Here is a 57671-nt window from a genome sequence, read left to right as displayed (position 1 = left end):
CCGGCCGACCGCCTGACCGCGGACCAGGCGGAGAGGCTGCTGCGGCCGGACGCCGTCCCGGAGTCAGGGTCGTACGGGGCGGTGATACCCAAGACGGACGCGTACGACGCCGGCGCGCCGGTCTCCCCCGTGACGACGGCCTCGTCGGCCGCCGGCGTCGTACCAAAGGACTACCCGGGCCCCCCGCCGGACGTCACCACGGACCTCCAGGCCCCCGCCCCCCGCCCGCGCCGCCGACGGCGGACCCTCCTTCTCGCGGTGACCGCCGCCGCCGTCGCGGCCCTCACCACGGCCGCCCTCTTCCTCACCACGGCCGAGAACCAGGCCCCGGCGGCGGCCGACCCCCTCCCCACCACCGCACCGCTCCCCCCGGACACGCCCCCGCCGTCCCCCACCGCTTCCCCGTCCCCGTCTGCCTCCCCCACCCCCTCGAAGAGCGCGACCCGGGAGCAGAAGGCGCAGGACGAGCAGGAAAAGGAAACGGAAACGGAGGACGAGCAGCCCACCCCCGGCCGAAGCGCCCCCACCCCCGAGCCCCCGCAGGGCCACGCCCTCAAGGTCGCCGCCTCCGGCAAATGCCTGAGCAGCGGCGACGGCGGCACCGGCACCCAGCTCGTCCAGTCCACCTGCGACGGCTCCCCCGCCCAGCGCTGGCAGTTCACCGCCGGCACCGCCCGCTCCGCCGGCCAGTGCATGACCGTCGCCGGCAACTCCACCGAAGACCGCACCGAGATCCAGCTCACCCCCTGCACCAACTCCCCCAGCCAGCTCTTCCAACTCTCCGGCACCCGCCTCCTCGCCACCTCCTCCCAGAAATGCGTCGACATCTTCGGCGGCGCGAGCGGGACGGGGGCGGTGCTGTGGGAGTGCAACGGCCGGGACAACCAGACGTGGACGGCGGCCTGAGGGTCCCTCAGCCCGACACCCCTGCGGCCCTGAGGATCGTCGGGAGCAGCACGCTGTCGGACCGCACCACCACCAGGGCGAGCGCGACGGCCATCCCGGCGGCCAGGACCGGCGCCGCCGCCCTCTCCCACCCGGCCCGGCGCACGAGCGCGGGCAGCAGGGCGAGGGGGAACGCCAGGAGGACGAAGAAGACGGCGAGTTGGGCCAAGGGCGTGCCGAAGTACCGCCCGGCGTCGACCGGTTCCTCAGGGTGCGTCCAGAATCCGGAGCGTGACAGCCACAGGATGCCCGAGGTGAGGGCGGTCGCGAGGGGTGCGGCCCACAGGGCGCGGCCGAGTTGTTCCCCTCCGCCGACCGCGCAGATCGCCACCAGAGCGGCGAGTCCGGCGACGGCGGCCACCCAGCGGTCGTACTGAAGGACGGCATCGAAGTCGGCTCCGGCCGGCAGCGCCCCCCGGATCGCGGTCGCGGCGACCGCCGAGGCCACGGCCGCGGAGAGCGGCACGAGCCAGGCCCGCCCCGTCCCGCGCAGGGTCCACCCCAGCGCCGACAGGGCCAGACAGACCAGTCCGACGGCCGTGCTGGTGGCGCTCATCGAGTACACGCCCGCCAGGGAGAGCGCCGCGTCGAAGGACCGCCATCCGAACACGCCTGTCCACAGGGCGAGTTCCTGAGCGACCCGCAGGACGCCGACGAACAGCGTCGCGTTGACCGCCACGGACGTACCGAGGACGGCGAGCGCGCTCGGCGCCGTCCGCCGCGAACGGACGTACATCCGCGCCAGAGGAGCGCTCAACGCCCCCGCCGAGGCAAGTGCCAGCGGGAGCACGACCAGCGGCGAACCGGAACCGTTCAAGTGGTCGCTGGTGCTCTGGAGGTGTACGACGAGCCCCAGCGCCGTTCCCGCCGCGAGGGCGAGCGACGTCCGGCGCGGAACGGTCACGTCCCCCTCGGTGGCCGAGACACTCCGCCATACGGAGGCTCCCCAGGCCAGGGACATCAGCGTGCCGGCCGCGAGGGCTCCGGTGAGGAGGGCGTACGGCAGCAGGGGGGTGCCGGTGAAGCCGGTCTGGGCGAGGGAGGTCACCGAGTCGAGGGGGATCGCGCCGAGCAGGCCGGTGGTGGCGGCGTCCAGCCAGGTGGGGGCCAGGTGCGGGTGGGGGAGGGTGAGGACGGTCAGGCGGTGGGCGAGGGGTGGGTGGTTGGCCAGGGCCCGCTGCCACCAGGGGTGTTGTCCGGCGGGGGTGTGGGGTGTGGGTGCGGCGGGGGTGCCGTGCGCGTGTTCGGTCCGGCTCCGGTGGGCCGGCTCGGCGCTTCGGTACGCCGCCTCGGCGCCTCGGCGCATCTGTTCGCCGCTTCGCCGTGTCGGCCCGCCGCCTCGGCGTACGTGTCCGACGCGGCTCCGGCACGCTCGTTCCGCCTTGGCCAGCCAGGACGTCAGCCCCTCGGCGGACCGGCCGCGCACGGACAGCAGATCCGCCTCGTGCTCCCGCGCTCGCAGCACCATCTGGGAGAGCAGCAGGACGAGGACGACGAGCAACAGAGCCCGGCCCCCGTACTCCCCCCAGAACAGGTTCCCGACAGCGCTCAGCGGATGCCCGCCGCCCGACCACTCCCGGCCCACGAGAGCGGCCGGCGGCAGGAGCAGGACGAGCGCGGTCGCCGCCAGCGCACCCCTGGTCAGCCATACGAGGCCGACGTCACCGGCGGCGATGTGCGCGACCTCGTGCCGGATGACGGCGTCGGCATGCCGCTCGTCCAGCCGCCGCATGCCGCGCGGGAGGACGACGGTGACGGCGCCGGGCCGCCCCGCGGTGAACGGTTCCTCGTGCTTCTCGCCCGCCCACACGGTCCTCGGCGGACGCCGCACCCCGAGCTCGGCGGCGGCGCCCGCGACCCGCTCCTGCCAGTCCGGCGGGGCGGGCTCCAACGGGCCCGCGCGCCGCAGCTCCCGCCCCGGCAGGACCCACAGCCCGGCCGTCCCCAGCAGGACCACCAGGGCCGACCCCGCCAACGACACGCCGAGCAGCCGCTGTTGGAAGGGCCTGACGCACCTCTGCTCGTACGCGTTCCGCGCGATGCTGTCGCCGGGCACCCGCTCCAGTGCCTCCTGCGTGCAGTGCGCCACTCCGGTCGCCCACTCCGTGCCGAAGAACTGGTTGTGCACCAGCGTCCCCGCGAACGCTCCGGCGAGGAGCAGGGCTGTCACCAGGAGGAGATACCGGGCGCCGGTCGGGGAGACGGCTCCCGAACGGAGGCGGTCGGTACGTGCCGGTGCCCTGTGCCGGGAGGACGGTGGCAGCCCCCCGGAGGCGTTCCCCCCGGTCACGACGCACCCGGTGCACGGGGATTCACCATCGCCGCGACGACGGACTCGGCGAGCGCCTGCGCGTGCTCACCGTCCAGTCCGAGCCGCTGCTCGAAGACGTACGTGAACGCCGTGACGAGCGCCGTCCTCTCCCCCTCGGACACGGCGTCGTCACCCTCCGGCGCCGACTCCGCACCGGCACCGGCGGCCCCTCTCCCCCGCCGGGCCTCGACGAGCCGGGCCACCTTCCGCCGAGTCGCCTCACCGACCACGTCCATCACGCTGTCGGCCACCCGCTGACTCACCATCCCCAACACCCAGGCGACAGCGGGAAACACGTACGCGGCCAGGTCCGGCACGCTCGTCCCGATGCCCACGGCCGGCCGACGCCGCGCCCCGGCCATCGCCTGCGGATCGGCCCTGAACGCCCTCAGCAGCTCATCCCCTCTGGCCGCGTCCTCCGCAGAGAGCGCCCCCAGCACCTCCCGCCCGACCCGCTCCAACACCCCCCAGCCGCCCCCTTCCTCCCGAGGCACCGGAACCCGATACCCCCCTCGCAACCCCCTGAACATCCCCAGCATGCGTCTCCCCCCACGCCGCCCCACAGATCCGAGTACGCCACCGTAGACACCCACCCCCACCCCGAAGCCCAGACCTCGGAAAATGCCCACTTCAGACAATCCCCGACCGCCCCAACACCACCCCAGAACGAAAAAAGGCCCCCCATGACATTCATGGAGGGCCTTCGAGCCTCTGAACGGGGCTCAGTCTGAGCCGCCTTCGGGATTCGAACCCGAGACCTACGCATTACGAGTCTGCACATGATCTTGTCCGACCGTCGCAATCTTACTCACCCTGCGTGATACCAGCAGCTCAGGCACCCTCTGCTTGCTCGGCCCTTCTCGGTCTTTCTCGATCGTTCTTAGTTCTCATGTTCCCACCACGTTCCCATCGGACCCTGGGAACGGCCCTCGGACACCCCACCGAGACAGGACGTCACCCCGATGAGCGGCCAGATCCGCCGACGGGTCGAGAGGTTTCGAAACGGGGGGCTACACACCCGCATTGGGATGAGAAAGGGATCCTTCCCCCTTCACCCGGGGCGGAGCCGATGACCGTTCTCGCAGGTCAGCCGCGTGAAAACAGCGTAGCGCACCAAGCTCTAAGCGATCCGGAGTCACCAGCATCGGTCCCGTTCGGACTACCGCGGCCCCGCATCGCCTGCACGCTGGCAGGCCAGACTATTCGTGCTGCAACGAGGTTGCTCCTGGTTCCTCCGTCCGTCCCTCAGAAGTGAAAAGCAGTAGTGGGCGGGATACCCGGTTGCCATCCTGATCGGGTGGACGAAGCAGAGAACTGGTTGAGCCTGCCCCGGCCCCAGTGGTCGCATCATGAGATCGCCATCTGGGGCGGGGCCAGTGAAGATGATCTAGCCATCGCGAACGGCTACCTGGAGGTGGCCGAGATCGCCGCGCGGCACTGGATCGCCCACGGCCCGAACGACTTTCTGCCCATCCCGATCCTCTACAACTACCGGCACAGCATCGAACTGACGCTGAAGTGGCTGATCCGTACTGCGGCTGGCTGCGCGGTCCAGGAGGGCTATGGGGGTCCCGAGGACCTGAGCCCTGCCAAGCTGGATGAGCGGCTGCGCACCCACAACATCAGGAAACTCGCGGACTGCCTCAACCGCTACCTTGCGCTGCTGGATCTGCCGAAGCCGGAGCGGCGCATCGACCCGGAGTCCTGGAAGCAGCTGAACTGGCTGGACAGCGAGGACGCGACGGGTGAGACCTTCCGCTACGCCGTGGTCGGCCATGGCCCCCACCGTGCTGCCGCCCGCCCTGTTCAGCAGAACGTGAACTTCTACGAGCTGGTGAACGAGCTGCACAAACTGGCCCACCTGCTGTGGGGCGGTTACGCCTCTCACCTCAGCGTCTACGAGTACTGGCAGACGGAGTACATCGAGGAGATGCGCGCCGCCGGGTATTGAGCCACTCGCAACCGTCGCTACGGCGTCGGCTTCTTGTGGCGGTCGAGCAGTTCGGTGAAGAAGTCGGCGAGGACCTGCGGGCTGTCTGACTGGGTGAGTTCCCAGCCGCCGAAGCGGTAGATCTCGTAGCCGGCCAGTCGCAGGCGGCGGTCCTCGGCGACCATCTCCGAATACAGCCTGGGCGAGGCGGTGTAGGTGACTCGGCCGTTTTCGTCGGGCGGGTTCTTGGTGCCGTAGTGGTGGGCGCCGTCGACCTCGATGACGATGCGGGAGCGGTCGGGTGCCAGTAGGAGGAAGTCCATGCGCTGCCGGTACAGGGCACCACTGTGTTCGCTGCTTTTGCGGGTGTAGGGGTCGTAGTGCAGGTAGACCTGAGGGATCAGGGCGGGCAGGTCGAACCCGTCGGGTTCGGCGTAGCGGGCGCAGTAGGTACGCAGGAGGGTCTGTTCGGGAAGGGAGTCCAGGGAGCGGTACAGCCGCCGGTACAGGGCATCAGCAGCGGCTGGTTCATCGGCGGACGGCAGGTGGTTCGTCGCCCACCAGGTGACCATCTGTCGCCAGGTCAAGCCGTGTGCTGGCAACGGGTCGCTGTACACGAGGCAGTTCTCTGCGTTCTGGACGATCTCCACGTCGTTGTTCACGGCGTCCCGGAGCACGATCTTCGGTTTCGGGCCGACCGCTGCGAAGATCAGGTTCTTGAAGGTTCCGCGGGGCCCGTTCTTGAAGCGTTGCTCGTATTCGATCTCCTGCAGTTCCTCCAGGGCCTCGCGTGTCGGCCCGAGAATGTCTTCGATGCACTCGCGGCGCGCCTGCCAGCCACCCCCGCCGGACATGTCGTTCTTGCGCCAGTAGTCGTAGAACCCGCTGTGGTGCCGGAACGGCAACTGCGGAGGTTCCAGTCCCAGGCGGCTGAGGACCGCCCGGTGCGCTTTGACGGCGAGGACGACCTCCTCGTCGTTCATGCGCTCGTCGTGGCTGGTGCCCCTGGCGACGAAGTCTTCGTGCAGCAGCCGAGTCAGGGCCACGGCCACGTCCAGGTCCGGTTCGGCGGGCAGTGGACCGAAACGCAGACACTCCATCAGTTCGACATCGAGCCGCCAGAGCTGACTCATCCACTCGCCGGGCCGATGCTGGGCCCAGTTCACCGTGTCGTCGGGCTTGGTGCCGAAGAAATCGTCTGTGTGCACGCCTGCGCCTCCCCATACCGTCAGCGATGTGATTGTCTCCGCCTCCACTGACAACGCGAGACCGTTCTCGCCGATGGACCCGATGGGACGGTGGATCGCTGCCGCTCCGCTGTTCCTCGTGCGGCCGGGTCCTATGCAAGCAGGCCGACGATCTCGCGGGCGGAACACCCAACCCCGATGAAGGTGGCGGAGGGGGGGCCGGTCCAGTCGCCGTAGCCGAGCTGGTGCAGGCGTGGCTCGTCCTACCTGGGATCCCTCGATGACGACGTAGCCGCGTTGGCCTCAGAGTTCGCGCGGCACGAGGTGGGGCAGAGCGGCCCGGAAGCCTGGTTGCTCGTTGATGCCTCTGGGACCAGGGTGGAGGCCCCAACCGATCAAAAAACGAGCACGCCGCCCGATCATGAACGCTTGATCTCTCAGAAGTCGACGCCCAGCACCGAGAGCGGCTGGCGCTCCAGGGTCGCCCGCCGAACCTTCTCGCGCAGCCACTCAGCAATATCCCGCTCTTGTTCCAGGAGCAGGAGCAGTTCGCGCACTTCTCCCAGGACCATCACACGTTGGCTGAGGGCGCGCTGGCATTCCTCGATGGCTGGCGCGGCGAAGCCTGATGCCGAGATCATCAGTCCCCGTACCTCTGCCCTGCTGAAGAGCCGGACGAGGTGTTCGGACACATCAGGACGCCCCAGCGGTTTGGCCCACCACTTCACTTCGACGGCGTACTGGGAGCCGTCCAGCTCGATGGCTCCGTCGATCTGTTCGGCTGCCTGGCCGTCCTCTCTCCTGAGGACGAACGAGTCCCTGATGGAGAGGCCCTCTGCCGCGAAGATCTTGTTCAACAGTGTTTCCAGAGCCGTTCCGCGCTTCTGCGGGTTCGGTATCTGAGAGAGGGCCGACAGCTCAGCATGAAGGCTCTGGTATCGGCGCCGGCGTTCCAAGGCTGCCGCTTCCTTTTGCTTCTGCGCGGCCTGCCGTTTGTGCCGTTCGGCCTCACGTTCTGCTTCGCGCTCCTGTTGGAGACGCGTGAAGGAGTCTTTTACGTTCACGACCCTACGGATGTCCGCCACCAGGCCTTTGGCCTTGAGCTGGTCGTTGGGCCAGCATGTGGAGAACTCTTCGAACTCGGTCACGCGCCGGATGACTTCGCGCCGAGAGGCCAGGCCGCGGTCGCCCTGCTGGTTCAGCTCCGCCAGAACTGTGCGGGCAATCTGGTACTTGTTGACTGATGCTCTGTCTTCCGACAGTCGGCGCTGAAACTCGCCCAGTGTCGTGGCATTGGCCCCGGCACCACGTAGGAAGCCAAGGACGTCATCCTTGCTTCGGCACAGCAGCGGAATGACGTCGACCAGCAGAGCCATGAGTTCGGGTGGCCACTGATAGCTGTCGTCCTGCATCGTCATCCTCTGGCCCACCCTGTCCACGCGCTTGCCGACCCGTACCCCACGGGACCTGACCTCAGCATGATGACGCACAGGCTGGCACCATGTACCCAGAGCGTTCCCATCGGCTCACGCAGCCTCACGCCCAAGCTCTTCGTGATCGCCGCAGAGTGTTGTGACACGAGAGTCGCTCCCGTTCAGCCCACCGCAGTCCTGGCGTCTCGGTCCGCTCCAAGGGGACAGGTTCTTCCCGGCGCCAAGAGCAGGATTTTGGGCCCCCTCGCCTGACTTCCTGTAGCGTCCTCAGGCGCGGAGCTGGGATGCTGGCGTGTAGAGAATTCACGCGGATCGGAGGGGGTGGACCATGGCGTACTCAACGCGTATGGCGGCGGCTCTCTCCGGAGCTACGACGGGGCAGCTGCGGTCATGGCGGCAGGATCGTGGCAACGGTCCCATCCTTTGTCCCGAGCTTGCGGCCAAGCCAGCCCTGTACTCCTTCCGGGACGTGCTGGCGCTACGCGCGTTCGCGGTCCTCCGCCAGGACGTATCGCTTCAGAAGATCCGCAAGGCTCTGGCCACGCTGAAGCGGTTCGGCGAGGTCGAGCACCTGTCGGCTTACTCTCTGGTGGCTGAAGGTGACTCCATCGTCCTGGTAGGCGACGGGACTGACGATCATGCGACGGACCTCGTCAAGCATCCCGGGCAGCGGGTGATCGCCACCATGGCTGACATCCTTCAGGAGTTCGCGCCCCGCGCCGGCGTCGTGGTCCCGCACCTTCTGCGGCCCAAGCAATACGTCAGCGTCGATCCTGCTACCCAGGGCGGGCAGCCGGTCATCACCGGCACCCGAGTGCCCTTCGATGCTGTGGCCGAGCTCGTGGAGGACGGCATCCCTCCCGAGAAGATCGCTGACTACTATCCCGGCGTGACAGCGGAGGCCGCCCGTGACGCGGTGTCCTTCGCCCTCTATGTGGACAGCTACAGCCCGGGACCACGCGCTGCCTGATGCGAATCCTCATTGACGAGAACGTCCCGGTTCAGATGCTGGAAATGCTCAGGCGGCTGCTGCATGAGCATGAGGTTCGCCATGTCAGCGAGATCAAGTGGGCAGGGAAGAAGGATCTTGCCCTTCTCCCTGACGCTGCGAAGAGGGGTTTCGAGGCTTTCCTGACGAAGGACGGGCGTCAGCTGGAGGATCCGTCGGAGACGGCCGCGATCAAGAAGTCCGGTATGCATCACATCCGGTTCAGCCATGGTCACAAGGGCATGGTGGGCCTGGGCCTGGCCATGGGAGCGGTGATCGCGTCGATGCCGCTGCTCATCCGTGAACTCGATGCAGCGGAGGGCCAGCAGCTCGTTCACATCAAAGGGCTGAACCCCGGTAGCAAGCAGCGGTTCGATCTGGTTGACCCTGCTAAGGAGCCACCCCGCTACTGGCCGCGATAGTCGTCTCTGGCGATGCTGCTCCATGCGTCCCTGAACGGGGGGCAGGTCGGCGTTCGAATTCAACTAAAACCGAGCTCTTCCCACGGAATCAGAACACCAACAGGGCCCTTATGTTTCCCAATGACGATCTTGGCATTTTCATCGAGATCGGCAACCCACTCCAGCCCTTTAGTTCCCGATCTGAAACACTTAAAAGCGACCGTCCCACTCCGCGAATGATCTGCCAAGTCACGAGAATACCAGAGTTGCGCATCCAAACATTCCACAATCGCTTTGAACCTAGAATGGTGCGCCTTCCTTCCCATCTTTTTCACAGGAAGTGGAATCTGGGCAATATAGGCGTAGCCATCCTCTTCCGCCTCGGCAACGGCCTCCCCAAATATCATCAACCCCGGGGAAACGCCTGCCGCCTCATGAAGCCGTGCTCTTAGCGCGGCCAGCACACCATGCGAGCCAGCAGAATCCAAAAGCATCACCCTGCGGGTAGATACTCTTGAGAACGCCTTCATAATTCCGGATGACTCGTTTAGCAGAGTGGACTGAACAAGCAGATGGGAGGGCACTCTTGAACGCATCAAGTTCATAGCCGAGTCGTGAAATTCAGGTGGCTCGAAGGTGGTTAGTTCATACCCGCATACCGCCGCAGCAGCGTCCAACCTATTACCGACTTCTGCAGCAACATTTGATTCAACCAGCGCCACTACACCACTTCGCCGTCCTGCGCGTTGCGTCGCCGAGGAGGCACGAAGAAATTCTTCCTCAAGAAGTCCGATTAATTCTGCACTAGAAGCTACCCATTGAGCGGAGAGCCACGCATTTACGGAGATCGAGGAATTATGTTCCGATGTTTCAATAAGGAGTCGACCTACACCAGCAAGCGGGATCGAGTTGAGCCCGCCATCCGCAAGTACCATTCCACTCGGTCTTACAACTACAGCGATGACGAATTCGCGGAGCCGCTCCGCTGGCAGTGAGGTGGGCACCAGGAGCCCTGCCGCCTGCATGCGCTCCGGTGCTGGTCTTTCTAGTTCCGCGATAAGCCCCGGATGGCCCAGAAGTTGACCCCAGGCGGATTTCGCCAAACCGGGCCCCAGCAGTGGAACGGGGAGCGCAGTAATCTCTTTAAGGAATCTCAGCCCGTCTGGCGCCTTAGGGAGACGAGCTACGCCAGCGCGTACCTTGTACTCCTGTTTGAATTGAATACCCAGGCCAAGTGGATGTTGCCTTGCTGGCGAATGGGTTGTTTCCGTGATCACACGTGCGTCCCTACAAAGGCGACGCAGACTGAACTCGTCAGGGGCCAGGCCACTCATGGACGCAAAGCGTAGACGATCGGTACGCGGATCTGAAGAAGTTCTTCCGTGCTCAGCTCAGAAAGGACTGCGAGCAACTGGGTTCGGACGTCCGCCGTTTCACTATGCCGTTCCGCTTGTTCACGGGGCCTCCGATCCGCGTTCGGCGAGGTTGGCAGCCCTGAGACTCGCACCTCATCGGCCTTAGCAGACCGTCCGCCGGAGAGGGGGGTCTCCATCAAATCCATATGCAAATCATTCAAATCCGACCAAGCTCGGATCGTCTCAAGGACTAGTCCGGACAGTCGAGAGCGCCAGGCTTCACTGACTGCCGGATCACTGCGCAGGGTGCGAGAGAACGAGGCGGCCGGCCGGGGTCCATCCAAGCATGCCCGCAGGTCAGGAGCCTGAGCTGACACTGATTCCGCGAACTGCCGCATCCAGCCGATCTGCTGCTCTGAACTGATCGGTTCGATCACGACGAATTCTTCGGGTTGCCTGGCGTACCTATCTCTAAGGACTGTGAGCGCGGGAGGCTCGCTGGCGGTAGCCACCGCCGGAAAGATCACCGCCCTTTCCGCTCGCCGATCCCACAGACGAACGAAGGCCTGGTTCCAGTCCACGAACGCAGTCCACAAATCGGGCCGGATGCGGCGCTTCAATGGGCGGGCAAGCCGACTGTGGCCCCGAGTGGCCATCTGGCCACTCAATGTGACTAGCACATCCTGCCCGGGCCCTGGCAACGGAAGGTCTAGCGCCACTACGCCAGCCCCTTCGGCTGCTTCTAGGAACGCCCTGAAGGATGTGAAACCAAGGTTGCCTTCGTGGAACTCTCCAGCCGTTAGTCGCTGCAGCTCAGACTTGACACCCGCGGCCGTCGTCCGTGCGCCTCGTCCACTCAAACGGGTGACCGCTTGGCTTAGTAGTGCGAACCTACCGCCAGTGTCATCAGCAGGAGCTTCTGAAGGTCCAACGAGGGTGGAGGTTGAATCGCCAGCGAAGGCGCCAGACGCAGGTGCCGCAGCCTCTACCTCAGACGCCTCCGCCGGCGAGGCAGGAGAAGGGTCGCGAATATCCGCAGCTCGATCGCCGCTCTCAGCAACCACACGCTCGTACTCTTCAGCCACCCAGTGCTCCTCGTAGGTATGGGTCAGCCCCATTAAGGGTTGACCTGTGCAGAGGAGTACACCAGTAACATCACGCTCGCCGATTTTGGCCTTGTGACCGCGGGCCATACCCCTCGCCCCTGTTACAGAGGCGAGCGGACTCTCCCGCTCTCGGCAAAGCGCTTTCCTCCATGTCTACCTTGCGTCAATTTGAGCAAGCAGTAGTACATGGCCATCAGTGCCTCACCAAGTAGGTTACATGATCACTCCACCTCGGTCAATCAACGATGCCGTGGCTCACGCAAACCGTCCCCCGTTGCAGGTCAGATGCGGCCCGCCTACCTGATGTCGCCATCTGGCCGCGCGGACGGCTTGGGAGCGACTGCCATCAGTCAACACCCGGCTGTAGTTGTCTTGCTTGCCGAGGGAGTCGACGTAGGCCTCCCAGAGGCCCTGGCCAGGCCCATTGTCCCAGACCTTGGCCTAGGGGGCACAGCAACGGATGTGTCATGTTCCACGTTTATGATCACGCATGGGACCAGAGCCTGCCGCCCGTGCCGGTTAGGTCGTCTGCGCGGGAGGCTTGTGGGGCTTGGCACGCCACGGGTCGTTGGCTCCGGGAAGACGGCAGTCGAGAACTTTCGCCGCGACGATGGCACCGTACTGGTCGCGTTGCTCCCGGGCGCGTGCATCCTGTTCGTGCTGCAGGTCGCAGATAGTGTGATCGTCTGATGCGTGGTGTCGCTTCCTGCGCATTTCGCGGTTCCAGCGGTCGCAGTCGAAGTAGCCGATGAGATAGATGCCTGCGGTACCGGGGATGCGCAGGTAGTCGCGGACAAGCTGGTCGGCCAGGGCAGTGGACAGGTCTCGGTGCCAGCATCCTTTGCATTCGATGACGACGGTCAGTGTGCCGTCGCTGCTGCTGGTGGATGGGGCCGTGGCTTGGATCTGAATGTCGGTACGTCTGCCGGGAAACCCGGGGCGGTCGACTTGGACTTCGCGGTTGATCACGACGCGGTTTCCGCCGATGTCCTGGCGCAGGAGAGCTGCGACCATGTCGCTGAAGTCTTCTTCCCAGCACGGCCACCAGTCGGTGTGATCCACTGTCCAGTTGTTCCGGTTCCACAAGTTGACCACAAGGCCGTTGGACCCCTGAAGCACCGTCTGAAGACGGTCGAGGCTGGCCAGCACGATGTCCTGGAGATGGCGTTCATCGGTAACGGCGCGCAGATTGGTGTCTGCGGCCAGGCGCCGAAGTTGCTCCGGTACCAGGGGTTGAGCCTGAAGTTCGGCGACTTCGCGGGCCGTGACCTTAACGTGCCGACGCAGGTCTGCAAGTTCGGGATAGCGAGTTGCGAGACCGGTCAGCTCCCGGACCGCTTCCGGGCTGGTCTTGGAGATCAGCAGACCCAACAGCCGTCGGTGCAGATTGCTGCGAGCATCGGTATAAAAGCCACCCTCGAACTGGTACTCCAGGAGCCGGGTGATGCCGATGTGGTCGGTAACCATGGTGTACAGGTCAGCGAGGGCAGCCTCGGGCAACTGGCCGGTCCCGGACGGCCAGGTTCCCTTGGGGTCAGAGGCGATAAGGCGCTCCAGGAGGGCAGCCAGAACTCCGGGGGTCGCCAGGGTTGTCCTGATGGCGGGCCAGATTTCGGGCAGTTGTGGCTGTCCCATCAGCGCCGCGACGGCGCGGGTCCATCGTGAGCTGCTCGGCGCGGCGTCTCGTTGAACGTCGGGGTCGGTCACTGCGGCGGACACGATTTCTTGGGCCGGTCGGTCTCCTGCCAGCGCGAGTGAGGTCAGAACGCCGGCCCACTGCTCGTCGGTGCGGCCCGGATCATTGGCCCAGTCTCGCAAGGTCTGAACCGCATCAGGAACGGCGGTACGGGCGAACGCGGTTGCCAGACTGTTCAGTTCCGGCTCGCTGCAACCGTCTAGCGCCTGGCGGAGCAGGGTCGGCAGTTCGTGGCCGGCCAGTCGGACGCACTGTGTGATCAGGCTGTGCCGTAGTGCGGTGTCGTCGGAGTCGTGGCAATCGTGGGCCGCCAGCGCCACGGCGGCGACAGCCGCTCGACGGGGCTGGCGGCCGAATGCCTCGGCCAGGTGCGAGGCATCAAGCAGGGCCAGCGCGGTCAGAGCAGTGGCTGCCCGGTTCCAGTCTGCTGTGGCTGGAGTGGCCGCTGCACCATCCAGGGCTGCTGAGCGGATGGTGACAGTGACAGCCGCGTCCAGCAGCAGACAGTGCAGGTCACTGCGTTCATGCGGGAAAGACGGTGCAGCAGCCACGACGCCCAGCCTGTCCTGCGGCGCTTGACTGCCGTCCGCGGTGCGGTACAGCTCGGTGGTGATGTGTTGCCACAGCCGCTCGGGGGGTCCCTCTCCGGTACTGAGCGCGGTGAGGGCAAACCGTAGGCGGGCTTCGTTGAATGCCCGGCGGTGGCGCTGTTCTTCCTGCTCGCGCTGTTGCTGGGCTTCTTCCTCCGCGCGGGTGTCCCACCGTGCGGTGGCGGCCTTCAGGTCCGGGTGACGCTCGCGCAGTTCAAGGGCGGACGGCAGGTCCGGATCCGCTGGATCGGGCCACGCCGTCACCAGCAACTCAGCGTGCCGACGTGCGTGAGGGCTCAGTGTGGGCCACTGCAAAGTCCAGTACACCGAGTCATTAGGGGAGAACAGGGCAGGACTGCCTGGCCAGGATTGGAGCCGAGTGACCTGGTGGTCATCACCGCGGTCCAGGACACGTCGGCCCAGCTCTCGGCGGATGCCCAGCCGACTCAGCAGCACCTCGCCCACCGGTTTCGCAAGCTGGTGCCGGTCGTCGAAATCAGCACGACCCGCCAGAGTGAGCAGGGCATCGGCGATTTCGTCGAGTCGTCTGTTCCGTTGTGCAGGGTCGTTGTCGGTGTCGTCTTCGTCGAAGAGCGCGATCGCCTGGGCGAGGATGCGAACCGGCAGTCGCACGGACAACTGCGACTCGCCGGACTCGGTCAGGCCGGCCCTCGGGTGCCGCGAACCCAGAGTCCATGTCGTCCACGCTACGGCTTCGTCGACGTCTTCGGGTCTCAGGAGGTTCGGAACGTTATGGATCAGGAGCCATGCGGAGCGGACCTGCGTGGGGTCATCGGCAGGCGGGATCTGGTCCAGAAATTCGGGCAGCCGCAGATACTGCGGCCACAACCGCTCCAGCGCAGCCGCCGCCAGGTCCGCATCACCGCGCCAGGCCAGCGCCCTCAGCAAGGCCAGCCGCTCCGGGTCTTGTTCCAGGACCGCCAGCCGGCCCAGGTCCGCATCGTTGTGCTCGGCCAATGCCCTGAGACGGGCCGCATGGTCGGCGTCCAGTTCGTCGCCGAGTGCTTGGACGGCTAGGCGGCGCAGTTTCGGATCTAGCCCCTGCGTCTCGGCCACTGTCAGCAACTGGTCGTTGAGCTCAGGCAGTTGGCAGGCTCGCGCGATGCGGAGCACCGTGGAGAGCAGCGTAGGTGCAGCCGGGAAAGACAGATGGGGACGCAGCTGAGAGGACAGCCCTGGGTGCTTCAGGCGGTGCAGCACCCCTCGGTCCAGTTGGACCGTGTCATCGCTGGCCACTAGGTCGAGGAGCCGGTCCACCACGGCCTCGCGCTGCTGATCGCGGAGTGCCGTGAGGTCAGCCAGCAACAGCACTTCGGGGTCGTGCCGCAGGACTTCGGCGAACAGCTCCGTATCGTCCACTACTCGCCACGCGGCCACCTCGCGGTGTCGTGCCACAACATGACGGGACGTTCCGTCACCGATCCACAGCAACTGCCCCTGCGCAGCGTCGTGCATGTGGTGCCGTGCCAGGAACTGGGTAGCCAGGTACTGCTGGTAGCTGTCATGGGCGAAGGCCCAGCGACGCAGCCCGACCTCGACCATCAGCCCGGAATCCACCAACGCCAGCAGTTCCTTCATCCCGCAGTGGTAGGAATCCCCCGCCGCGCCTGGCTCGTCACCGCCGTCAAGATCAGCCAGTGCCACGTCAGCCTCAATGGCACTCGGGGTGTCATGGACCGCCGCATAGTGGCCGAACTGCATGGCGGCGGCCACTCGGCTCGCGAGTGCCGTCAGGTGATCGGGGGCCAGCGGACTTCCGTCGCGGTGGCCGTGGGAGCTCAACTGCCGACAGGCAAGCCGGTAGGCGTCAGCCACCGTCGAAGGCAGGCCCCATCCCTCCCGCTCGGCTTCCAGCAAGGGTTTCAAGGTGATCGGAGACCAGGCCAGAGCCACCGCACCCTTCTGCTCCAGCCGCCGAGTGACTCTACGGCCGTCGAGACCATCCCAGGCGGCAGCCGTCTCCACGTCGGACCGGGTCAGCGGCGTCACACCAACTACCGAGACCTCCTCAGGCGCCCACAGCAACTGGAGATGCCCTTCCAGACCGCGGGGCCACCGGCCCGAACGGCAGGCGATACGCAGCCGTAGCCGACTTCTCCGCTCACGGCCGAGCTCTTCCAAACAGCCGACCAGAATGTCATCGAGAACCCCGAGTCGGTCCAGACCCTCGTCAAGGCTGTCCAACAGGACGTACCCCGGATCACCCTCAGAAGCGGCCCACTCCAGGACTGCGCCCAAATCCCTCCGCGCGCTGACCGCTTCGTAGAACCGTCCCCGCGTACTCAGGTCGACCAGCTCCGCGACGTGTCCCTCGGACTGCAGCGCCGCGGCTTCCTCAATGATCAAGTCACTCTTGCCACACCCACGCTCGCCCAGTACCACGAGCAACCTGTCCTCGCGTCGCCCCGCAAGCGGGACCCCTGCTCGTGCCCACGGCAGGTCTACCAGCCAGCCGAAGCGATCAACTTGGGGCGCCGAGCCAATCGCATGCACACGGCGGATCCAGGGGTAGCGGCCCCCGTCTTCCCCGACCCCGGCCGTACCTCTTGCCCCGTCCATATCCGCAGACATTACGCGCGGTATGACCCCATGGGGACCAGAAGCACCGGATCGTTCTCCACGCCCGGAGACAGCGCACCCTGCCCGTCGCCTTGCTCGGCTTCGCAGCCGATACGAGCGCAAGGCGACTCACCCCGCGCGCACGGCCCTGCTCTCGCGCCATGTCGCATGCCCAACAGGAAAACCGACGGGACATAGGGGACTTTTAGGCAATCCTCCGTTCCCAGAATGTTCCCATCCGGGCACAGAAAAGGCCCTCCATGATCTCCACGGAGGGCCCACAGGCTTCTGACCTGCACTTTCTTGAGCCGCCTTCGGGATTCGAACCCGAGACCTACGCATTACGAGGACACTTGATCATCCGCCGACCAGTCCCAACCGGCGGCCTCCCGTCCCAGTTTTACCTGGTCAGGGCACATCTAACCGTGACGACCAGTCCCATGCGAGTCGGTCAGTCCCAAACGGTTATGGATACTCCCGGGCAAGTTCCGGGCAAGTTGCGCCGGAGGAATCCCATAACCTCTCCCTGCTTCCTCCTGCTCGGCCAGCGCAAGGTCTGTTACTCAACGTGTTCGATGTGACCGGCCGAAGGCTTCCCCCATCAGTCACGCTGCGTGATGCTGGGCGGCACGCGCGAGCGCGCCGTAGCGACACTGGAACGCTCTCAGCTCGGTCACGTACCGCGCTATCCGCGCTTCCAGCCCTGCCTCGTCCAGCGCCTCCTCCTGCATGCCCTCCGCATCGACGGACGACAGGATCACCCCGGGCATCTCCGGGCCACCTTCACCAATGAGCGCGACCTTCAGCCGCAACGGCCCGGGGCGCCCCTCCCTGCCCGAAGCGACCGAACCAGTCACAGCGGAGTTCGCATACGGGTTAAGGGGACTTTCTCGACTCGCTCCTGCTGCGCGCCGCATTGGCCAGGGGATCAGCTTTCCAGGGCCGGATAGGACATCCTGGTGAGGTGAGCAGGTACGCCGAGGCCAAGCCCTACGCCGTCCCGGACATCCTGTCTGAGCTGACAGGCCCGGTCCACGGCCTCGTCCGCCTGCCCCGACACCTCGACTGGGGCCCGGCGTACACCTACGACCTCAACGACGACGCAGACCTCGCCGTCATGTACGAACGCGTGGTCCGCGAAGCACAGTCAGCAGCGGACCTACGGGATCACCTCGACGGCGCCATTCTTCAGCGGCTGTGGCCACAGCTGATCATCCCCGTGCCCGCTCGGGCCCGCTGGGAGCAGCGCTTCCCCCAGCTCCGCCGACAGGCGACGGCCACGTAGCGGACGAGCTGCACGCACGCCTGATCCGGATCTGCCTCACCGCCCTCGCCGACGGCTTCGGGTTCGCCCTCGTGGGCGGCTACGCCGTCCAGGCCCACCAGATCGTCAACCGGCTCAGCAACAACGTCGACCTGTTCACGCCATTCGACCGCAAGAACCAGCTGCCGGCCGCCGCAGCGCGCGTCGTGGCCACGCTTCAAGACGCGGGCCTGGACGCGGAGGCCGTCAGCATCCAACTGCACTCATGTGATGTGTGCAACATTCACTAGACAGTGGAGTGTCTGTGCACTCATAATGACCCGCTTGCGGATCATGGGCCGCTGCGTGAGGGGGATTGTTGCTGCAGGTTTTCCGGGTGACGGATGGAGCAGTTTGTAGGATCGCGGGCGGGGCGGTGGAGCTGGAGCGCCACCTGCAGGTACTGGTCGAGGCCAACATGCCGGAGATGCTCGGTATGCGGTTCCTGGCGCACGAGTACTCGACCGGGCCCATTCATCGTGGGCGGATCGACACCCTGGCTCTGGACGAGGACGGCTCGCCCGTGATCGTGGAGTACAAGCGGACGGGCAGCGCCAGCGTGTTGTCGCAGGGCCTCTTCTACCTCGCCTGGCTGGTGGAGCACCAAGACGAGTTCGAGGCGCTCGTCGCACAGCGGCTGGGCAAGGATACCGGCCGCACTGTCGACTGGAGCAACCCGCGGATCGTCTGCGTGGCGACCGAGTTCACCCGCTACGACACCGTGGCGGCCGGCATGTCGCACCACCGGGTCGACCTTCTGGTGTACCGGCAGTACGCCCAGGACCTGGTCACGTTGGAGCTGGTGGCCTCCGTCGCAGGAGGCTGCGGGACCCGGACGGCCCGGGTGGGTTCATGGAGTCGGCCGGAGGGCACCGGGCGAAAGGGTGTCCGCCAGTTGCTGGACTCGGCGTCGACCGAGCTTCGGGACCTGTTCTCCGAGCTGGAGGAGCGGCTGCTGGACCTGGGCGACGGCACGTGCATTGAGCTGCAGCACTACCTGGCGTTCCGGCGCCGACGGAACTTCGCGTGCGTGCGCGTCACCCGCGAGGCTCTGATCGCGGTCCTGAACGTCGACCCCTCGACCATCAGCCTTGACCCGGGCTTCACTCGGGATCTGCGTGGCGTGGGCCATCTCGGAACCGGCGATCTGGAGGTGCGGATCGCCTCGGCGGCCGAGCTGGATAGAGCCGAACCGCTCTTTGCCGCGGCCTTCGCTGCGGCTGCCTGAGCAACGAAGGCGGGCCGGACAACGTGGTTGTCCGGCCCGCCTTCGTTGAGCACCTGGGCCGCTCGGAAGCAACCCTCGGGCCCGATCCGCATAGTCGGCAGGTCACGGCGTAGCGGCTGCGTCGTATGCCGCCCGGAACTCCTGAGCTCTCAGGTTGGCGCCGTCCCGGACAGCACGGCCGAACCCACTGGTCATCGCTTGGGAAACCGCTTCGGCGGCGTCTCGCATTCGGGCCAGCTTGTGGCTCTCGACGACATCGCTGAACTCCTGGGGAATCTCCCGCTTGTCGATGACACCAACCAGAGCCACACTCCCGGTACCCGTGCCGTAGGTCTCCAGTTTCGACCAGCCGAGTTCCTTCGCCGCCTTGCGCATGGCCGACCGGATCAGCAGGAGGCCACCCAGGTCTTCGGCTTCACTGGATGCCAGACGCAGCTCGTAGCTTCCTCCGTAGCCCCCCGCGCCCGGCGGGCATGTACGGCGCAAGAGCGGGACCAGTACGCTGACCAGCTTCTGGTGGCGCGGATCGTCCGCAAAGGATGCCATGTACTGAGCGTAGTTCGCGGTGCGTGTCGGGGCACGTTCACCGTCAAGGCCGTTGGGCGGCAGGACTACTGGCTGGCGAGGCAGTGAAGGTGCGGTTCATCGACTTCCTCCCAATCAGCGGGGAGGTGAGGGGAGCCGGCGCGTCACCCTCCGCCTAAGTGCGTTGCGGCAAAGGGATTCCCTGTTCGATGAGCAGGGGCTTCTTCGTGTGCGGGGCATGATCAGCGTGGGGTAGGGGCAGGCAGCGGGCGGCTTGTTGTGGATCGAGGAGGGTGCGATGCCGTCGGTGCTGGGGTTGATGGAACAGCGTGAGGCGCGGGCGAGGCAGGATCTGGAGTCCTGGATGGAGGTCCTGGAGCAGGCTCAGGCGGAGGTGGATGCCGCGCGGGAGCGAGTCGAGCGGGCCCGGGTGGGGCGTGAGGAGCTCGTGTCGGTGCTGGCCGGGGAGGGCCCGGTGAATACGCCGGTTCCCGTGCCGTCTGATGGTGAGACGGCTGCCGCCGGGGGATCGAGCAGCTTGGGCGCGGGGTATGGCGGGTCTTCAAAGTTGAGCGGTGCGGAGGTGTCCGCGGGCCCGGCGGGTTGTGACGCAGCGTGTGCGTAGCCGCTGGTTCGTGGCGTTGCGGAACCCGAAGGCGGCGCGGGCGACGAGCTTGATCACGCGGTTGAAGCCCTCGCTTTTGGCGTTGCTGTGTCCGGTGTCGATGAACGCGGCGATCTCGTTCCACCAGCGGTCCACGGTGGTGGCGAGGGTACGCACTTCCGGGATGTCGGCGTCCGCGCGCCAGGTGAGGAACTTGTAGCGGGCCTGGCCGATATGGTGACGGTCGGCGCCGGTGCGGGCCAGTGCAAGGAGGGTGCACAGGCTTTCCTTGGCGATCCAGGCGGTCAGCAGAGTCTGTCCGATCTTCCCCTCGTCCAGGAGCGGGTTCCACATCTGCGCGAACTGCTCGTCGGTGAGGTCCTCGCGGTTGCGCAGGAGTCGTCGGCGGGCCTTCCACTCGGGGTCGGTGGCGCGTCCGCGTCGTCCGCGGACCTCGGCGGTGGTGCGGCGCCGGACCAGGGACAGCATCTTGTTGGCGAGCTGCACGATGTGGAAGTGATCGACCACGACGACTGCGTTCGGCAGGCCGGTGCGGATCGCGGCCCGGTAGGTGGCCGACATGTCGATGGCCACGTGCCGGATGCTGTTGCGCCAGGTCAGGGGTGTGGTGGACAGCCAGGCCAGCACGTCGGCGACGGTGCGGCCCTCGACCTGGCCGAGCAGGCCACCGACACCGAGCGCGTCGACGAACCCGGTGTGCCACCGGTCCCGCGTCAGCTGCCACTTGCCCGTTTCAAGGTCCTGCTCCCAGCGGGTCCTGCCGCGCCGGGTCTCATCGATGCCCAGCACCCCGACCTCGGGCAGCGGCGCCTCGACGACCTCGTGGGCAGCGGTCCTGAAAGCGTCCATCACGGTCGACCAGGACAGATGCAGATCGCGGGCGGCCTGGATGACCGTGGAGCCGGCATCACGTATCCGACGTCCGGCCGTACTCCGTAGCCTCCCGGTCAGCCGCTTGCCGGCCGGGATCTGCGGGATCTGCTCGGTGAACGATTTCCGGGGACAGGCCGGTTCGCGGCACCACCAGCGCCGTTTGTGCCACAAGAACTCCAACCCGCGCTCGCCATAGGGGAGATCGCGGGGCCGGGTGGTCGCGGAGCCTTTCACCCGGGACGCGAAGACCCCACAGACCGGGCAGGCCCGGGCCGAGGCATCCGCTGTGGCCAGGTGGACCCGGCGGCCACCGTCCTCGCACCGCTCGACCCGTATGACGGACACCCCGTCGAGGTCCAGCAGCAACGTCGTATCGTTGACCAAGCCCGTGGCTCCCCAGTGATCCTTCTGCGTAGAGAACAGAAATGATCACCCAGGACCACGGGCGCCTTGTATCAGAGACCGGCAACTGCCACAACCGTCACAGACTGTGACAGTCAGTCAGCGCACACGCAGAGGCACACCGCCCAAGTTCGAAGACCCCTGGTTCACCTCGGATCCATGGGCGGCGGGTCGGGGTCGCCGTCGGAAGGAAAGGGCGCGAACACCGTCGCAGTCTTGGCCGTGGCGGGAGCTAGGGTGTCCGTGTCGGCCACCACATCGGCCAGGGTGCCGACGCGGTCGAGGATGCGGCGTACGGAGGCCAGACTGTCGACCGGGGCCCTGGCGCGGCGGTCGATCACTTCGCGCAGCCCCGAGGCGAGCCGCATCCGTTCGCCCGACGGAGACTGCCGTTGCTGGGCCAGGTCTCCGGCACTGCTCAGATACTCGTAGACGACCTGATCACCCTCGATGCCCACGAAGCCAGGCGTTACCGGAACCGCCAACTGCTCAGCTTCAGGTTCAAGGTGCGCATCACCGCAGACGCAGCAGTTCTGTGGCGATGTGCTGCGCGGGGCCTGCGCCGCCGGGCGCTTGCGTCGGTGGGACAGACCTGTCCAGCCGTCTTGTTGGTCGGCGTGCAGGCGTGTGAGCGAGACCAGGGCTGCTCCGCGGCGGGCGCCGTTTCATGTGACATTCCGAAAAACCACTGCGAGTGAGTAATGTGCTAGAAGTTTCAAGTAGCGTCGGAGTGAGTCACCCCCACGGCTCCGCACCCTCTCTCACGTGGAGAAATCGTGCACGATCAAAACGACTACCGAACTGTCCCGGTCGATGCGACAGCGTCACCCATAGCTCTCTTCAGCAGGAACAGCGTCATACCGGCCCCCCTCGCCCAACTCGACGTCAGGCTCGTGCGAGAGCCGAGTGACATATGTCCGAGCGACGGCGTCCTGCTGCTCCATGGCATCGGTATGGCGCAGGAACTGAAGCGCTTCGCAGCCGAGACGGAGGGGCCCCTGCCGCCCGCCGTGGTACTCGCGCCCGGGCTCGACTGGGACGACGTGTCCCTGGCACTGGACCTCGGGGCGGTGAGCTATCTACTGGAGAACAGGTACCTGTATCTGCTCGTGGAGGCACTTGCGGGCACATACCGTGGCGCCAGCTTCCTCGACCCGGCAATCGCCGCGGAGCAGATCAGGCTGGCAGCCGGGGCCAGGTCCAGAGCAGGGAAGGAGCATGAAGAACCCGCCGCTGCGGGCGTCGTGATGTCTGGCTTGCGGCCACTGCTGTCGCCGCGGGAGTGTCAGGTCATGGACCTACTCACCTCCGGCCGCAGGGTCGGGGATGTGGCCCGCGAACTGTTCCTGACCGACAAGAGCGTCAGGAACTATCTGAGCCGCATCTACCGGAAGCTCGATGTGCGGAGCCAGTCGGAGGCGATCCTGCGCTGGCTGGGGCACCTCGAACCCGCTGCGCCCGGTCGTCCGTGACGTCAGGGCGAGCCCGGCAAAGAGCCGACCGGTTCGCATGAACCGGCCGGCTCCGTCTCTCAGGGGCGCCACGGGCAGAGCCCGCGGGCGGGGATCAGGTGATGTTCCAGGTGGTCACGTTCGGCGCGACGTAGGAGTTCGTCCGCAGTATGGACTGCGGGCCGCAGTTGTTCTTGTGCCACTCGAAGCGGACGGTCTCACCGGCATTCACCGGGAAGCTGCCGGTCTGGAAACTCCCGCCCACGTTGAAGGACAGCGCGCTGCTGATCCGGCCGGAGCCGGACGGGGGCTCCGCCGTGATGTAGACGCAGTTGGCCCCACTCGGAATGGCCGACGTGCTGACGTTGATCTGGCTGACGGCGGCGGAGGCGGGCGAGGCCGCCAGTGCCACGGCGGATACTCCCGCCAGCAACGCGACGGGAACGATACGGCGCGCGCGAGTGAGCATGCTCATTGCGGTTCCTTACTTCGAGTACGAAATGGAGAGAAGACGGCAAGAACGCAGAACCAGTGGTTCTCGGAACGTACGGATGTTCAGGCAGCCCGGCATGTGGCGACGTTGCCGTCGGTCCAGCCGCTGTTGGAGCAGACGAAGACGGCGGCGTTCTGTCCCCTGACCAACACCTGCGAGAAGCTGCTGCTCGGGTTCGGCCCGTTGTAGCTCAGCCTGTAGGCGATGCCGGGCCCGGTCTGTGTCCCCTGGCATGCCCTGTCGGTGTACGTGTCGATCGTGATCTGATTGCCCTCTCTGACCTGGAAGCCAGAGTTGATGTTGTTGGTGCCGTTGACGGCCGTACAGATCGAACCGGCCCCTGTGAGGGTGACCTTGACGCTGTTGGTCCCGCTGGGCAGGCTGGCCGGCCCGCCCTGGACCGTCAGCGGGACCAGGCCCCCGTCGGGCTGCTGTAGTGCGGCATCGGCGGAACCGGCGGAGACGGCGAACATCCCGAGCCCTGCCCCAAGGGCGAGGAGCATCGCCAGGGGACTGTTCAGAGCACGCTTTGGTGGTTGCTTTGTCATTGGCAAAGTGATTCTTCCTGCGTGGGGGGGGGCTGCGCCGGTACCGCCTTCGGGGCAAGCCGCTGCGTGGATCAAGTGTTTCTCTCAAGGAATGGCCTCGGATAGAGCCAAATCACCTCAGCCCCGAGGACTGAGGCCGGGCCGCCCTCAACCTAAGGTAAGTGGATCGACTTGCCATGAGGGTGGTGCGGGAGCTATCTTCACGAAGGTAAGTTCATCGACTTATCTTGCGGCTCGGCGAAGAACAATCACCGCCCATCACTTTGCGTGCTGGCGGCCGTTCGAGGATCACGCGGAGGACAGGTTCGGCCGGCTCTTCGGCATCAACGTCAAGAGCGTCTTCTTCCTCACCCAGGCCCTGGCACTTAAGGCCGCACCGCCGTCCGGTGGATCCCCTCGCGTGTCCAGGTGATGCAGCAACTCGCCGTCCCGTGCAGCAATTTGACTCAGCAGGAGACGCTCACATGAAACGACGTACGTTCCTCGCGACGACCGCCGCGTCGCTGGCCGCCACGCAACTCGCAGGGCCTGCCGCCGCCGTTGCTCCAAACGGTCGTCCAACCGGCGCACAGCCCACGGTCGTTGCCCGCTTCTGGGGACCGATGCCGACGGGTGTCACTGTCTCGCGCCACGGCCGTATCTTCGTCAACTTTCCCCGCTGGGGGGACGACGTCCCCTTCACCGTCGCCGAGATTCGGGGCGGGAGACCGGTGGCCTACCCCGACGCCAAGGTGAACCGCCAGGATGCCTCCGACCTGGCCGGACACCTCCAGTCGGTACAGAGCGTCGTCGTCGACGGGGCCGACCGGCTGTGGATCCTCGACACCGGAAGCCCACTGTTCGCCGGTTCCTCGTACGGCGGCCCCAAGCTCGTGGCCGTCGACCTGCACACCGACCGGATCGTACGGAAGATCCTCTTCCCGCGCGAGGTGGTGCCGTCAAACAGCTACCCCAATGACGTGCGCTTCGACCTGCGGCGCGGAGCCGAGGGCATGGCGTTCATCACCGACTCGGGCGGCTCCAACGGCATCATCGTGGTCGACCTCGCGACGGGCCGCTCCTGGCGGCGGCTGGCCGGCCATCCCTCGGCGCTCGCGGACAAGCAGTTCCTCCCGGTCATCGAGGGCGAGCCGTTCATGTTCCGCCCTGCGGACGGCGAGCCCACGTACTACGAGATCGGCTCCGACGGCATCGCTCTGAGCGCCGACGGCATGCGCCTCTACTACTGCCCGATGTCCAGCCGCCGGCTGTACAGCGTGGCCACTGACGCCCTCGCTGACCCGGACGCCACGGACGCCGAGGTGGCGGCGACGGTAGAGGACCTCGGGTTCAAGCCCATGGCTGATGGCCTGGAGAGCGACGACAAGGGGCGGCTCTACGGCGGAGACCTGGAACACAACGCCATCTGGCGCAGGGACCCGAACGGCACCTACCGGACCCTCGCCCAGGGGCCCGGCCTGGTCTGGGTCGACACCCTGTCCGTCGCATCGGACCGGCACCTGTACGCCATCGCCAACCAGGTCAACCGGCAGTCGGCCTTCCATGAGGGCAAGGACCTGCGCCGCAAGCCCTATCTCCTGGTCCGTCTGCCGATCGACGCCGGGCCGGTCAGGCTCGTGTGACCCCTGCTCGTCGTCGGGGCCGCCGCGGCAGCCCCGACGACGAGCACGAGGCGAGGAGAAATGTCGCCTGGTGACCACCGGGTGGCCGCCGCTCGCCGAGCGATTTGCCGGATCCCAGGAAACGATGGGAGACGTCCCCGCTGGCAACCAGCCGCCGACACGCCGCGCGCAACACCCGAACCGCACCGGAAGGAATCTCACGCCATGGCCGAGACCACGCCCAAGGCTCCGACGACCCCAGGGGTGCGGTCCTGGTGGGGAATCCCCTACGCCACCGCCGAGCGGTACCGCCGCCCCGTGGTCGCGGACTTCGATCCGAGTCTCCCGTACGACCGCAAGGGCGTCGTGTCCATCCAGCCCGACAGCGGCGACTGGCTCGAAGCGGACAGCGGGATGGGCGAGGACTGCCTGAACCTGAACGTGTGGGCCCCCGAGCAGCCGGCCGGCAAAACGCTCCCGGTGACCGTGTACATCCACGGCGGCGGGTTCGAGTACGGCGCGAACACCCAGATCACCTCGAACGCCGCCGGTCTCGCCGCGACAGGGCGCGTGGTGGGCGTGTCCATCAACTACCGGCTCGGCGCCCTGGGCCCGCTCTCGCTCTCGCAGTACGGCGGGAAGCTCGCCGAGGCCAGCAACCTCTTCCTCCAGGACATCATCGCCGCCCTGACCTGGATCCAGCGGAACATCGGCCACTTCGGCGGAGACCCCGACAACGTCACCGTCTACGGCCACAGCGGCGGCGCCTACTCCACCTTCGGGCTGCTCGGCGCCTCCTCCGCCGACGGCCTGTACCGGCGCCTGGCCGGGTTCTCCGGCGGGCCCGCGCGCTCCATCCCGGCCTGGTGGGCCGAGGAACTCGCACACCTGTTCGTCACCGAACTCGGCGTCGCGGACAACCCGGAGAAGGTCCTCGACCTCGACCCCCTCTCCCTGCGGGACGCGCTGCGCAAGGTCCTCCCGACGGACCTCGGAGTCCGCGGCGGGGTGGACAACAAGGCCACCGGCGTCGTCCTGGACATCGGGCAGCCCGGCGCGGTGGTGCACGCCCACCCCATGGACGTCCTCGCCTCGGGTGCGCACCGCGATGTCGACGTGCTGCTGAGCATGGCGAGCGACGACATGGGCTGGTGGGTGGCGAACGACCTCGACCGGTTCGACCCGGGCACCGTCGACCGCGTCGTCGACGAGGTCGCGGGGTGGCGCATCTCCCGCTCCCGCGCGCAGAAGATCGTCGACGCCTACGACCAGGGCGGCCGTACCCCGGCCGAGGTCCGCGCCGCGGTCATGGCGGACTACCTCTTCGCGATCCCCGCCGCCCGCGGCGCCCTGGCCCACGCCGCCGCCGGCGGCAACGCCCGCCTCCTCGTGATCGGCCCTGCCGAGGGCGCGCCCGCCGTGCACGGCACCGAGATGTACGCCCTGGTCGGCCAGGAAAAGCCGGGCCGCAGCGCGGAGCAGGCCGGCCGGGACACGCGTATTCGCGACATCGTGCTCGACTTCGCCACCGGTGAGCACTCCCGTCTGTGGCCCGCGGTCACGGACAAGCCCACCTCGGAAACCGTCGGCAACTCTCCCTTCGAGGGAACCGCTCACTACCAGCAGGTCCTCGACCTGTGGGAGGGCATCGACCGTCCCTGACGGCCGGCGGGCGATACGGACGACGCAGGGAAGACACGGAGTGAGGTACTCGACATGAGGCAATCGACAGCAGCCGGCGAGGCCGCACAGGCGACGATGAGGGCCGTCGTCGTCACCCGGCCCGGCGGCTTGGAGGCACTGGACATCAAGGACGTTCCGGTGTCTGTCCGCAAGCCCGGCTGGGTGCGGATCAAGGTCAAGGCATTCGGCGTCAACGAATCCGAGGTCACCACCCGCAAGGGCGAGTCGGACGCGGAGGTCACCTATCCGCGGGTGCCCGGCATCGAGGGCGTCGGCGTGGTCGACGAGGCCGACGAGGACAGCGGTCTGCGGCCGGGACAGCAGGTGGCCACGATGATGGGCGGCATGGGCCGCGCCTACGACGGTGCGTATGCCCAGTACGTGACCGTCCCCGCGGCGCAGGTCATCCCGTTCGAGACCGGCCTGCCGTGGGAGATCGTCGGTGCGCTGCCGGAGATGTTCCAGACCGCTTACGGGTCGCTGACCACCGGCCTGGACCTCAAGGCCGGGCAGACGCTGCTGATCCGCGGCGGCACCTCCACGGTCGGGCTGAGCGCGGCCACGATCGCGAAGGACCTCGGAGCCACCGTGCTGTCCACCACCCGCAGCGAGACGAGGTCGGGGGAGCTGCGGGCCGCGGGCGTCGACCACCCCCTCGTCGACAACGGCACCCTTGCCGACCAGGTGCGCGAGCTGATCCCGGACGGCGCCGACGCCGCCCTGGAACTGGTCGGCTGCTCGGTCCTCCCCGACACCCTCCGTACCGTCCGCCGACACGGCACGGTCTGCTTCACCGGAGCCCTGGCGGGCCAGTGGACGATCCCCGACTTCAGCCCGTTCATGATCCCGGGCGGGGTGCGGCTGACCTCCTACGGCGGTGAGGCCGCCGACCTCCCGGCAGACGTCTTCGCCCACCAGCTCCAGGCCATCGCCGCAGGGCGCCTCAACGTGCCGGTCGCGAAGGTCTACCACGGCCTGGAACGGGTCCGTGACGCCCAAGCCGACGTCGAGTCCGGCACCACGCCGGGCAAGCACGTCGTCGTCCTGGACGACTGAGAACTGATCGCGGGGCGCAGCAAGGCTGCGGCACACATCGTGCGCAGTGGTTCCTCAGCCCAGCGGCGAGCCTCAGCGGTGCCCGGGTATCCGAAAGAGAGAACAGATGACAGAACAGACGGAGCCAGACTTTTTCGGCGCCACGACCATCCGGCCCCCGCTGGACCCGGAGCTCGCGCCCGTCGAGGAGGCGCGGGGCGCTGTCTTTCCGGCCCTGACGGATCAGACCCTGCCGGAGATCCGGCGGCAGATCGCCGCGGGTTCCCCTGCATTGGATTCGGAGGCTCTGACGGCGGGCGGCAGGGTGCGGGTGGAGGAGCGCCAGGCACCTGGGCCGGAAGGCGAGCCGGACATCACGGTGCTGATCCTCAGCCCCGTCGAGGACCGAGGCCCCAGGGGAGGCATCCTCAGCCTCCACGGCGGCGGGATGATCATGGGGGGACGCCGGGACCACGTGAGTCATCTCCTTCCCCATGTGATCGAGGGGAGTGCGGTCGTCGTGTCGGTCGAGTACCGGCTGGCGCCGGATCACCCCGATCCCGCGCCGGTCGAGGACTGCTACGCGGGGCTGGTGTGGATGGCGAAGAACGCGGCCGAGCTCGGTATCGACACCGAGCGCCTCCTGATCGCCGGAGTCAGTGGCGGCGGCGGCCTCGCGGCGGGGACCGCGCTGCTCGCCCGCGACCGCGCTTTCCCCAGGCTCAGCCACCAGATTCTGATCTGCCCCATGCTCGACGACCGCTTCGAGACCCACAGCAGCCGCATGGTGGACCGCGAAGGCGTATGGGACCGCCACAGCAACCTGTACGCGTGGACCTCCGTACTGGGCGAGCGGCGCGGCGGCCCGGACGTGTCGCCCTACGCCGCGCCGGCCCGCGCCGAGGACCTCAGCCGGCTGCCGCGCACCTACATCGACACCGGCTCAGCCGAGGGGTTCCGCGACGAAATCCTGATCTACGCCGGCCGCCTGTCCGAGGCGGGAGTAAGTGTCGATCTCCACATGTGGGGCGGCGGCTTCCACGGGTTCGACATGACGGTGGATCATGCGGCCGTGTCGCGCGCTTCCAGCGCGACCCGTGAGGAGTTCATCCGGAGGGCACTGGGAAGGTGAGCGGTGGAGGCTCCGCAGCGCGCCCGGGATGCCGCATGTCCCCAACTTGGTCTGACCCTAGCCCGAGTGGCCCTCCGCCTCCACTTGGCAGCCCCGCACGGATGGGGCCAGGGACTTCCGTCGCGCTCTGTTCGGTGCAGTTCGCGGAAGTGCAGCTCCAAGACGTCCAGGAAGCGCCCGTACCGGTCGACGCGACCCGCGCCGACCATGTTGGGCACGTCCCTAGCCAGCCCCAAGCCGAATGGTAAGTTGACGGACTTGCCATCTTGGCGTTGTGAACGTTACCGTCACGATCCACGCCGAACCGACCTTTGCGGCCCGATGGATGTGGCGTACGCGTCGGCTGCCGACCATCACTCCGACAACACCCCAGAGAGCAGAACCCCTATGCGAATCCGACTGACGGCCGGAGAAACCGTCCTCACCGCAACCCTCGACGACAACGCGACGGCACGCGACTTCGCCTCGCTGCTTCCGCTCACGCTGCAGATGAACGACCTGTTCAAGCGCGAGAAGTACGGCCACCTGCCTCGGTCTCTCGCCGCAGGGGGCACGCCCCGGTTCAGCTACGAGATCGGCAACATCGTCTACTGGTCACCCGGTCCCGACATTGCCGTCTTCTACGCCCACGACGGTGAGTCCATCCCCGAGCCCGGCCAGATCATCCTCGGCGAAATCGACTCGGGGGCCGATGCCTTGAAGAAGTACGACGGCGCGGTTGACGTCACCATCGAGGCTGTCGACTAAGACCCAGCCGGAAACAACCGGGATCGTCAACCAACGGGCGGAGTTGCCACGTCCAGGGCCCTGGCCCACCGGACTGACCGACTCCTGCCCCGCCCCAGGCTTCGTTGAACAGGGCGACCAGGTGGTGCGTCCGCACTGCCACACCGAGCCCTCGGCGTGCACCTTCCAGCTGCCCGCCTGGAAGGTGCCGACCCAATCTCTGCAGCACGGACACGAGCGGAGCCGACCCGCGGCAGGCGGACGCCGTCGAAAGGCACTGGGTTGTCCGTCCCTGACCATCATGTGTCTGCAGGCCACGGGCCGAGATGCCCGGTCCCGGGAAATCATGGCTGGTGAGGCCCGGACAGCCGCAGGGCAGCGTCTGACGATTGCGCAGGCGCACGCCGGGCGGAGACCGCCGGCCAGCGCACCACCGAAAGGGATGGGATGAGCGTCAGCAAGGACGAGATCACCAAGACCGTCATCGAGCTGGAGAAGTCCTTCAACGAGCGGTGGAGCATCGGCGACAACCGTGGCTACCTCGACGCGTTCGCTGAGGAAGTCAGCTATTTCGACCCGATCCTCAAGAACATGGTGGTCGGTCGGGACAAGGTCATCGCATGGATCGACTCCATCTACTCCAACCCGCACATCGTGCGCAGCGAGTATCTCAACCCACAGGTTCACGTCAGCGACAGCAATGACTTCGCCGTCCTGGCCTACAACCTGAACACCTTCGTTCTCGACGAGAACGGCAAGGAGAAGCAGCTCCGCGCCTGGAACGCCACGCACGGCTACCGCCTCAAAGATGATCAGTGGCGCATCGTGCACTCCAACTGGGCATTCGCCCAGACCGTTACGGAAAAGATCGCCTCCTAACCGGGGAAGTGCCGCCCGGCCATGGGTGCACCCCTGCGCCGCGAGCAGAGGCTCCTCGTGAGTGTCTGCGAGAACAGGGCCGGAGACGGGTAACCCTCGGCCTGCCGCTGCTGAGGGACCCTTCATACATGGGCTAAGGAGCTGAACAACGTGAACGGAAAGAAGCTGCAGCAGACGGCCGCCGAGTGCGCCGAGGGCCTGCCCGGCACCGCACTTGAGCATCCCTTCGGTGAGGGATGGGACGTGCACAAGGTGCGCGGCAAGGTCTTCATGCTGACGACCGACGTCACCGGGGAGCCGTTGGTGATCCTCAAGTCCGCTCCCGACGAGGCGGCGGCGCTACGAGAGCAGCACGCCGAGATCACCCCTGGCTACCACATGAACAAACGGCACTGGATCACCCTGCATGGTGGCGACTCCCTCGACCCCGGCCTGGTCGAGGAACTGGTGACCGACTCCTACCGGCTGGTGGTCGCGGGACTCCCGAAGGTACAGCAGCCGGTGGACCCGGCGACGTACGCCCGCGGAGACCGGGCCCCGCGATGACCCTCACCGGGGTACGGCTGCAGCAGACGGCACGTCGCGCGGCCGGTGCGTTGCCCGGCACCGGCAGCAGCCGCCCCTTCACCGAGAAGCTGGACGTCTACAAGGTCGCCGGGAAGGTCTTCCTGATCGTCACGGACGATCCCGGTGAGCGGATCATCACGGTCAAGGCGGAGCCGGAGCACGGGCGGCGGTTGCGGGAGGAGTACCCGTCGATCACCGCCGGGCGGTATCTCGACAAGAAGCACTGGATCTCGGTGAGCGGCGGCCGGGATGTCACCGCGGCCTTGGTCGAGGACCTGGTCACCGACTCCTACGACCTGGCCCTCGACTCGGCGCCCCGCAGCCGACGCCCCGCCGCGCGGACCTGACTGTCCGCCCGGCCACCGCCACCTCCCAGAGAGCCCAGCCCCATGGACCACAGCGAACCCGCGCTCGCCCTGTTCGACGACGATCCCGGCCCCGTCAGCACCGGCACGAGCGACACCACCGCGCCGGCCGTGGACGACCTCTCACGGCCTCTCGCCGACCGGCTGCGCCCGCGCACCCTCGGTCAGGTGGTCGGCCAGGAGCACCTGCTGGGCGTCGAGGCGCCGATAGGGCGGATGGTCGAGCGGCAGCATCTGGTGTCGATGGTCCTGTGGGGGCCGCCCGGCTGCGGGAAGACCACCATCGCCCGGCTCCTCGCCGATGCCGCCGCTCTGGTCTTCGCCTCGCTGTCGGCAACCTTCTCCGGGGTTGCCGACCTGCGCCGGGTGTTCCGCGACGCCCAGCAGCGCCGCGCCCGGGGGCGGGGGACACTCTTGTTCGTCGACGAGATCCACCGCTTCAACCGCGCCCAGCAGGACAGCTTCCTGCCCTACGTGGAGGACGGCACGGTCGTGCTGGTCGGCGCGACCACCGAGAACCCGAGCTTCGAACTGAACGGCGCACTGCTCTCGCGCAGCCAGGTCTTCGTCCTCAAACGCCTCGACGAGCAGGCTCTGCAGACCCTCACCACCCGCGCCGAGGAGCTGACCGGGCGCCGGCTGCCGCTGACCGTCGAGGCTCGCCAGGCCCTGCTCGCCCTGGCCGACGGGGACGGCCGCTACCTGCTCAACATGGCCGAGCAGCTCCAGTCCCTGCCCACCGGCACCGGCCCGCTGGACGTGGCCGGGCTGGCCCGGCAGGTCCAGCAGCGGGCCCCGCTGTACGACAAGGCCCAGGAGGGCCACTACAACCTCATCTCCGCGCTGCACAAGGCAATGCGCGGCAGTGACCCGGACGCTGCCCTGTACTGGCTGGCGCGGATGCTGGACGGCGGCGAGGACCCCCTGTTCATCGCCCGCCGGCTGGTCCGCTTCGCAGGCGAGGACGTCGGCATGGCCGACCCGCACGCCGTCCAGCAGGCCCTCGCCGCATGGGACGTCTACGAGCGCCTCGGCTCGCCCGAGGGAGAACTCGCCCTCGCCCAGGCCGTCGTCTACCTGGCCACCGCCCCGAAGTCCGTCGCCGTGTACCGCGGTTTCGGCGCCGCAAGCAAAAGCGCCCGCCGTACCGGCTCCCTCATGCCGCCGCCGCACATCCTCAACGCACCCACCCGGCTGATGAAGAACCTCGGCTACGGCAAGGGCTACCAGTACGACCCGGACGCCCCCGACGGCTTCTCCGGCGCCGAGTACTTCCCCGAGGACATGGACCGTGAGACCTACTACCGGCCCACCGAGCACGGTCATGAGGCCGAGGTCGGCCGCCGCCTGAACCGCTGGGCCCGGCTGCGTGCCCAGCGGCGCCACCCGGACTCCGGCTGAGCCAGGATCAGCCACCCGCGGACGCGCACCCCTTCCGTCGGGCCAGGGACTTCCGTCGCGCTCTGTTCACGGATCGGTCCTTGCTGTGCGGGCGGCATACGCTGCTGGGGTGAGGCCGGTGCGGTCACGGAAGAAGCGGCCGAAGTTCGCGGGGTCGGTGAAGTTGAGGTGGACGGCCACCGTCCGGGCGTCCCACCGGGCCGTTCCCAGCAGGCGCCGGGCTTCCAGCAGGCGCCGTTCGTCGATGAGTTCGCGTACGGGCTTGCCGGTGGCGTCCCGGGCGGCGCGGCTGAGGGTGCGGACCGAGCAGCCGAGCAGGTCGGCGTAGTCCGCGGCCTGGTGCAGTTCACGGAAGTGCAGCTCCAAGACGTCCAGGAAGCGCCCGTACCGGTCGACGCGACCCGCGCCGGCCAGGGCCGTGCTGACGGGAGTGATGCCCGAGGAGTCAGCCAGGCGCAGCAGCAGCGATTCGAGCAGGCTGCGCCGCAGGGCGTGGTGGATGTCGAGGGGGCGGCGCCCAAGTGCGCGGTGTTCGTCCAGGAGTTGTAGTGCCGTCTGCTGGAGCCAGACGGCGTCGTCGGCGTGCGGGGTCAGCACAGCAGGGGCCTCGTGCGTGGTGAGCGGGGCCAGGAGACTGACGAGGTCGGGCCGCAGCACGTCGGGTTCAAACAGGATGAACGGGCCGCGGGCCGCGCCGGGCGGATGCCAGCACTGGACGTGCCCGGGACGCACCCACAGCCACTGGCCGGGCGCGACGGTCCGCGTGACATGGTCGACGTCGTGCCGCAGCTCACCCTCGGTGACCGCGATGAGGTAGTGGAAGGTGGCACGGCCCGGACGGGGCGGGTTCCACGGCCAGTCGTCGTGCTGGTCGAAGAAGTCCTCGACGGTACTCACCTCAAGGCCGTAGGGAGTACCGACCGGGGGCTGGAAACCGTACAGCGGAACCGCAGCTGGTCCGGCCTGCCTGCTCGCCCCGGAGTGTCGCTTGCCGACCATCATGTGTCCGCAGCCTACCGCCCTCCCTGACAGCTTCGCCGGAACAATGGGGCGTGCCACCGCAGCGGGGGCGGTAAAGACGAACGAACATGCTCCGCGGTGACCTGGTGCATCAGCTGAGCCTCCGCTAAAAACTTGAAACTTCAAGTTGTTTCACGGGTGGCCCACCCCCTCCCAAGATGATGATCTATCGCATCCCCCACTCACAATGCGAAGGAATCAACGCAGCCATGCAACGACCTATCGCCACGGCCCTGGCCACGGCCATGGCCACCGCCGCCCTGCTCGCCACAGCCGTCGGCGTGGCGTCCGGCGACAACGGCCAGAGCAATGTCACCCGCCAGGAATCGCCAACGGTTCATACCCTCTCCGCCTGCTGGCCGGGCCAGGAATGCTGGGGGCAGTGGTCCTGACCACGGACTCCGGCAGCGGCAGGCTCGGCTTCCCTGATCGCTCCAACTGATACGACGGCGAGGGGGAGGCCGGTGCACAGCCTCCCCCTCGCCGCAGGGCTCAGCGGTTGCGCGGTAAGCCCACCGTGCCCGTCGGCGCCTCACAGGTCGGGCCGGCGGGGCGTGACGATCTTGCCGCTGGCGTAAAAGTGCGTGCTGTTGTTGCCGAAGACCTCGTGGTCTCCTACGGAGAACGATCCGCGCGACCTGGTCGACATCGTGTCGCCGCTCACCCACGGCGACCGCAACGAGGTGGATCCGGAGCGGGCCGACTCCGCCGTTTCTGTGCCGTTCACGCCGCCACACGGTGTCTCACGGCAGCCCGGACGCCCTCCCAGTTCCGTCTCCGAGAAGTCGAGTCCGCCACAGCCTGACGGCCGGTCATGTCCGCATTTTTTCAGGCAGGTTGAGTCCAATCTTTTGCTCCGTCAGTGAGCTCTCGATTCATGAAGGAATACCTGTGCAATTGAACCCCCCACTGACCCCGCGCTCGAAAGGGCGCAGACGACTGACTGTCGGGGCTCTGGTCACCGCTCTGTTCGGCCAGTTGCTCACAGGGGCCGCCGTGGCCGCTCCCTCGGCCACGACCCCGCCGCTAGGGCACATAGCCTGGGAACCCTGTACGTCACCCTCCGGCCAAGGCACCTTCGAGTGCGCCACTTTCCAGGTGCCCGTGGACTGGAGGCAGCCGCACGGCGCCACCATCGACCTGGCCCTCGCCCGCCACCTGGCCACCGATCCCGAGCGCCGGATCGGCTCGCTGCTGATCAACCCCGGCGGCCCGGGCAACTCCGGTGTGGACTTCGCGCTCGACGCCCCCGACGCCTTCTCGCCCGAACTGCTGGAGCGCTTCGACATCGTGGGCTTCGACCCGCGCGGCGTCGGCCGCAGCAACCCGGTGCTGTGCGACACGGACCTGCTGACGGCCCAGGGCGAGTTGCTCTACCCGGACAGTGACTCGTCCTTCGCCGCCCTCCGCGAGGCGAACCGTGCGCTCGGCAACAGCTGCCGCGATCTCACCGGGCCGCTCGTCGACCACATGGACACCGGCAGCGTCGTCCGCGACATGGACGCGATCCGTGCCGGGCTCGGCGAGCAACGGATCAGCTACTTCGGAACCTCCTACGGCACCTTGCTCGGCCAGCAGTACGCCGAGCGCTACCCGCACCGCGTCCGCGCGATGACCCTCGACTCCAACATGGACCACAGCCTGGGCATGTGGGACTTCCAGAAGACCGAGACCAGGGCGGTGGAGGAGTCCTACGGCCAGTTCGCCGACTGGTGCGCCCGTACGCCGTCCTGTGCGCTGCACGACCGCGACGCCCGCGCCTTGTTCGACTCGCTGTACAAGCGCGCGGAAGCCGGTGAGTTGGTCCTGCCGGGGGACCCGCCCCACACGGTCACTCCCCAGGAGGTCCAGAACCTCATCGTGGGCCCCTTGTACAGGCCGAACACCTGGTTCCAGTTGGCACAGGACCTCGCCGACCTGGACGCCGCGGGCCCGGCGGCGGCACGGTCACGTCAAAGGTTCGGCGAGCCGACGGAGTTCCCCCTCTTCTCGGTGGTGTGCCAGGACTACGACTTCGACGTTCCTTCGTACGCCACCCTCGCGCGCTTCGAACGTGAACTCGTCCGCAGCGCCCCCGTCACCCGCGTCAGTCCCCTCGGCTGGACGGTCCAGACCGGCTGCCAGGACTGGCCGACCGAGGTGACCAACCCGCCGCGCCGGCTCCACGTCGAAGGGACCCCGAAGATCCTGATGACCAACAGCCGTTTCGACCCGGCGACCCCGCATGTCTGGGCCTCCAACGCAGCCCGTCAGATCGGGCGTGAGGCAGTGCTCCTCACGTACGACGGTGTCGGTCACGGCGTCTACTGGCGCAGCCCGTGTGCGCGGGAAGCCACCAACACCTACCTTCTCACCCTGAAGACCCCCCGCAAGGGCACCCACTGCCCCGCGGTCTGGCCGACCGGGCCCTCCGTCCAGCGGGAGTCGACGGGCGGCGGTCTCGTCGACCCGCTGCCCGAACGGCCGGAAACGGGGCCGTACGGGCCGACCACGTGACACGGCCTGATCCGAGCCGGTCCTGAGCGACAGGTGCGGCCCGACCAGGCTCCGGCCGGGCGGCACCTGTGGCGCGTCTGGTGTCACGCGATCCGCCAGCACACGTCCCGAAGCCGCACCGCCGGCCACGCCTGGGCCGCGGCCGAGAGGGCTCCCGGGGCACCGCGTACGCTCTCGCCAGCCGGATGAAGACGGTCCGTCCCACACTCCGCTGATCATGGGAGCAGGTGTGCTGCCTGCCCTCGGCGGCCACGAGGACGGCCTCCTCGCCATGCTCCATTCGTCTTCCCGCTCTGTGAAGTGCGGATCAGCAGCAATCGCCTCGACGTGTACACGGCCGCGGGCAAGGTGTTCCTGACCGTCACCGACGACCCGGCCGAACAGGTCATCGCGGTCAATGCGAACCCGGGCACGCGCAGGTACTTGAGCACGGTTACGCCCCGATTGCACCGGGCCGCTACCTCGGCGGACGCCACGGGATCTCACCGGGGCCGGGGCCCGGCGTCACCGAGCGGCTGATTGCCGGCGTGGCCGAGGATTCCTACGGTCTGGCCGCCGAGCGGCTGCCGCGACGCGACCGCCCGGTGCCCGATGAACGCCGCAGGTCGCCCGAACGGTTGAGCCGCTGCTCGCCAGCGGGCCACGGCTCGCCCACACCTTCTCCGGAGCGGCGGCGCCCGCTCCGGACCGGCGATGGTAAGTGGATCGACTTGCCATTGGGGCGGTGCGGGGCTACCTTGATGTGGTGAGTCCTTCGACTTACCTTACGACTCGGCAAGGAACAATCACCATGAATCGTCTTGCGGGCAAGAGTGCCCTCATCACCGGCGGCACCAGCGGGATCGGCCTGGAGACCGCGCGGCGTTTTGTCGCGGAGGGGGCCGACGTACTGGTCACAGGCATCACCCCGGCCAGCATCGACAACGCGCGGCAGATCCTTGGGGACAAGGTGCGGGTAGTGGAGGCCGATGCGCGAGATCTCGACGCCCAGCGAGGCCTGGCCAAGCAGGTGAGTGAGCACTTCGGGCAGCTGGACGTGGCGTTCCTGAACGCCGGCGTCTCGGACTGGCGGCCGTTCGAGGACCACACGGAGGACAGCTTCGACCGGCTCTTCGACATCAATGTCAAGAGCGTCTTCTTTCTCACACAGGCCCTGGTGCCCGTCCTGACCACATCCTCCTCGGTCATCCTCAACGCTTCCAACAGCGCACACGGCGGCTACGGACGTTCGAACGCCTACGCCGCGACGAAGGCGGCCCTCGGCTCCCTGATGCGGTCGTGGAACGCGGACCTGCTCAAATCGCACGGCATCCGGTTCAACGCGGTCAGCCCCGGCCCGGTGCACACCCCGCTGTACTCCAAGCTGGGGATCGACGACCCCGCGCAGCAGGCGGCGGTTCTGGAGTCGATCAGCTCCGGCATCCCGCTGGAGCGCATGGGTATGCCCGGGGAGATCGCGGAGGCCGTCGTGTACCTGGCCTCGGATGCCTCGGCCTTCGTTGTGGGCCAGGACCTTATCCTGGACGGTGGCCAGACCATCCTCTGACAGCGAGGATGCGGCCGGGAGACGGGCAAGGGGCGTGGGTATGTCGGTGGCGGACCGAGCGGAGACCGGTGGCGATACGTGCCAGGCCGGGGACGACGCGCAGACCAAAGCCGGGTATCACGCGCAGATCAAGGCGGAGAACCGCGCGCGCATCATCCGTGCCGCCCGCGACCTCTTCCTCGCCCGGGGATACGACAAGACCTCCCTGGCCCAGATCGCCAAGGAGGCCCGCGTCTCCACCGGCACCCTCTTCAAGCGGTACCCCTCCAAGGCCACGCTGTTCGCGGCCGTCACCTCCGAGCAGTGGCAGCTGGATGTGGAGTACGCAGAACCTCCCTCGCCCGGTGATCCCCGGTACGGTCTGGATCACATCGGCCGTGACTACGCCTGCCTGGTCGCACGGCCCGGCACAGCGGCGCTGTGCCGCCTCATCATCACCGAGCTTCCCCAGATGCCGGAACTCGCCGATATCGTCGGCACCGGCTTCGCCATCGACCGCGGCCCCTTCTTCGACCGGCTCCGCGACTACCTGGACGCCGAAGTGCAGGCTGGCACACTCGACTTCCGTTCGGCCGACGGACAGCCGCAGTCGGCATCCGAAGTGGCCGAACAGTTCCTCGGCATGATCTGCAGCCAGTTCCTGTGGCCTCAACTGGTACGGACGGACTTCGTCCCGCCCAACCCCACCGACGCCGCGATCGTGGACGAAGCCGTCGCCCTCATGCTCGCCCGCTACAGCACCGCATCCTGAACCCCGACTGCCAGTTCACGCCGCCATGACCCCAAGACGTCCTCCCTGCCAGGACACGCGCAGGTAAAGGTGGCTCGGCCGACAGCAAGCACGGCCGACGGCTGAGCCGGGAGGGGCCATGGCCTCCCGGTAAGGCACCGCGCCCCCGTCGTTGCCCTCGGGGAGCGGGTGACGGCCAATGACCGACGAGGTTCTCCAGCACGCATAAACCGGGCGATGCCGGACCGCCTGCGACGGTATTGGCCTTCCGAGGCATTGGCCACCGCGGCCGTACCAGCGGCTCAGCGCTATCCGCAGACAGCGCGTGACCTGAAAAAGATCATCATCCGCGAGCGTCGCGAAGCAGACGCAGCGTTGCGGGACAGAGCCCCTCTGGTCCTGTCCCATGTGCCTGTTGGCGCTCCCTCAAGAGAACGAGCTGAACGGCATACACGAAATTCGGCTCGGCAGCAGAAATACCATTCAACACGAGGAGTAATTCAGTGAGCGAGCAGAGCATGAAGAAGAGCGCGCTGATCCTGATCGAGTACCTGAACGACTGGCTCGCCCCCACCGGCACCATCAATGGGCAATTCCAGGACCGCGAGCAGGTCGACGCTGCTGTCGCCAACTCCAAGGAGGTGCTGGCCGAGGCGCGTCGCCAGAACATGGAAGTCATCCATGTGCAGATGGTGCTGGAGCCGACGTACCGAGCGCTCGGCGCAGCGAAGTACGGTCTGCGCAAGATGATGAGCGACTACGGCTCCTTCCTGGGCGAGCAGACGGAGTTCTTCCCCGGATTCGAGCCTCTCGCGGATGAGTACGTGATCAGCGAGCGCACCGGAGGCAGCAGCGCGTTCGCCGGCACCACGCTGGACAGCTACTTGCGCCACAACCAGATCCAGGACATCTATGTCATGGGTTTCGCGTTGCGGCAGTGCGTCGAGTCGACCATGCGCAACGCTCATGACCTCGGCTACCACACCAATGTCATCTGGGATGCGTCCGCGGCGTTCACCAAGGAGCAGCAGACCTCTTTCGTGACCGACATCATCCCCTTCTACGCGAATGCGGTCACGACCCAGGAGTTCCTGAACCAGGACTGACAGCGCTCGTGCCCTGCTTCCCGTCGGTGGAGCAGGGCACGATTCCTGGCCAGGGCACGATCGGCAGCCCTGTGACGTGCGCCGACGGTCCACTGACCAACGGCCGACATGACAGATGCGATCCTCGCCCTGGTCAGACACTGAGTGCCGCTCGACTGACCTACTTGAACGAGTCGTCGAGCTCGGGGAGACCGCGAATCTTGCGGGGCTGGACCGCGCACGCCGTGCGTTTCATCGCGCGCGAGGGAGCTGCTGTCGTACCCGGGTCGACCGGGCGAAGCTCACGCAGCGACGCCCCGTCCTGCACCTCTGGACATCACTACTCCGAAAACCACAGAACAGGAAGGTACTCACCGGTGACGACCGACTCTCTCGCCCCGGACCTCAGGCGACTCATCGACCGGGAGGCCATCCGAGATGTGCTCAACCGGTACTGCCGATCAGTCGACAGGCTTGACTTGGACGAGCTCCGGCGCTGCTACCACCACGACGCCTATGACAATCACGGCGCCTACCAGGGCGACATCGACGGACTCATCGCTTGGATCGCTCGCCGACACGAGGCCATCCCGTACTCGCTGCACATCAGTGGGAACATCCTCATCGAGTTTGCAGATGACGACCTGGCCCTGGTCGAGAGCTACAACTCAATCGTGCAGCACTACCCCGCTGACGCCCTCGCTTCCCTCCAACAGTTCCTCGGCGAGGGTGCCGTCAGATCCGATGGGGCGCTCCACTTCATGACATGGGGTCGCTTCGTCGATCGCATGCTCCGCCGAGACGGCGAGTGGAAGATCATCCGCCGCACGGTGATCGCTGGTCCTACGGTCGTTCTGCCGACCGACCGTCCCTTTGAGGCACCGATGGGATGGACGACTGACAGGCGCGACGACCAGGACGTGCTGCACGCCGAACGTCGCGAGCTCGGGATCGGGTGATGTCGGCGTACGGACTTTTCTGGCTCCGGCAAGATTTTCGTGAAGCGGGGTTGTGCTTCCGTGCGCCGGTGACACTCCGTGACGGGTAGCGGCGTCGGAGGTGGGCTATGAGGATCACGCGTTGGCGGAGGAGTGGAACTCCGGCGCGGCCGGCCATGATCCTCTTCTGGAGCTTCAGATCCGTGATCCGGCCCTCGTTCACGCCCGAGTTGAACGCTGTGGTGATCCCCTGCTCGACCGCGCGCTGGTCCTCGCGGAGCGCCTTCGCCAGCCCGGCCATTGCCGGGAGGTGAGTGGCTTCGAGTCGGTCGAGCCAGTTCGGCAGCGGTGCGGCATCCCGGGCATCGAGCATCGCGGCGAACTGCCGCACCAGGAGGTGGGCTTGCTCCAGTTGCGGGCAGTGTGCGAGCAGCCGCCGGAGTGCTTCGGTGGCGTGCAGACCCCGCCGGGCCGGTGTGGTGGTGATCCAGCGGGCGACCTGGCGGGGTGAGGGTGGCCGTTCGCGCGGTGTGTCGATCGGCAGCCCGCGGCGTAGTGGTGCGATGGCCATTTTGACCCGCTGGTAGTGGCCCGAGTAGCCCTTGGCGGCGATCTCCTGGTGCAGCACCGTCGCGGTGTGCTCGCCCTCGTCCCACCGCTGCCGCAGATACTCCAGGTAGGGATCGAGGCTGGTGCTTCGCCGCGGAGGGGTGCGGCGTACGCACTCCTGCCAGGTGGCCGCGCGTGCGTACTTGGCCACCGTGCGCCGGTTGAGTCCCAGCTCGCGGGCCATGGCGCTGAGCGAGCGTCCGGTGCCGGTCACCGCGTGCACTGCCTCGAACAGCCGCTGGGCATGGCGGCGAGCCCGAGTATCGGCCGGCTCGGACCGTTCCGCCGGCGGCGTTGGAGGTGCGGCTGGTTCGGGTTCAGGTACCGCGGCGGACAGGCAGCCACGGTGGGCGGCGGCGATGTCCGACACCCGTTTCGAGAGCCCCTGCCAGAGGTGGAAGCGGTCGCTGACCTGCACCGCGGCTGGGGCTCCGTCGGTGATTCCCTGACGGTAGGTGAGCGAGCCGTCGCGGCACACCACCTCGACGCCTGCATGATCGCGCAGCCAGGCGGCGAGTTGTTCGGCGTCGCGTCCGGCCCACAACTCGATGGGCAGCCGCGTGTCGGCATCCACCAGCAGCGTGCCGTAGACGTCCGCGTACAGCGCGAAGTCGTCCACGCCCAGCACTCGCGGCGGCGGTGCCGACGGAAGCGGCATGCGCATCACGTGGAACAGCACACTCGTCCGTGACAGCGGCGCCTTGAGGATCTGCAGTAGTCGGGAACCCCCGCGGCCGGCCAGCAGCACCCCGGCTGCCTCCACCAGGTCCTGCAGCAGCGGACTGCGACGCTGATAGCGCACCGTCAGCCCCTCGACCTGCTCGGCGAACGTCCGCCGGCCACAGCCCGGAGCATCACAGAACAGCCGCCGCACCGACAGCCCGATCAGCACCGGTTGCCCACCGGCCGCGACGTCGGCAAGCGTGCGGCCATAGCGACTGTGCACGCGCGCTGACCCGCGACCGCAGTCCGGACACGCCACCGTCAACTCTCGTGTACGGGCCGCGATACGGACCACGCCACCCGCCGACCACACCCGTTCCACCCGCACCACGTCCAGGTGCGGAGACACAGTTCGTACGAGGTCATCACACTCACCGACCATCTCGCTACCCGTGACGGAGTGTCACCGGCGCACGGAAGCACAACCCCGCTTCACGAAAATCTTGCCGGAGCCAGAAAAGTCCGTACGCCGACACCGAGTGGACCGAGGCCAGGGTGTGGGCCAGACTCCACCGCCTGGTCCTGGACGAACTCGGCTCGCGGGGCGGGCTGGACTGGTCCCGTTGCGCGATCGACTCCGTCAGCGTCCGGGCCCTCAAAGGGGGCAGCTGACAGGACCGAATCCGACCGACCGAGGCAAGAAGGGATCGAAAATCCACCTCATCGTCGACCGCGGCGGCCTGCCGCTGTCGATCGGCATCTCCGCCGCGAACCTCCACGACAGCCAGGCACTCATCCCGCTCGTCCGCGGTATCCCGCCCATCCGCTCACGCCGTGGCCCGCGACGCCGACGGCCCGGAAAACTGCACGCAGACAAGGGCTACGACAACCGAAACCTGCGGCAATGGCTGGCCTCCCGCGGCATCCGGCACCGCATCGCCCGCAAAGGCATCGAGTCATCCCAACGCCTGGGCAGACACCGCTGGGTCGTGGAACGAACCGTCTCGTGGCTGGCCGGCTGCCGACGCCTCCACCGCCGCTACGAGCGAAAACCGGAACACTTCCTGGCCTTCACAGCCATCGCCGCGACCCTCATATGCCACCGCCGACTCACCAACTGAAATGACGTCTAAGACGGTCGGGACCCCACTCCCGTGGGGCCCCTGTCCGTCAGACGGTATAGACGAGCTGGCGGCCGTAGACGCGCCCGTTGACGAGGTACGCCGGCGCTACGAGGAAGGAGACTGGCGCATCAGGGTCGCACGATGCCCATGCCTCCTGTCTGTCAGGGTCCAGGGGCGCTCCCACGGTGTGGGCATAGCTCCATTCATGTGCGAGCCCGACCTTGGCGATGCGCTCCGTCAGAGTGACGCAGTCGGTCCGCAGCCGGTTGATCGCGGCCTCGATGCCGGGGTCTTCCGCTAGACGAAGGGACTGCTGGATGGACCAGCTGGAGGCTGGCCTTTCGTGCAGGAGCGGTCGGATGAGCATGGACATGAGGTGCGCGGTACGTTCCCGGCGGGGCCGGTCCGTGTCGAGGTCGGTTCTGTCGCTGTAACGGCGGGCGAAGTTCTGGAACTGCTGCTCAATCAGTGTTCGGATCTGGCGAGAGAGCTCCTGGTGCTCGCAGTGCTGTGTTCCCGCGAGATCGTCGCGGCGATCGAGTTGGGCGGCAAGGAGGGTGCCGAGCTGCCGTTCGAGGCGGTTGATGTGCGCCCACATGCGTTGATGCTCGGTGGCCCCGCGTCGTACCTCGAACTCCAGCGCGCCGATCCGCTGAAGGGCGGTCTCCAGGGCTTCTTCTGTGCTTGGTGCGAGGGCCGGAGGGATGTACATGTCCCTGTCGGTCTCTGGCGGCCAGCTGGCAGTCCCCTGCGGGGATTGCTCGGGTTCGCGGAAGATCATGGCTCTCGGATCAGTAGTTGGAGTGGAAGCGGACCTGTGTAGCGGCTTCGCCGCCTCCTTGGACCAGTTCGGAGCGGACCTTGATCTCGGTCTCGCCGAACTTCATGAAGGTGCGTACTCCGCGCTCTTTCCGTTCGAAGCGCATGACCGGTCCGAGGTCGATGGTGACCTCTGCCAACTGGTCGCAGCCGTCGTCGGTGACGTATCGGGGTCCGGTGTCCCGGGTGGCGAAGACGCCGAACGTGATCCTCTTCTGGTCGTCGAACAGAGGGAAGATCACGTGGCAGACCTCGGCGTCCGTCGGCACTGACTGTCCGGCTGTGGTGAAGACGTTGAACCGGTCGACGCACCTGTCTCCGTCAGGTGCGCTCAGCCTGGTCGATTCAGGGTCGATGCCCTCTTCGAAGGGCATCGCGGTGTCGATGCCGTAGGTGAACCGGCTGCGGCGTGCGCGGGTCTGCGGGTCGTAGCAGAAGTGGACGGCACCGGCCAGGACGGCGATGTCGGGGTTCGGCGGCACGACGATGGTGGCCCGGGTCGCGAAGCGTTCCTTGATGGCCTGTTGGAGGTACGGCGAGTTGCTGAAGCCGCCGGCCAGGACGATCACGTTGGGGACGTCGGAGCCGCTCTGATCGGATTCCATCTCGTTCAGCTGCGCCTCGACGAGGTCGAGAGTCCCTGGCACAACGGCGTCGAAGAGCGCATGCAGCTGGGCAGGGACGATGACAATGGCGTCGTCGACCTTATTCTGGCGGCGGGCCAGCCGACGCCGACCCACCGCCCCCATCTTCCGGTCGATCCCGGTGGGGATGAGGAGATTGACATTCTCCTCCTGGTCGAGCCGCACCGCGGTCTTGGCGCGTTCCCACTGGTCGATCATGTGCAGCAGGGCATCGGGGCACGCCTCGCGGATGTCTTCCATGACGTCCTTACCGAAGGCGTCGAGGAGATATTCGTCCTCGACTCGGCGGTTGAGGAAGTCCGAGCCGAGACGGTCGCCCAGGGACCGCCCGATCTCGATCATCTTGCCGTCCTGGTCGTTCTGGTAGGCGGTGATGTCGACTGTGCCACCCCCACAGTCAACGACCATGAAGCGAGCGCCCGGGGCCATCAGCACGGGGCCAGCGGGACCTTGGCGTGGTCCGGATACGCGGGCGTAGTGGGCGGCGGCTTCGGGTTCCAGAGAGAGAAGGACCCGGCCGTCTTCGCCGGGCAGCCCGGCGTTCTTGATCACATCACGGTAAATGGCCTTCTGGTAGTCGGTGAAGCAGGCGGGCACCGTCAGCACCCAGCGGACGTCGTCCTCGTCGTAGCCGCTGGCGATGATCTGCTGAAGCACCGTCTGCACGACCTGACGCAGCAGCAACGTGAGCAGGTTCGCGGTCAGAAGGTCTCGGGAACTCACGCCACAGGCGTTGTCAGTGCGTTCGGGTTCGGAGGCGCCGTCGACCGGGCTTGCGCTCTCCTCCGGCCCTTTGTCCTTCTCTAGAGCGCCGAGGTCCATCTTGAAGCCGTGGTAGTACTTGGCCCCTGCGGTGCGCAGGGCCGCCCCCTGGGTGAGCCACATGCGCCGGGCTTCGTAGCCCCAGGCGATCATCTCCCCGCTGGCGTCCAGGAGGAGTGCCGAGAGGTTCTTCACCGTGGGGCCCGGCTGTGATTCCCAGTTGTCGAAGAAGCGAATCTTTCGCGTTTCGGGAGACTCGTTGTCTGGTGAGGCCGGGGTCCAGCCTCCGCCGATCGCGTAGGTCCCCATGTCGATAGCGGCGAAGGCGCGGGGGTCGAACACTATGCGTTCCTTACTCGGATGGCGCCGCGGGATGAGTTCCCAGGGCGGGTCCGCCAGCGGCAGAGCAGTCAAGATGTCCCAGGGGCGGCTGCGCCTATCAACTCGCAGACCTGGCAGGTGCGCGATGTTCACCCGAGCAGACCAACACGCCTGTGCAATTTTGAGCATTCTGCGCATTTCTGCACAGCGTGTCGACTGCCGTCCGCCGCTGGCGGTTCTACGCTGCCGCGCATGGAACTGGAAAGGCGCAACATGTCGCATACGTGCAGTCCAGGGTCGCCAACCTGGATCGCACCGCCGCCAAAACCTGCGGCCGAAGCGGTGATCCGTACGAAGCTGACGGAGTACCGGCGCATGTGTCAGGAACGGGATCGCCTGATCCTGGAAGCGAAGAAGGGAGGCTTCTCCGAGGTGGCGATTGCCGAGCTCTCAGGGCACTCCCGCAACACGGTGCGGAGCGTCTTGAAGAGCCACGGGATCTCCTAAAGCGCGTTGCCGAAGGCCGCTAGCAGGGCATCTCCGTTGTATGGCTGGGGTGTTGAGGGCCGAGTAGGTGTGGGAGGAAGCATTCACCGGGCCGCATGTGGGGGGAGTTGACCGGGCCGTCGTTGTCGACGGCCCGGTCAACGACGGTGGTCAGGGGGAGGGCTCCGTGTCGGCCGTGCCTTCGCGGACCTGCCGCGCGGCCTCCGCCAGGCGCTTCTCGGCAACGCCGGCGTAGTGGTCGGTGACCTCGATACCGACGAAGCTCCGGTTCTCCAACAGCGCGGCCACTCCGGTGGAGCCGCTGCCCATGCAGAAGTCCAGAACCGTGCCGCCGGGCTTGGCGATCTTGACCAGCTCGCGCATCACGCTGACCGGCTTCTGGGTGATGTGCACCCGGCCCGCGCCCTTGGGCTGCGACGCGGTGTAGAGGCCCGGCAGGTAGACAGGGTTGGCATCGGCGTCCATCGCGCCCTTGGAACCCCACAGTACGAACTCACAGTGCTGGGTGAACCTCCCGCGCTGCGGACGGGCTGCGGGCTTGTACCAGGCCAGTGCGCCGCGCCAGATCCAGCCGCCGGCCTGCAAGGCGTCGGCGGTGGCGCCGAGCTGGCGCCAGTCGGTGAAGACCAGCGCGGTGCCGCCGTCGCGGGTGGCACGGTAGGACTCGGCGAGCAGCTGGCTCAACCAGTAGGCGTAGGAGCGCTGGTCCTTGTTCTCGCCGGGGAAGGACTCCAGCGTGTGGGCGCTGCCTGCGGTGGTGTACTTCTCGCGGGCGGTGCGGGCGGTGCGCTCCTTGGCCGTGCGCCCGCCGCTGTTGTAGGGCGGGTCGGTGATGACGCAGTCCACGGACTGCGAGGGGATGTCGGCGAGCCGGAGCAGGGCGTCGCCGCGGTGGATCTTGTAGCTCAGGGGGGCTCCTGCGTAACGGGGACAGGGTGTCGTCGCCCTCGGCCACCCCGGGGCTCGGGGCGGCAGCGCGAAGCGCGGACCGCGCGGGTCAAGGGCTTTCGCGGGGCGGAAACGGCACGCTAGGCGCTCTCCGGCCGGAAACCTAAAAACGGCCTTGCTTTCCACCGGGCCACGATCTTTTTAGGTTTCCGGCCGCCCGACGCCTAACGTCCTCCACGTCGCACGGAGAACCCGGACCGATATCACCAGATCCCTTTTTAGGTTTCCGGCTTCCCGGCTCCTACTGTGTGACACCCCGGCAGGACCGGGCCCCTCCGCGCCAGGTAACGGCACTGACGGCCAATGGCCGGAGAGGGCCCAGGTTTGCCGGGTCCACCTGACCCTCGGGCAGGCCGAACCCTGCTTTTTAGGAAAACGGCTGCGCCGATCCTACGGTCGAAAAACCACGTCCGCCGAATTCCGTCATGTCGCGGAAAGGACACCGCCATGCCTTTTCGCAGATTACGAGGGCGGCTTGCTGCCGCTCCCGACCCGTCCCGGCCGCGCCTTCGCTGCCGGAACGGCGCCCCGCTCCCGCCTGAAATGGAGACCCTCATCAGCTACCTGAACCCCTGCCTGCCCCGGCCCCCGACCGACCTCCCGGCCGCCGTCGAAGGCGGTCGGCCGACCGTCCGATGAGCTGGCAGAAGGTGGCGTGCGGCTGCGCCGCGTTCATCCTGGGCGTTCCCATCGCGATCGGCTTCCCGGCCGTGGCGGTGATGGCGAACGACGCCGCCACCAAGGCCAGCTGCAACACCGGTGCCCAGCAGGTGGAGGCCGCAGCCGTCGCCGCTCAGGTCCAGCAGATCCTGTCCGGCAAGGCCGGGCCCACCGCACCAGTGTCCGGCCTGGACGAGCCGACGACCCAGATCCCGAACGCCAAGGTCATCGTGGCCACCGGCATCGCGATGCGGGTTCCCGCTCGCGGCCAGGTCATCGCCCTGGCCACCGCGTTGCAGGAGTCCGGCCTCCAGAACCTCGGATACGGGGACCGGGACTCGCTGGGCCTGTTCCAGCAGCGTCCCAGCCAAGGCTGGGGCACCCCGGCCCAGCTGCAGGATCCCGTCTACGCCAGCACCGCCTTCTACAAGGCGCTGCTCCAGGTGGACGGGTGGCAGCAGCTGCCGCTCACCGAAGCGGCCCAGGCCGTCCAGAAGTCCGGCTACCCGGACGCCTACGCCAAGTGGGAGAGCCTGGCCGCCGCTTTGCAGCAGGCCATCTCCAAGGCTCTGGGCGAGAGTTCCGCCACCCCGGCACCATCGCCTTCACCCGGCTCACCGCCTCCGGCCTCGACCGGGTGCGGGACTGACGGCTCAGGCATCGACTGGGGGACGATCCCGCCGGGCACCCTGCCCGCCGGGTACGTGATCCCGACCGACGCGCCGCCCGCAGTGCAGTCCGCGATCCGGTACGCGCTCGGGCAGTTGGGCACCCCGTACCAGTGGGGCGGCTCCTGCACCGCGCCGCACGGCCCCGACCCGATGGGCCGCTGTGACTGCTCCAGCCTGATGCAGCAGAGCTACAAGGCCGGCGGCATCGCGCTGACTCGCACCACGTACACCCAGGTCACCGAGGGCACCGCAGTCTCGGTCGACGCCCTCAAGCCGGGCGACCTGCTGTTCACCGAACCCGGGCCCGAGGGCCCTGGACACGTCGGGATGTACATCGGGCAGGGCCTGATCGCGCAGGCTCCGCACACCGGCGACGTGGTCAAGATCTCGACCCTGGACTCCTGGCGGTCCGACATCGTCGCCGCCCGCCGCATCGTCCCCTGACGCTGCAGGTTCCGATTCAAGTTGTCGGTGTCCGAGCATTCTGTCGGCAACTTGTCGGTTTGGGGACGCCGTTGACTGCCCCGCCCTTCTGACGCGGGACGGTCCACCACCTGGGCATCCTGCCTCTTCGGCAGGCTACCCCTGGTCGGCGGGCGACACACCGAGCTTCGCCAGCTCGCCCCCTCTCCGCGCACTTCGCGCGCCTCTCTCCTTCGCCCTGCCGCGGCCCGGCCGCGTCTACCCCGCCCCCTAGCTCGTGGAGTGTGATTGACCACCTACCTCGCCAACGCCGCCGCCAAGGTCCAGCAGTTGGCGTTCGACCCCGGCATCAAGCCCTCCGAGGGCGGCCTGCCCGGCCTCAACGTGCTCAAGAGCACCGTCGGCTCGATCAACCTCTTCGCGATCATCGCGGTCGTGGGCGCGCTGTGCGTCTCCGGCATCGTGTGGGCGTGGGGCCACCACACCGGCTCCCACGGCTCGGAGCAGAAGGGGAAGCAGGGCGCGCTGGTCGCGGCCGGCTGCGCGCTTCTGCTCGGCGCCGCGAACGGCATCGTCACGTTCTTCTCCAACGTCGGGACGAGCGTTCACTGATGTCCTCCTCACCTCAGCCGTTCAAGCCCGGCGGCCAGTCCCTCATGGTCCGCCGCGTGCTCGTCGGCGTGGTGGCGCTCGTGGTCGTCGCCCTGGTGGCCGGGCTCATCGCCCGGTTCACCGGCGGCGGCCACCGCAGCCAGGCCGCCCCCTCCGCCACCAGCACCGCCGCCCCCGGCTCCACGCCCAGCAGCGCGCCGACCGCCGCTGCGAGCAGCGACCCGACCACGCAGCCCGGGACGTCGACCACCAATCCGGTCGCCCCGCCGCCTCACACCAGCGACCCGGTCGTCTTCGCGAAGGCGTTCGCGCGGGCCCTGTGGACCTACGACACCCGCACCACGTCCCAGTCGCAGCAACTCGCCGGCCTTCGCGCCTGGCTGACCAGCGAGAGCACGTACGCCGACCCGGCCGCCCTCGCCAGCCAGGTCCCCGACCCCACCCTGTGGGACCGGATGCGCGACAACGGCCAGCGGGCCACCGGGAAGGTCAACGAAGCGCATCTGCCGACCGCGTTCAACCAGGCCGTGGCCGCCGACCCCACCAAGCTCACCGTCGCCTACATGTACGCGGTCACCGTCAACGGCTCCCAGTCCATCACCTGGACCGGCGGCGGCCAGGGCGACGAGCGACGCGCGATCACCCTCGCCGTGCAGTGCCGCCCCGGCCACAACTGCGCGCTCGCGTCGATCGCACCGACCGTCTACCCCTGACCCGCCCCCTATAAGAAAGGAGGGGGTGCCTCATCGGCTTCTGTGACCTCCCTCTCGCAGGCGCCCTGTGCGACGTCACCCCCGGCGGCATCACCGACTCGATCACCGGCTCGATCGGCAACTGGATCGCCCGCTCCTGCGGCGACCTCGCCCAGAGTGCCGCCAACCTCGCCTCCCAGGCCGTGGATTCCACGACGTCGGTCGACCTCGGCGCCTCATGGTTCCGCGAGAACTACGCGATCATGCTGCCGATCGGCCTGGTCGCGATCGTCGCCACCTTCTGCCTGCAACTCCTGCGTGCCGCCTGGAGGCGTGACGGCCAAGCCCTGTCCCAGGCCGTGACCGGGACGATCTCAGGCGTGCTGTTCTCGTTCGTCGCCGTCGCCGGCACGGGCATCGCGTTGAGCGTGGTAGACGCGCTGTCGAACGGCCTGTTCAAGGTCGCCAACACCAGCACCTCGGACGCCGTCACCCGCGTCATCAAGGTCGGCATGATCGCCAGCACGTCCCAGCTCGGCTGGGCCGTTCCAGCGCTTGTCGCTCTCGGCTGCGTGGTCGGTGCCGTCATGTACTGGGGCACGATGGTGCTGCGCAAGGTCGCCATCCTGGTCCTCGTCACCCTGGCGGTCTTCGCAGGAGCAGGCGGCGGCTGGGAACCGGCTGCTCGCTGGCGGCGCGCCTGGATCGAGGCGACCGCGGCCCTGGTGTTCTCCAAGCTGATCATGACCGTCGTCTTCCTCATCGGCATCAGCGCCATCGGCAACACCAACAACAAGGACGGCTTGGCCGCCCTGTCGGACATCCTCGCCGGCATCGTCGTCATGATCCTGGTCCTGCTCTGCCCGATGATGACCTACAAGTTCATCCACTGGGCCGCCGACGGCAGTGCCGCCGACCTGCACCGCACCGTCAACGCGGGCATGCAGACCGCTGCGGGCGCCGCCCGCAAGGCCGGCACCATGGCCATGAGCGCGGGCACCGGCGGTGCCGGAGCTGCCGCAACGGCCGCGCCGCAGGGCCCGTCGAAGATCCCCGGCCAGGACAGCGCCGTCGGCAGCACCTCCTCCCCGTCGAGCCCCCCCTCCGACACCGCGGCGCAGGCCAGCTTCGCCTACCCCGGCACGAGCACCGGCGGTGGCAGCAAGGGCGCCGTCTCCAAGCCGCTGATCACCCGCCGCGCTTCCGGTACCGGGCAGCCGCTGATCACCCGCCCAGCCGGTTCCGCGAGCAGCCCGGCGGGCGGCGGGTCCGTACCCGCCTCGGGCGCAGGGAGCACTGGCGGAGTGTCCCCCTCGGCGGCCGTCGCCGCAGCGGCCGGCAGCCCTGGCGCACCGGTTCCGGTCGTCCGCGGCGTCCGCCCGGCCGCGCCGCGCGCCTCCTCGCCTGCACCGGCCGGTCCGGCGACCTCCACCGCACCGGTCACCGGCCCCCCGACCCCGGCGGCGGGTCCGCCGTCCACGCCGCTCGCCTGATCCCGCCCCGGCCGGGGCTCCGCCCCCCTCGCCCCGGCCGGGCTCCCACGCCAGGAGGCGCCCCTGTCCACCGAGTTCCTCTCCACCGTGCGGTTCCCGACACGCTCCCGCCGCGGCATCCTGCTCGGCCTGAGCCCCGCCCAGCTGACCGTCGTCGGCCTCGCCGGCGCCCTGCTGCTGGTGACCATGGTCGCCAGCGGCCTAGTCGGCGCCGTCCTCCTGACGCCCGTATGGGCGCTGGCCGCCGCACTCGTCCTCATCCGCTTCCACAGCCGCTCCGTGGCAGATTGGGCCCCCATCGTCATCCGCTACTACCTGCGCCGGGCCAAGGGCCAGCTGATCTGGCTCGCCCGCCCCAGCTCCCGGCCCCGCCGCGACGGCCTGCTCCACCTGCCCGGAACCACGGCGAGCCTGCGCGCAGTCACCGCCCCCGGCGGGACCATGGGCGCCGTCCACGACCCCCAGCGCGGCACCCTGATCGCCGCCGTCCGCGTCACTTCCCGCGCCTTCGCTCTCCTGGACGCTCCCGCGCAGGCCGCCAACGTGAGCGGCTGGGGCCGTGCCCTGGCAGCCCTCGCCCGCACCGGCTACATCAGCGCGGTCCAGGTCATCGAGCGCACCGTGCCTGACTCGGGCGACGCGCTGCAGCGCTACTGGGCCGAGCACGGCAACCCGGACGCCCCGGTCGCCGGGCCCGTCTACCAGGAACTCCTCGACGCCGCCGGTCCGACCGCCGCTCCGCACGAGGCGTACATCGCCATCGCCCTCGACCTCAAGGCCGCCCGCCGACTGATCGGCGAGGCCGGCGGCGGACTCACGGGAGCCTTCACCGTCCTGTCCCAGCTCACCCCCGGTTTCGAGCAGTCCCTGCGCAACGCGGGCCTGACCCCCTCCGGCTGGCTCACCGGCCGCGAGTTCGCTGCCGTGATCCGCAGCGCCTACGACCCCAAGTCCCTTGCCGCGATGGACCAGTGGTCCGACACCGGCCGCGCCGAAGCCGACCCCGGCGCCGCCGGACCGGTCGTCCTGGTCGAGGAGAGCGAGCGCATCACCAGCGACACCGCCTGCCACGCCGTCTACTGGATCGAGCAGTGGCCCCGCAGCGAGGTGAGCCACGGCTTCCTCCACAGCCTCGTCTTCTCCGCCGGCGTGCGCCGCGCCCTGTCGCTCCACTACGGGCCCGAGGACCTCGACGCCGCGCTCAAGGCCGTCCAGCGGCGCAAGGCGTCGATCGTCGCTGACGCGGCCGAGCGCGTCCGCAAGGGCCAGGTGGACAGTGAGGCGGACTCCATGGAGTACGCCGACGCCAAGGAGCACGAGCGCGAGCTGATCTCCGGCCATGCCGACGTGGACTTCACCGGCCTCGTGGTCGTCAGCGCCGACACCCCCGAGGACCTGCGCCGCCAGTGCGCCACGATCGAGACCGCCGCGGCGAGCACCAGCCTGGACCTGCGCCTCCTCAAGTTCGAGCAGGCCGAGGCGTTCTCCCGGGCCGCCCTCCCGCTCGCCCGTCTGTGACGGGAGACCGCGTGCACCACCCTCCGGCCGACAGCCCCCGGCTGCTGCGGTTCGCCACCGCCGCCGTGGACGTCCACCATCACACCAGCGCACCGGACCAACTACCGGCTTCACGAGCCGAGTTGGATGCGCTCCACGCGCACTGCACCGCTTTGTTCCAGCTCCTCGACACCCACACCGCGACCGCCCGGCCACACCAGGTCGCCGAGGCCGAGTACCTCCACGCCGCACGGATCCGCCTGTGGCAGACCGCGGACGCCCTCCACTTCGCCTACCACCGCGCCCCCCGGGCCGACGGCCGCGCCCCCACCCGCGAAGCCTGCGCTCTGCGACTGCCCGAGGGCGCCCCGGACCTGGTCATCTGCCAGCGGCACACCCTCGCCTCCGCCCGCATGCGGCGCATCTCCACCCCCGCCGAGCTGCGCGGCGCCCCCGCCCCCGCCTTCCGATCCTGACGGGAGAAGTTCCTGCGCTCCTCCGCCTCACCTCTGTTCACGCCCAGCCGCTCCGACCGGGCCTCCCGCCGCCAGGCCCGCCGCGACCTGGCCGCCGCCCGGCGCACCGCCCGCGACAACTCCCGGCCGACGCGCACCCGCACCCGCCGCGAAGAGAACGAGGAGCTGCGCCCGTTCTACCCGGCTGGGGGGCGCCCCGGTCCCGCCTCCCTGCGCGGCGGAAAGCTCAATCTCCCCGCGCACCGGATGACCACCGCGACCGCCTCCGGGGCCTACCCCTTCCTGGCCGAGGGCGGCCTCGGCAGCTCCGGTGTCCTTGTCGGCCGCGACGTCCACGCCGAGGCGTCGTTCGTCTTCGATCCCTTCGCGCTGTACGGCAAGGTCGAGAACTTCACGAACCCCAACTGCCTGATCGCCGGCGTGATCGGCCAGGGCAAGTCCGCGCTGGCGAAGTCGATCGCGCTGCGCTCCACCGCCCATGGTTACCGTGTCTACGTCGCGTCCGATCCGAAGGGCGAGTGGACGAGCGTCGCGCAGGCAGTCGGCGGCACGACGATCGCTCTCGGCCCCGGACTTCCCGGTCGCCTCAACCCGCTGGATGCGACCGCCGCGCCGGAGGGCATCGACGAGGAGGCGTGGGCCGGCGAGGTCCGCAAGCGGCGCCTGCTGCTCCTCGGCAGTCTCGCCCGGACCGTCCTGCGCCGCGACATGCGGCCGATGGAGTACACCGGTCTCGACGTCGCGCTGGACACCGCTGTTCAGCAGGCCGCCGCTGCGGGCCGGGTTCCGCTGCTCGGCGACGTGGCCGCCGTCCTCGGCCGGCCCGACCTGCTGGACTCGGCGCTCGGCGACCCGTCCCGCCGCGTCGGCGAAGCCTCCCAGGACCTCTCCCACGCCTTCCGTCGTCTGATCACCGGCGACCTCGCCGGGATGTTCGACGCACCGTCCACCGCCGTCTTCGATCCGCGTAGTCCGATGCTGACCATCGACCTGTCCCGGCTCGGGTCCACCGGTGACGACACGGCGCTGACGCTCGCCATGACCTGTGCGTCCGCGTGGATGGAGGCCGCACTCAGCGACCCCAACGGCGGTCGGCGCTGGGTGATCTACGACGAGGCTTGGCGCATCATGCGGCACGCCGCGCTCCTGGAGCGGATGCAGGCCCAGTGGAAGCTCTCCCGTGGCCTCGGCATCGCGAACATGCTGATCATTCACCGGCTCAGCGATCTGCTGTCGGCCGGCGACCAGGGCTCCCGCGCCCGCGCACTGGCCGAGGGTCTGATGACCGACTGCGCGACCCGCGTGATCTACCGGCAAGAGGCCGACCAGCTTGCCGCCACCGCTGGGCTGCTCGGCCTGACCGGAGTGGAGACCGCCGCGATCTCCCAGCTCGGCCGGGGCCGCGGCCTGTGGAAGGTGGCCGGCCGTTCGTTTATCGTTCAACATCTTCTCCACAAGGCCGAGCTGGAGCTGTTCGACACCGACGCCCGCATGCACGATCCGGGGCATCCGGGATGAGCCGCCCCTCGGTCACCGTCGGGCACCGGCCGGACCTGGGCTTCCTTGTCGCTGCGGCAGTCGACCGCCGCAGCGCCCGATGGCTGGAGCAGGCCGGATTCGTCCGCGACGACGCGCTCGACCTTCACCGCCCGCGCCACGACAGCCCCGCCACCGTCGAGCGGCAGCTGCGGGATGCGATCCGGCTGCTCACCGCCGCCGAGTACGGCGTCACCAGGGTATTCAGCGAGGCCGAGCAGCGTGCGCGGATCGAGAACCGGCCCTCGTGGGTCGGTGACAGCGGGGTGCGGACTGCACTGGACAGGATTGCCTACGGGGACATGCTCACCGCGGACATCTGCAACGGACACCTCACGCTGCTGGCCTCCCACCATTCACCATACGGGGGCCGCGAGTTGCTCGGCCTCTACGCCGCCACCGGCGAAGGCGCCATCTTCTGCAAGGGCAGGCGGCCCTACTACAAGGTCAACCGGCACAAGGACCTGGACTCGGCCCTCACGACGTGGACGGCCTCCGGCTACGCCACACAACCTCCCGCCGACGGCGCTCGCCGGAACGCGGCCCTCAGCTCGTCGCCTTCACGACCGCAGGCCACCTCTGCGGCGCCGTCCTCCGCTGATCCGGCACCACAGCGCCCACCCCGGCCTACCAGCGGCCATGTACCACGCCCCTTCTGACCGGCCCAGCTCTCAACTTCTCATCGTTGCTTGGAGATCCATGCCGAACACCCTGACCCGTTTGGACGAGCGCCTGGAGGCCGCAGCCGGCAACTCCCTCTCCGCGCTGGCCGCCAACGAGGCCCGTGCCGACGCCGCCACCGCCCGCCTCGTCGAGGCCCACCGCGCCCTGGTCGCGGCCGAGACCCGCGTCTCCTTCCTGCGCGTGAAGCTGATCAACGTCGCGGCGGCGCGCCGCCGGGTGGACGACGCCGTCCTCGACCAGCTCGACGCCCAGCTGGAGGCCCTGGAGACCGCCGCCGACCAGCGCGACCGGCTGGAGGAGGAACTACTGCTCCTGATCCAGGCCCGCGAGGAGGAGGCCGGGCGCGCGGCCGAACGCGAACGGGCGGCGGCGAACGCCCCGGCCCGAGCGGTCCTGGTGATCCAGGGCGCACCCCTGCGGCGATGACCACGCCCCACGTGGCCTTCGGCTGGGACTACGACGCGGGCGAATTCGCTGTCATCCGCGGACAGCACCCGCAGGCCGCCGGGGAGATCCTCCACCAGTCGGGGTTCTGGTACCGCGCGGCCGACGTCGAGAACAACGCCTGGCGCCAACGCCCCTGCGTCGAAGCACACGACCAGGTCCAGCACGCTGCCGAGGCCCTGCGGGCTCTGATGAAGACCGGCGTGCAGGTGGCGAACTGGCACCGGCCGGAACAGACCCCGCTGCAGGTCCTCGCGTACTACGAGTGGCTCCAGTCGGCCGAGCCGTTCCCGGACGCCGACCTGGCTGCCGTGACCGCCCGCAGCACTGCGGAACACGAGCTGCGCGCCGGTCTGACGAACCCGCTCAGCCGCGAGATCGCGGCCGATGTCCAGGACCGTCGGATCATCGTCGAGGCGATCCAGAGGTTCGACGACGACCACTGGTGGCTCGCCCGGTTCGGCGAACAGGTCGACCAGGACCAGCCGTTCGTGATGATCCGCTACAACTCGCGCGACCGGTACCTGTCTGAGACCGACCGGTGGAACCCCTCCTACGGGGATCTGCCGCGCAGGGACTTCCGCCTCCTCTACCAGCGTGACACCGCGCGTCCGCAACCAGCCGGCCTACGCGCCGCCGCGGTCCGCGCTCCGCTGGCCCGGATGAGCGCGGCCCCGTCCAGATTCGCACTCGGCCTGCCCGCCGCCCCCGGCCGTCGTCACCCCCGAACCGGCCCGGCCGACAGCCCGCCGCTGAACCTCCCCCGGACCGCCACCAGGAGTTGCGCATCAACCCCCATCAAATCGCCATCACCCGCGACCCGCAGTACGGCGTCGCCGCCTCCCTGGGCGCCGACGCCAACCCGGCCGCGCGCGAGGTCCTCCTCCGCGCCGGGTTCCGGCCGCTCGCCGA

Annotated in this window: 52 protein-coding genes, 1 tRNA gene and 2 pseudogenes (2 of these 55 cut by a window edge); 35 read left to right on the top strand and 20 right to left on the bottom strand. The window is 68.0% G+C overall.

Annotated features, from left to right (window positions below; genetic code table 11):
- Positions 1-906: the 3' portion of a serine/threonine protein kinase gene (locus tag ABZX85_RS39845; protein WP_355880497.1), read on the top strand. Its footprint begins 759 nt before the window's first position; the window shows 906 of its 1665 coding nt (coding positions 760-1665); its start codon lies beyond the left edge, outside the window; the stop codon is at positions 904-906.
- Positions 907-913: 7 nt separating this feature from the next.
- Here ABZX85_RS39845 and ABZX85_RS39840 read toward each other — a convergent pair whose 3' ends face one another.
- Positions 914-3115: a M48 family metalloprotease gene (locus ABZX85_RS39840; protein ID WP_355880494.1), complete on the bottom strand. Its 2202-nt coding sequence runs from the start codon at positions 3113-3115 to the stop codon at positions 914-916.
- A 116-nt stretch (positions 3116-3231) separates the two neighbouring features.
- Positions 3232-3750 carry a hypothetical protein gene (locus ABZX85_RS39835; protein WP_355880491.1) on the bottom strand — a complete coding sequence of 173 codons (519 nt, stop codon included), beginning with the start codon at positions 3748-3750 and terminating at the stop codon, positions 3232-3234.
- 803 nt (positions 3751-4553) lie between these two features.
- Between ABZX85_RS39835 and ABZX85_RS39830 the strand changes: the two genes are divergently transcribed.
- A complete protein-coding gene (locus ABZX85_RS39830; protein WP_355880488.1) occupies positions 4554-5207 on the top strand; it encodes a hypothetical protein in 654 nt (217 codons plus the stop codon).
- 17 nt (positions 5208-5224) lie between these two features.
- On the opposite strand, the gene ABZX85_RS39825 is transcribed toward ABZX85_RS39830, so the two are convergent.
- The 3 genes and pseudogenes from ABZX85_RS39825 to ABZX85_RS39815 all read right to left on the bottom strand — a co-directional run bounded on the left by ABZX85_RS39825 (position 5225) and on the right by ABZX85_RS39815 (position 7791).
- Positions 5225-6394, bottom strand: coding sequence for a hypothetical protein (locus ABZX85_RS39825; RefSeq protein WP_355880485.1), 1170 nt, complete (start codon positions 6392-6394; stop codon positions 5225-5227).
- 131 nt (positions 6395-6525) lie between these two features.
- Positions 6526-6721 (bottom strand): annotated as a pseudogene (locus ABZX85_RS39820) (pyridine nucleotide-disulfide oxidoreductase); the annotation flags it as partial.
- Between the two features lie 89 nt (positions 6722-6810).
- Positions 6811-7791 (bottom strand): restriction endonuclease, encoded by a 981-nt coding sequence (locus tag ABZX85_RS39815; RefSeq protein ID WP_355880482.1) that lies wholly within the window; start codon positions 7789-7791, stop codon positions 6811-6813.
- 361 nt (positions 7792-8152) lie between these two features.
- Between ABZX85_RS39815 and ABZX85_RS39810 the strand changes: the two genes are divergently transcribed.
- Together ABZX85_RS39810 and ABZX85_RS39805 are read left to right on the top strand one after the other, a co-directional pair.
- Positions 8153-8776 carry a DUF433 domain-containing protein gene (locus ABZX85_RS39810; protein ID WP_355880479.1) on the top strand — a complete coding sequence of 208 codons (624 nt, stop codon included), beginning with the start codon at positions 8153-8155 and terminating at the stop codon, positions 8774-8776.
- Positions 8776-9216 (top strand): DUF5615 family PIN-like protein, encoded by a 441-nt coding sequence (locus ABZX85_RS39805; RefSeq protein WP_355880476.1) that lies wholly within the window; start codon positions 8776-8778, stop codon positions 9214-9216. The genes ABZX85_RS39810 and ABZX85_RS39805 overlap by 1 nt, the downstream gene beginning before the upstream one ends.
- Before the next feature lie 59 nt (positions 9217-9275).
- Here the strand turns inward: ABZX85_RS39805 and ABZX85_RS39800 are convergent, their stop codons facing one another.
- The 4 genes from ABZX85_RS39800 to ABZX85_RS39785 form a co-directional block, all read right to left on the bottom strand.
- Complete coding sequence (locus ABZX85_RS39800) at positions 9276-10472, bottom strand: hypothetical protein (RefSeq protein WP_355880473.1); 1197 nt, start codon at positions 10470-10472, stop codon at positions 9276-9278.
- 1703 nt (positions 10473-12175) lie between these two features.
- A complete protein-coding gene (locus ABZX85_RS39795; protein WP_355880469.1) occupies positions 12176-16309 on the bottom strand; it encodes a hypothetical protein in 4134 nt (1377 codons plus the stop codon).
- Between the two features lie 519 nt (positions 16310-16828).
- Positions 16829-16908, bottom strand: a tRNA-OTHER gene (locus tag ABZX85_RS39790).
- 219 nt (positions 16909-17127) lie between these two features.
- Complete coding sequence (locus ABZX85_RS39785; protein ID WP_355880467.1) at positions 17128-17292, bottom strand: hypothetical protein; 165 nt, start codon at positions 17290-17292, stop codon at positions 17128-17130.
- Between the two features lie 194 nt (positions 17293-17486).
- Between ABZX85_RS39785 and ABZX85_RS39780 the strand changes: the two genes are divergently transcribed.
- From ABZX85_RS39780 to ABZX85_RS39770, 3 genes are all read left to right on the top strand, one after another.
- Complete coding sequence (locus ABZX85_RS39780) at positions 17487-17807, top strand: hypothetical protein (protein WP_355880464.1); 321 nt, start codon at positions 17487-17489, stop codon at positions 17805-17807.
- Positions 17808-17878: 71 nt separating this feature from the next.
- Entirely contained in the window at positions 17879-18076 is a 198-nt protein-coding gene (locus tag ABZX85_RS39775; RefSeq protein WP_355880461.1) for a hypothetical protein, read from the top strand.
- Positions 18077-18144: 68 nt separating this feature from the next.
- Positions 18145-19053: a DUF5655 domain-containing protein gene (locus ABZX85_RS39770; RefSeq protein WP_355880459.1), complete on the top strand. Its 909-nt coding sequence runs from the start codon at positions 18145-18147 to the stop codon at positions 19051-19053.
- A gap of 102 nt (positions 19054-19155) precedes the next feature.
- Here ABZX85_RS39770 and ABZX85_RS39765 read toward each other — a convergent pair whose 3' ends face one another.
- From ABZX85_RS39765 to ABZX85_RS39755, 3 genes are all read right to left on the bottom strand, one after another.
- Positions 19156-19599, bottom strand: a complete 444-nt coding sequence (locus ABZX85_RS39765; RefSeq protein WP_355880456.1) for a hypothetical protein — start codon at positions 19597-19599, stop codon at positions 19156-19158.
- A gap of 541 nt (positions 19600-20140) precedes the next feature.
- Positions 20141-21460: an ISL3 family transposase gene (locus tag ABZX85_RS39760; RefSeq protein ID WP_355880453.1), complete on the bottom strand. Its 1320-nt coding sequence runs from the start codon at positions 21458-21460 to the stop codon at positions 20141-20143.
- A 164-nt stretch (positions 21461-21624) separates the two neighbouring features.
- Positions 21625-21963 (bottom strand): hypothetical protein, encoded by a 339-nt coding sequence (locus tag ABZX85_RS39755; protein ID WP_355880450.1) that lies wholly within the window; start codon positions 21961-21963, stop codon positions 21625-21627.
- Between the two features lie 291 nt (positions 21964-22254).
- Here ABZX85_RS39755 and ABZX85_RS39750 point away from each other — a divergent pair, with 291 nt between their 5' ends.
- Positions 22255-22950 carry a response regulator transcription factor gene (locus tag ABZX85_RS39750; RefSeq protein ID WP_355880447.1) on the top strand — a complete coding sequence of 232 codons (696 nt, stop codon included), beginning with the start codon at positions 22255-22257 and terminating at the stop codon, positions 22948-22950.
- Positions 22951-23044: 94 nt separating this feature from the next.
- On the opposite strand, the gene ABZX85_RS39745 is transcribed toward ABZX85_RS39750, so the two are convergent.
- Together ABZX85_RS39745 and ABZX85_RS39740 are read right to left on the bottom strand one after the other, a co-directional pair.
- Positions 23045-23404: a hypothetical protein gene (locus ABZX85_RS39745; protein ID WP_355880444.1), complete on the bottom strand. Its 360-nt coding sequence runs from the start codon at positions 23402-23404 to the stop codon at positions 23045-23047.
- Positions 23405-23484: 80 nt separating this feature from the next.
- Positions 23485-23925 (bottom strand): hypothetical protein, encoded by a 441-nt coding sequence (locus tag ABZX85_RS39740; protein WP_355880443.1) that lies wholly within the window; start codon positions 23923-23925, stop codon positions 23485-23487.
- A gap of 509 nt (positions 23926-24434) precedes the next feature.
- On the opposite strand from ABZX85_RS39740, the gene ABZX85_RS39735 reads away from it, so the two are divergent.
- From ABZX85_RS39735 to ABZX85_RS39695, 9 genes are all read left to right on the top strand, one after another.
- Positions 24435-25592 carry an L-dopachrome tautomerase-related protein gene (locus ABZX85_RS39735; RefSeq protein WP_355880440.1) on the top strand — a complete coding sequence of 386 codons (1158 nt, stop codon included), beginning with the start codon at positions 24435-24437 and terminating at the stop codon, positions 25590-25592.
- Positions 25593-25796: 204 nt separating this feature from the next.
- Complete coding sequence (locus tag ABZX85_RS39730) at positions 25797-27233, top strand: carboxylesterase family protein (RefSeq protein WP_355880437.1); 1437 nt, start codon at positions 25797-25799, stop codon at positions 27231-27233.
- 54 nt (positions 27234-27287) lie between these two features.
- A complete protein-coding gene (locus ABZX85_RS39725; protein ID WP_355880434.1) occupies positions 27288-28310 on the top strand; it encodes a zinc-binding dehydrogenase in 1023 nt (340 codons plus the stop codon).
- 106 nt (positions 28311-28416) lie between these two features.
- A complete protein-coding gene (locus ABZX85_RS39720) occupies positions 28417-29421 on the top strand; it encodes an alpha/beta hydrolase (RefSeq protein WP_355880431.1) in 1005 nt (334 codons plus the stop codon).
- Positions 29422-29808: 387 nt separating this feature from the next.
- Positions 29809-30168, top strand: a complete 360-nt coding sequence (locus ABZX85_RS39715; RefSeq protein ID WP_355880428.1) for a cyclophilin-like fold protein — start codon at positions 29809-29811, stop codon at positions 30166-30168.
- Positions 30169-30594: 426 nt separating this feature from the next.
- On the top strand, positions 30595-31026 hold the full coding sequence (locus ABZX85_RS39710; RefSeq protein ID WP_355880425.1) for a nuclear transport factor 2 family protein: 432 nt from the start codon (positions 30595-30597) through the stop codon (positions 31024-31026).
- A 150-nt stretch (positions 31027-31176) separates the two neighbouring features.
- A complete protein-coding gene (locus tag ABZX85_RS39705; RefSeq protein WP_355880422.1) occupies positions 31177-31572 on the top strand; it encodes an MmcQ/YjbR family DNA-binding protein in 396 nt (131 codons plus the stop codon).
- Positions 31569-31940: an MmcQ/YjbR family DNA-binding protein gene (locus ABZX85_RS39700; protein WP_355880419.1), complete on the top strand. Its 372-nt coding sequence runs from the start codon at positions 31569-31571 to the stop codon at positions 31938-31940. The genes ABZX85_RS39705 and ABZX85_RS39700 overlap by 4 nt, the downstream gene beginning before the upstream one ends.
- Before the next feature lie 42 nt (positions 31941-31982).
- Complete coding sequence (locus ABZX85_RS39695) at positions 31983-33359, top strand: replication-associated recombination protein A (protein ID WP_355880416.1); 1377 nt, start codon at positions 31983-31985, stop codon at positions 33357-33359.
- A gap of 66 nt (positions 33360-33425) precedes the next feature.
- Here the strand turns inward: ABZX85_RS39695 and ABZX85_RS39690 are convergent, their stop codons facing one another.
- On the bottom strand, positions 33426-34361 hold the full coding sequence (locus tag ABZX85_RS39690) for an AraC family transcriptional regulator (RefSeq protein WP_355880413.1): 936 nt from the start codon (positions 34359-34361) through the stop codon (positions 33426-33428).
- Positions 34362-34588: 227 nt separating this feature from the next.
- Between ABZX85_RS39690 and ABZX85_RS39685 the strand changes: the two genes are divergently transcribed.
- Complete coding sequence (locus ABZX85_RS39685) at positions 34589-34771, top strand: hypothetical protein (protein WP_355880410.1); 183 nt, start codon at positions 34589-34591, stop codon at positions 34769-34771.
- A 140-nt stretch (positions 34772-34911) separates the two neighbouring features.
- Here ABZX85_RS39685 and ABZX85_RS39680 read toward each other — a convergent pair whose 3' ends face one another.
- Positions 34912-35106: a hypothetical protein gene (locus ABZX85_RS39680; RefSeq protein WP_355880634.1), complete on the bottom strand. Its 195-nt coding sequence runs from the start codon at positions 35104-35106 to the stop codon at positions 34912-34914.
- 377 nt (positions 35107-35483) lie between these two features.
- On the opposite strand from ABZX85_RS39680, the gene ABZX85_RS39675 reads away from it, so the two are divergent.
- The 5 genes from ABZX85_RS39675 (at position 35484) to ABZX85_RS39655 (ending at position 41195) form a co-directional block, all read left to right on the top strand.
- Positions 35484-36875: an alpha/beta hydrolase gene (locus ABZX85_RS39675; RefSeq protein WP_355880408.1), complete on the top strand. Its 1392-nt coding sequence runs from the start codon at positions 35484-35486 to the stop codon at positions 36873-36875.
- A gap of 790 nt (positions 36876-37665) precedes the next feature.
- Entirely contained in the window at positions 37666-38421 is a 756-nt protein-coding gene (locus tag ABZX85_RS39670) for an SDR family oxidoreductase (protein ID WP_355880406.1), read from the top strand.
- Positions 38422-38461: 40 nt separating this feature from the next.
- Complete coding sequence (locus ABZX85_RS39665; protein ID WP_355880404.1) at positions 38462-39172, top strand: TetR/AcrR family transcriptional regulator; 711 nt, start codon at positions 38462-38464, stop codon at positions 39170-39172.
- A gap of 482 nt (positions 39173-39654) precedes the next feature.
- Positions 39655-40257 (top strand): isochorismatase family cysteine hydrolase, encoded by a 603-nt coding sequence (locus tag ABZX85_RS39660; protein WP_355880401.1) that lies wholly within the window; start codon positions 39655-39657, stop codon positions 40255-40257.
- A gap of 356 nt (positions 40258-40613) precedes the next feature.
- Positions 40614-41195: a nuclear transport factor 2 family protein gene (locus ABZX85_RS39655; protein WP_355880398.1), complete on the top strand. Its 582-nt coding sequence runs from the start codon at positions 40614-40616 to the stop codon at positions 41193-41195.
- On the opposite strand, the gene ABZX85_RS39650 is transcribed toward ABZX85_RS39655, so the two are convergent.
- Positions 41080-42888, bottom strand: a complete 1809-nt coding sequence (locus ABZX85_RS39650; RefSeq protein WP_355880395.1) for an ISL3 family transposase — start codon at positions 42886-42888, stop codon at positions 41080-41082. The genes ABZX85_RS39655 and ABZX85_RS39650 overlap by 116 nt on opposite strands.
- Positions 42889-42983: 95 nt before the next feature.
- Between ABZX85_RS39650 and ABZX85_RS39645 the strand changes: the two are divergent.
- A pseudogene (locus ABZX85_RS39645) lies at positions 42984-43567 on the top strand (IS5 family transposase); the annotation flags it as partial.
- A 49-nt stretch (positions 43568-43616) separates the two neighbouring features.
- Here ABZX85_RS39645 and ABZX85_RS39640 read toward each other — a convergent pair.
- The gene (locus ABZX85_RS39640) at positions 43617-44351 is read right to left on the bottom strand and encodes a hypothetical protein (protein ID WP_355880392.1); all 735 of its coding nucleotides are present in this window, start codon (positions 44349-44351) and stop codon (positions 43617-43619) included.
- Between the two features lie 10 nt (positions 44352-44361).
- Positions 44362-46137, bottom strand: coding sequence for an Hsp70 family protein (locus ABZX85_RS39635; protein WP_355880389.1), 1776 nt, complete (start codon positions 46135-46137; stop codon positions 44362-44364).
- 231 nt (positions 46138-46368) lie between these two features.
- Here ABZX85_RS39635 and ABZX85_RS39630 point away from each other — a divergent pair, with 231 nt between their 5' ends.
- Positions 46369-46623: a hypothetical protein gene (locus tag ABZX85_RS39630; RefSeq protein WP_355880386.1), complete on the top strand. Its 255-nt coding sequence runs from the start codon at positions 46369-46371 to the stop codon at positions 46621-46623.
- Positions 46624-46773: 150 nt separating this feature from the next.
- Here the strand turns inward: ABZX85_RS39630 and ABZX85_RS39625 are convergent, their stop codons facing one another.
- Positions 46774-47532, bottom strand: a complete 759-nt coding sequence (locus ABZX85_RS39625) for a site-specific DNA-methyltransferase (RefSeq protein ID WP_355880617.1) — start codon at positions 47530-47532, stop codon at positions 46774-46776.
- A 758-nt stretch (positions 47533-48290) separates the two neighbouring features.
- Here ABZX85_RS39625 and ABZX85_RS39620 point away from each other — a divergent pair.
- The 10 genes from ABZX85_RS39620 to ABZX85_RS39575 all read left to right on the top strand — a co-directional run.
- Positions 48291-49346 carry a C40 family peptidase gene (locus ABZX85_RS39620; protein WP_355880614.1) on the top strand — a complete coding sequence of 352 codons (1056 nt, stop codon included), beginning with the start codon at positions 48291-48293 and terminating at the stop codon, positions 49344-49346.
- A 267-nt stretch (positions 49347-49613) separates the two neighbouring features.
- Positions 49614-49937 (top strand): DUF6112 family protein, encoded by a 324-nt coding sequence (locus tag ABZX85_RS39615; RefSeq protein WP_355880384.1) that lies wholly within the window; start codon positions 49614-49616, stop codon positions 49935-49937.
- Positions 49937-50650 (top strand): hypothetical protein, encoded by a 714-nt coding sequence (locus tag ABZX85_RS39610; RefSeq protein WP_355880383.1) that lies wholly within the window; start codon positions 49937-49939, stop codon positions 50648-50650. The genes ABZX85_RS39615 and ABZX85_RS39610 overlap by 1 nt, the downstream gene beginning before the upstream one ends.
- A 182-nt stretch (positions 50651-50832) precedes the next feature.
- Entirely contained in the window at positions 50833-52122 is a 1290-nt protein-coding gene (locus ABZX85_RS39605) for an ATP-binding protein (RefSeq protein ID WP_355880380.1), read from the top strand.
- Between the two features lie 63 nt (positions 52123-52185).
- Positions 52186-53640 carry an SCO6880 family protein gene (locus ABZX85_RS39600; protein ID WP_355880611.1) on the top strand — a complete coding sequence of 485 codons (1455 nt, stop codon included), beginning with the start codon at positions 52186-52188 and terminating at the stop codon, positions 53638-53640.
- A gap of 11 nt (positions 53641-53651) precedes the next feature.
- Positions 53652-54095, top strand: a complete 444-nt coding sequence (locus tag ABZX85_RS39595) for a DUF6238 family protein (RefSeq protein WP_355880377.1) — start codon at positions 53652-53654, stop codon at positions 54093-54095.
- 246 nt (positions 54096-54341) lie between these two features.
- Positions 54342-55613, top strand: a complete 1272-nt coding sequence (locus ABZX85_RS39590; protein ID WP_355880374.1) for an ATP-binding protein — start codon at positions 54342-54344, stop codon at positions 55611-55613.
- Entirely contained in the window at positions 55610-56290 is a 681-nt protein-coding gene (locus ABZX85_RS39585; RefSeq protein WP_355880371.1) for a hypothetical protein, read from the top strand. Before ABZX85_RS39590 ends, ABZX85_RS39585 begins: the two co-directional genes overlap by 4 nt.
- Before the next feature lie 40 nt (positions 56291-56330).
- Positions 56331-56741: a hypothetical protein gene (locus tag ABZX85_RS39580; protein ID WP_355880369.1), complete on the top strand. Its 411-nt coding sequence runs from the start codon at positions 56331-56333 to the stop codon at positions 56739-56741.
- Between the two features lie 799 nt (positions 56742-57540).
- Positions 57541-57671, top strand: partial view of a hypothetical protein gene (locus tag ABZX85_RS39575; protein WP_355880366.1) — the start only. It continues 1051 nt past the right edge of the window; only the first 131 of its 1182 coding nucleotides appear in the window; its start codon is at positions 57541-57543; its stop codon lies beyond the right edge, outside the window.

This window comes from Streptomyces sp. NPDC004539 (assembly GCF_040610055.1).
In the GTDB taxonomy this organism is placed as follows: Bacteria; Actinomycetota; Actinomycetes; order Streptomycetales; family Streptomycetaceae; genus Streptomyces.
This window is presented reverse-complemented; position numbering and strand designations above follow the sequence as displayed.

Bases quoted from the DNA above. Each gene is read 5' to 3' on its own strand.
- ABZX85_RS39815 (WP_355880482.1), bottom strand. From the start codon at position 7,791: ATGACGATGCAGGACGACAGCTATCAGTGGCCACCCGAACTCATGGCT.
- ABZX85_RS39810 (WP_355880479.1), top strand. From the start codon at position 8,153: ATGGCGGCGGCTCTCTCCGGAGCTACGACGGGGCAGCTGCGGTCATGG.
- ABZX85_RS39805 (WP_355880476.1), top strand. From the start codon at position 8,776: ATGCGAATCCTCATTGACGAGAACGTCCCGGTTCAGATGCTGGAAATG.
- ABZX85_RS39785 (WP_355880467.1), bottom strand. From the start codon at position 17,292: ATGCCCGGGGTGATCCTGTCGTCCGTCGATGCGGAGGGCATGCAGGAG.
- ABZX85_RS39765 (WP_355880456.1), bottom strand. From the start codon at position 19,599: ATGGCATCCTTTGCGGACGATCCGCGCCACCAGAAGCTGGTCAGCGTA.
- ABZX85_RS39745 (WP_355880444.1), bottom strand. From the start codon at position 23,404: ATGAGCATGCTCACTCGCGCGCGCCGTATCGTTCCCGTCGCGTTGCTG.
- ABZX85_RS39740 (WP_355880443.1), bottom strand. From the start codon at position 23,925: ATGCTCCTCGCCCTTGGGGCAGGGCTCGGGATGTTCGCCGTCTCCGCC.
- ABZX85_RS39735 (WP_355880440.1), top strand. From the start codon at position 24,435: ATGAAACGACGTACGTTCCTCGCGACGACCGCCGCGTCGCTGGCCGCC.
- ABZX85_RS39730 (WP_355880437.1), top strand. From the start codon at position 25,797: ATGGCCGAGACCACGCCCAAGGCTCCGACGACCCCAGGGGTGCGGTCC.
- ABZX85_RS39725 (WP_355880434.1), top strand. From the start codon at position 27,288: ATGAGGCAATCGACAGCAGCCGGCGAGGCCGCACAGGCGACGATGAGG.
- ABZX85_RS39720 (WP_355880431.1), top strand. From the start codon at position 28,417: ATGACAGAACAGACGGAGCCAGACTTTTTCGGCGCCACGACCATCCGG.
- ABZX85_RS39715 (WP_355880428.1), top strand. From the start codon at position 29,809: ATGCGAATCCGACTGACGGCCGGAGAAACCGTCCTCACCGCAACCCTC.
- ABZX85_RS39710 (WP_355880425.1), top strand. From the start codon at position 30,595: ATGAGCGTCAGCAAGGACGAGATCACCAAGACCGTCATCGAGCTGGAG.
- ABZX85_RS39700 (WP_355880419.1), top strand. From the start codon at position 31,569: ATGACCCTCACCGGGGTACGGCTGCAGCAGACGGCACGTCGCGCGGCC.
- ABZX85_RS39695 (WP_355880416.1), top strand. From the start codon at position 31,983: ATGGACCACAGCGAACCCGCGCTCGCCCTGTTCGACGACGATCCCGGC.
- ABZX85_RS39690 (WP_355880413.1), bottom strand. From the start codon at position 34,361: ATGATGGTCGGCAAGCGACACTCCGGGGCGAGCAGGCAGGCCGGACCA.
- ABZX85_RS39685 (WP_355880410.1), top strand. From the start codon at position 34,589: ATGCAACGACCTATCGCCACGGCCCTGGCCACGGCCATGGCCACCGCC.
- ABZX85_RS39670 (WP_355880406.1), top strand. From the start codon at position 37,666: ATGAATCGTCTTGCGGGCAAGAGTGCCCTCATCACCGGCGGCACCAGC.
- ABZX85_RS39665 (WP_355880404.1), top strand. From the start codon at position 38,462: ATGTCGGTGGCGGACCGAGCGGAGACCGGTGGCGATACGTGCCAGGCC.
- ABZX85_RS39650 (WP_355880395.1), bottom strand. From the start codon at position 42,888: ATGGTCGGTGAGTGTGATGACCTCGTACGAACTGTGTCTCCGCACCTG.
- ABZX85_RS39640 (WP_355880392.1), bottom strand. From the start codon at position 44,351: ATGATCTTCCGCGAACCCGAGCAATCCCCGCAGGGGACTGCCAGCTGG.
- ABZX85_RS39630 (WP_355880386.1), top strand. From the start codon at position 46,369: ATGGAACTGGAAAGGCGCAACATGTCGCATACGTGCAGTCCAGGGTCG.
- ABZX85_RS39620 (WP_355880614.1), top strand. From the start codon at position 48,291: ATGGCGAACGACGCCGCCACCAAGGCCAGCTGCAACACCGGTGCCCAG.
- ABZX85_RS39610 (WP_355880383.1), top strand. From the start codon at position 49,937: ATGTCCTCCTCACCTCAGCCGTTCAAGCCCGGCGGCCAGTCCCTCATG.
- ABZX85_RS39590 (WP_355880374.1), top strand. From the start codon at position 54,342: ATGACCACCGCGACCGCCTCCGGGGCCTACCCCTTCCTGGCCGAGGGC.
- ABZX85_RS39585 (WP_355880371.1), top strand. From the start codon at position 55,610: ATGAGCCGCCCCTCGGTCACCGTCGGGCACCGGCCGGACCTGGGCTTC.
- ABZX85_RS39580 (WP_355880369.1), top strand. From the start codon at position 56,331: ATGCCGAACACCCTGACCCGTTTGGACGAGCGCCTGGAGGCCGCAGCC.